Source organism: Pseudomonas sp. efr-133-TYG-103a, assembly GCF_030209235.1.
GTDB lineage: Bacteria > Pseudomonadota > Gammaproteobacteria > Pseudomonadales > Pseudomonadaceae > Aquipseudomonas.
Genome location: NZ_JARVSK010000004.1, coordinates 170,474 through 228,144 on the forward strand (window position 1 = coordinate 170,474; position 57,671 = coordinate 228,144).

Annotated in this window: 39 protein-coding genes and 1 pseudogene (2 of these 40 running past the window's edge); 22 read left to right on the top strand and 18 right to left on the bottom strand. The window is 57.6% G+C overall.

Going from position 1 to position 57,671, the window contains the following annotated elements; all coding sequences use genetic code 11:
* Positions 1-1,701, top strand: the 3' portion of a protein-coding gene (locus tag QRN36_RS03510) for an AAA family ATPase (RefSeq protein ID WP_285422827.1). Its footprint begins 876 nt before the window's first position; only the last 1,701 of its 2,577 coding nucleotides appear in the window; the start codon falls outside the window, past its left edge; the stop codon is at positions 1,699-1,701.
* 1,086 nt (positions 1,702-2,787) lie between these two features.
* The gene (locus QRN36_RS03515; RefSeq protein ID WP_285422828.1) at positions 2,788-3,111 is read left to right on the top strand and encodes a TnsA endonuclease N-terminal domain-containing protein; all 324 of its coding nucleotides are present in this window, start codon (positions 2,788-2,790) and stop codon (positions 3,109-3,111) included.
* 515 nt (positions 3,112-3,626) lie between these two features.
* On the opposite strand, the gene QRN36_RS03520 is transcribed toward QRN36_RS03515, so the two are convergent.
* Together QRN36_RS03520 and QRN36_RS03525 are read right to left on the bottom strand one after the other, a co-directional pair.
* Positions 3,627-6,707, bottom strand: coding sequence for an AAA family ATPase (locus QRN36_RS03520; protein WP_285422829.1), 3,081 nt, complete (start codon positions 6,705-6,707; stop codon positions 3,627-3,629).
* Positions 6,704-8,524: a hypothetical protein gene (locus QRN36_RS03525; protein WP_285422830.1), complete on the bottom strand. Its 1,821-nt coding sequence runs from the start codon at positions 8,522-8,524 to the stop codon at positions 6,704-6,706. The genes QRN36_RS03520 and QRN36_RS03525 overlap by 4 nt, the downstream gene beginning before the upstream one ends.
* Before the next feature lie 365 nt (positions 8,525-8,889).
* Here QRN36_RS03525 and QRN36_RS03530 point away from each other — a divergent pair, with 365 nt between their 5' ends.
* Positions 8,890-12,030, top strand: coding sequence for a CHAT domain-containing protein (locus QRN36_RS03530; protein ID WP_285422831.1), 3,141 nt, complete (start codon positions 8,890-8,892; stop codon positions 12,028-12,030).
* A 267-nt stretch (positions 12,031-12,297) separates the two neighbouring features.
* Here QRN36_RS03530 and QRN36_RS03535 read toward each other — a convergent pair whose 3' ends face one another.
* Positions 12,298-16,269, bottom strand: coding sequence for a hypothetical protein (locus QRN36_RS03535; protein ID WP_285422832.1), 3,972 nt, complete (start codon positions 16,267-16,269; stop codon positions 12,298-12,300).
* 289 nt (positions 16,270-16,558) lie between these two features.
* Here QRN36_RS03535 and QRN36_RS03540 point away from each other — a divergent pair, with 289 nt between their 5' ends.
* The gene (locus QRN36_RS03540) at positions 16,559-17,752 is read left to right on the top strand and encodes a tetratricopeptide repeat protein (RefSeq protein ID WP_285422833.1); all 1,194 of its coding nucleotides are present in this window, start codon (positions 16,559-16,561) and stop codon (positions 17,750-17,752) included.
* 559 nt (positions 17,753-18,311) lie between these two features.
* Here the strand turns inward: QRN36_RS03540 and QRN36_RS03545 are convergent.
* From QRN36_RS03545 to QRN36_RS03560, 4 genes are all read right to left on the bottom strand, one after another.
* Positions 18,312-19,511, bottom strand: coding sequence for an XRE family transcriptional regulator (locus tag QRN36_RS03545; RefSeq protein ID WP_285422834.1), 1,200 nt, complete (start codon positions 19,509-19,511; stop codon positions 18,312-18,314).
* Positions 19,508-20,143, bottom strand: coding sequence for a hypothetical protein (locus QRN36_RS03550; RefSeq protein ID WP_285422835.1), 636 nt, complete (start codon positions 20,141-20,143; stop codon positions 19,508-19,510). Before QRN36_RS03550 ends, QRN36_RS03545 begins: the two co-directional genes overlap by 4 nt.
* A 422-nt stretch (positions 20,144-20,565) precedes the next feature.
* Entirely contained in the window at positions 20,566-21,489 is a 924-nt protein-coding gene (locus tag QRN36_RS03555) for a LysR substrate-binding domain-containing protein (protein WP_285422836.1), read from the bottom strand.
* A gap of 185 nt (positions 21,490-21,674) precedes the next feature.
* A complete protein-coding gene (locus QRN36_RS03560; RefSeq protein ID WP_285422837.1) occupies positions 21,675-22,598 on the bottom strand; it encodes a DMT family transporter in 924 nt (307 codons plus the stop codon).
* Between the two features lie 152 nt (positions 22,599-22,750).
* Between QRN36_RS03560 and gcvA the strand changes: the two genes are divergently transcribed.
* The 8 genes and pseudogenes from gcvA (at position 22,751) to QRN36_RS03600 (ending at position 33,324) form a co-directional block, all read left to right on the top strand.
* Positions 22,751-23,659 (top strand): transcriptional regulator GcvA, encoded by a 909-nt coding sequence (gcvA, locus tag QRN36_RS03565; RefSeq protein ID WP_285422838.1) that lies wholly within the window; start codon positions 22,751-22,753, stop codon positions 23,657-23,659.
* Between the two features lie 392 nt (positions 23,660-24,051).
* Positions 24,052-24,495, top strand: coding sequence for a cupin domain-containing protein (locus QRN36_RS03570; protein WP_285422839.1), 444 nt, complete (start codon positions 24,052-24,054; stop codon positions 24,493-24,495).
* Positions 24,495-26,003, top strand: a complete 1,509-nt coding sequence (locus tag QRN36_RS03575) for a methionine--tRNA ligase (protein ID WP_285422840.1) — start codon at positions 24,495-24,497, stop codon at positions 26,001-26,003. Before QRN36_RS03570 ends, QRN36_RS03575 begins: the two co-directional genes overlap by 1 nt.
* Before the next feature lie 17 nt (positions 26,004-26,020).
* Complete coding sequence (locus QRN36_RS03580; protein WP_285422841.1) at positions 26,021-27,145, top strand: FAD-binding oxidoreductase; 1,125 nt, start codon at positions 26,021-26,023, stop codon at positions 27,143-27,145.
* Positions 27,142-28,089, top strand: coding sequence for an ABC transporter substrate-binding protein (locus QRN36_RS03585; RefSeq protein WP_285422842.1), 948 nt, complete (start codon positions 27,142-27,144; stop codon positions 28,087-28,089). Before QRN36_RS03580 ends, QRN36_RS03585 begins: the two co-directional genes overlap by 4 nt.
* A gap of 52 nt (positions 28,090-28,141) precedes the next feature.
* The gene (locus tag QRN36_RS03590) at positions 28,142-29,500 is read left to right on the top strand and encodes a SidA/IucD/PvdA family monooxygenase (protein WP_285422843.1); all 1,359 of its coding nucleotides are present in this window, start codon (positions 28,142-28,144) and stop codon (positions 29,498-29,500) included.
* Positions 29,497-31,516: pseudogene (sbnA, locus tag QRN36_RS27490) on the top strand (2,3-diaminopropionate biosynthesis protein SbnA). The gene QRN36_RS03590 and the pseudogene sbnA overlap by 4 nt, the downstream one beginning before the upstream one ends.
* A complete protein-coding gene (locus tag QRN36_RS03600; RefSeq protein ID WP_285422844.1) occupies positions 31,507-33,324 on the top strand; it encodes an FAD/NAD(P)-binding protein in 1,818 nt (605 codons plus the stop codon). The pseudogene sbnA and the gene QRN36_RS03600 overlap by 10 nt, the downstream one beginning before the upstream one ends.
* Positions 33,325-33,377: 53 nt before the next feature.
* Here the strand turns inward: QRN36_RS03600 and QRN36_RS03605 are convergent, their stop codons facing one another.
* The 5 genes from QRN36_RS03605 to QRN36_RS03625 all read right to left on the bottom strand — a co-directional run bounded on the left by QRN36_RS03605 (position 33,378) and on the right by QRN36_RS03625 (position 39,868).
* Positions 33,378-34,037: a hypothetical protein gene (locus QRN36_RS03605; protein ID WP_285422845.1), complete on the bottom strand. Its 660-nt coding sequence runs from the start codon at positions 34,035-34,037 to the stop codon at positions 33,378-33,380.
* Between the two features lie 313 nt (positions 34,038-34,350).
* A complete protein-coding gene (locus QRN36_RS03610) occupies positions 34,351-35,634 on the bottom strand; it encodes a hypothetical protein (protein ID WP_285422846.1) in 1,284 nt (427 codons plus the stop codon).
* Between the two features lie 16 nt (positions 35,635-35,650).
* A complete protein-coding gene (locus tag QRN36_RS03615; RefSeq protein WP_285422847.1) occupies positions 35,651-36,955 on the bottom strand; it encodes a hypothetical protein in 1,305 nt (434 codons plus the stop codon).
* A gap of 483 nt (positions 36,956-37,438) precedes the next feature.
* Positions 37,439-39,058 carry a glucan biosynthesis protein D gene (locus QRN36_RS03620; protein WP_285422848.1) on the bottom strand — a complete coding sequence of 540 codons (1,620 nt, stop codon included), beginning with the start codon at positions 39,056-39,058 and terminating at the stop codon, positions 37,439-37,441.
* 180 nt (positions 39,059-39,238) lie between these two features.
* The gene (locus tag QRN36_RS03625; RefSeq protein ID WP_285422849.1) at positions 39,239-39,868 is read right to left on the bottom strand and encodes a LysE family translocator; all 630 of its coding nucleotides are present in this window, start codon (positions 39,866-39,868) and stop codon (positions 39,239-39,241) included.
* Between the two features lie 133 nt (positions 39,869-40,001).
* Between QRN36_RS03625 and QRN36_RS03630 the strand changes: the two genes are divergently transcribed.
* Positions 40,002-40,493, top strand: a complete 492-nt coding sequence (locus QRN36_RS03630) for an Lrp/AsnC family transcriptional regulator (protein ID WP_093466456.1) — start codon at positions 40,002-40,004, stop codon at positions 40,491-40,493.
* A gap of 59 nt (positions 40,494-40,552) precedes the next feature.
* On the opposite strand, the gene lpdA is transcribed toward QRN36_RS03630, so the two are convergent.
* Positions 40,553-41,953 carry a dihydrolipoyl dehydrogenase gene (lpdA, locus tag QRN36_RS03635; RefSeq protein WP_285422850.1) on the bottom strand — a complete coding sequence of 467 codons (1,401 nt, stop codon included), beginning with the start codon at positions 41,951-41,953 and terminating at the stop codon, positions 40,553-40,555.
* A gap of 219 nt (positions 41,954-42,172) precedes the next feature.
* Complete coding sequence (locus QRN36_RS03640; protein ID WP_285422851.1) at positions 42,173-42,781, bottom strand: CDP-alcohol phosphatidyltransferase family protein; 609 nt, start codon at positions 42,779-42,781, stop codon at positions 42,173-42,175.
* A 281-nt stretch (positions 42,782-43,062) separates the two neighbouring features.
* On the opposite strand from QRN36_RS03640, the gene hflK reads away from it, so the two are divergent.
* The 5 genes from hflK (at position 43,063) to cfaB (ending at position 50,535) form a co-directional block, all read left to right on the top strand.
* Entirely contained in the window at positions 43,063-45,027 is a 1,965-nt protein-coding gene (gene hflK, locus QRN36_RS03645) for a protease modulator HflK (protein WP_285422852.1), read from the top strand.
* 11 nt (positions 45,028-45,038) lie between these two features.
* On the top strand, positions 45,039-46,064 hold the full coding sequence (hflC, locus tag QRN36_RS03650; protein WP_285422853.1) for a protease modulator HflC: 1,026 nt from the start codon (positions 45,039-45,041) through the stop codon (positions 46,062-46,064).
* Entirely contained in the window at positions 46,061-47,128 is a 1,068-nt protein-coding gene (locus QRN36_RS03655; protein WP_285422854.1) for an SPFH domain-containing protein, read from the top strand. Before hflC ends, QRN36_RS03655 begins: the two co-directional genes overlap by 4 nt.
* Positions 47,125-49,068 carry a cation-translocating P-type ATPase gene (locus QRN36_RS03660; RefSeq protein WP_373568692.1) on the top strand — a complete coding sequence of 648 codons (1,944 nt, stop codon included), beginning with the start codon at positions 47,125-47,127 and terminating at the stop codon, positions 49,066-49,068. The genes QRN36_RS03655 and QRN36_RS03660 overlap by 4 nt, the downstream gene beginning before the upstream one ends.
* Before the next feature lie 282 nt (positions 49,069-49,350).
* Positions 49,351-50,535: a C17 cyclopropane fatty acid synthase CfaB gene (cfaB, locus tag QRN36_RS03665; protein WP_285422855.1), complete on the top strand. Its 1,185-nt coding sequence runs from the start codon at positions 49,351-49,353 to the stop codon at positions 50,533-50,535.
* A gap of 119 nt (positions 50,536-50,654) precedes the next feature.
* Here cfaB and cls read toward each other — a convergent pair whose 3' ends face one another.
* Positions 50,655-52,094: a cardiolipin synthase gene (gene cls, locus QRN36_RS03670; RefSeq protein WP_285422856.1), complete on the bottom strand. Its 1,440-nt coding sequence runs from the start codon at positions 52,092-52,094 to the stop codon at positions 50,655-50,657.
* 172 nt (positions 52,095-52,266) lie between these two features.
* On the opposite strand from cls, the gene QRN36_RS03675 reads away from it, so the two are divergent.
* Complete coding sequence (locus tag QRN36_RS03675; RefSeq protein ID WP_093466429.1) at positions 52,267-52,788, top strand: DUF3617 domain-containing protein; 522 nt, start codon at positions 52,267-52,269, stop codon at positions 52,786-52,788.
* Between the two features lie 240 nt (positions 52,789-53,028).
* The gene (locus QRN36_RS03680) at positions 53,029-54,270 is read left to right on the top strand and encodes an N-acetylmuramoyl-L-alanine amidase (RefSeq protein ID WP_285422857.1); all 1,242 of its coding nucleotides are present in this window, start codon (positions 53,029-53,031) and stop codon (positions 54,268-54,270) included.
* A gap of 37 nt (positions 54,271-54,307) precedes the next feature.
* On the opposite strand, the gene QRN36_RS03685 is transcribed toward QRN36_RS03680, so the two are convergent.
* Positions 54,308-54,709, bottom strand: a complete 402-nt coding sequence (locus QRN36_RS03685; RefSeq protein WP_285422945.1) for a glutamine synthetase — start codon at positions 54,707-54,709, stop codon at positions 54,308-54,310.
* 87 nt (positions 54,710-54,796) lie between these two features.
* On the opposite strand from QRN36_RS03685, the gene zigA reads away from it, so the two are divergent.
* Positions 54,797-55,999, top strand: coding sequence for a zinc metallochaperone GTPase ZigA (zigA, locus tag QRN36_RS03690; RefSeq protein WP_285422858.1), 1,203 nt, complete (start codon positions 54,797-54,799; stop codon positions 55,997-55,999).
* 37 nt (positions 56,000-56,036) lie between these two features.
* On the opposite strand, the gene QRN36_RS03695 is transcribed toward zigA, so the two are convergent.
* Positions 56,037-56,408 carry an NADH:ubiquinone oxidoreductase gene (locus QRN36_RS03695; RefSeq protein ID WP_285422859.1) on the bottom strand — a complete coding sequence of 124 codons (372 nt, stop codon included), beginning with the start codon at positions 56,406-56,408 and terminating at the stop codon, positions 56,037-56,039.
* A gap of 53 nt (positions 56,409-56,461) precedes the next feature.
* On the opposite strand from QRN36_RS03695, the gene QRN36_RS03700 reads away from it, so the two are divergent.
* Positions 56,462-57,424, top strand: a complete 963-nt coding sequence (locus tag QRN36_RS03700; protein WP_285422860.1) for a GTP-binding protein — start codon at positions 56,462-56,464, stop codon at positions 57,422-57,424.
* Positions 57,425-57,444: 20 nt separating this feature from the next.
* On the opposite strand, the gene QRN36_RS03705 is transcribed toward QRN36_RS03700, so the two are convergent.
* Positions 57,445-57,671, bottom strand: partial view of a DUF3301 domain-containing protein gene (locus QRN36_RS03705; RefSeq protein ID WP_093466412.1) — the 3' portion only. It continues 166 nt past the right edge of the window; the window shows 227 of its 393 coding nt (coding positions 167-393); the start codon falls outside the window, past its right edge — the gene reads right to left on this strand; the stop codon is at positions 57,445-57,447.

Consider the following 57,671-nt stretch of genomic DNA (forward strand, 5'->3'; position numbering starts at 1 on the left):
CTGTTCCAGCTTCCTTTGCTCCGGTTGGATATCGGTGCGCTGCTTGGCAAGTATGTGGGCGAGAGCGAGCACAACATGCGGCGAGCTCTCACCATGGCGGAGTCAGTCAGTCCTTGCATCCTCTGGATCGACGAGCTGGAGAAGGCGTTCGTCGGAATGAACAGCGGAAGTGGTTCTGAAGTCTCCTCCCGGCTGTTCGGTTATTTCCTGACGTGGATGCAGGAAAAGAACGGCGCCGTGTTCGTCATCGCCACAGCGAACAACATCACGGCTCTGCCTCCCGAGCTGCTGCGCAAAGGGCGTTTCGACGAAGTGTTCTACGTTGGCTTTCCAAACGTAGCTGAGCGCAGCGCTATCCTGACGATTCATCTTAAAAACGAGGCCTCCAGCCTGTCTTCCGATCAGCACAACTCATTGGTAGCCCAGTGTCGTGATTACGCGGGGGCTGATATTCAAAATGCGATCAACGAAGCGAGAGAGTCGGCGTTTCTTAACCGGCGCGGACTCCGTTTCGAAGACTTGGATGAAGCAATCAAACGTACGGTGCCGCTGAGGGAAACACTGCGTGATCAGGTAGGTCGTTATGAAGAGCTGTTCGATAAGCTCAGGCTGAAGTCGGCGTCTGCGTACCAGGGTCTCAGCATGGCGCAAATGATCCGGATGGCCGACGATCCCAATCAGATCAAGCGAGAGCAGGTCGCCAACCATCCGGAATGCCCAGATGATCTGTTGGAGAAACTCTCCAAAGACTCCCATGTCGCGGTGCAGCGCGCGGTCTATCAGAACCCCCGCTGTCCCGAGCGCGTCCTCACACTACGGCTTAACGTGCCGGAGGGCGCTGATAAATACGATGGTGATTTGTTGCTGCAGGCATGCCTCAATCCTAATGCTCCTATCGATCTGCTGACGCATCTTCTGACTGAGAAAAAGCTGGACAAAACAGTACGTGTAGCTCTGGCCAAAGGCCCTAATGGCGTTGGCCTGGCATCTTCGCTAATGGCAGATGCAGAGGCAGTCGTAAGAACTGCGCTGGCTGGGATATCCGGGCTTTCCGAGGAGACGCAACAACGTTTGAGCACGGATAAGGTGCCAAATGTTCTTCGAGCGCTGGCGCAAAATCCTGACGTAACTCCCAACGTACTTGGGACCATACTTCAAAGCCTAGACTCCAAGGAGCGTGTGGCGCTGGCCTCTCTGGATAGATTGAGTGAAATGGCCTGGTATCGGCTGGTCGAGGATGGGGACAAAAGTGTTCGCTTGGCTTTGGCGAGCAACAAGTGCCTGCCAGATTATTTGCAGGTGAGGCTGGCCGGAGATGATTCGCCTGATGTAGTCGCGAGCCTTTCTACCAACCCGGCACTGATTGAAGCTGCCCGAGAAAAACTCAGCGAATCTGAGCATCCTAACGTACATGCGCTCATGCAATTCGCTTACGGGCTTGATGAGGATGCCTTGGCGGAGAAGCTGAAAACGAAAAGTGTGAAGTTCCGTGTGCAGTTAGCCAGCATGGCAACGTTGCCTATGTATTTTCAAATCTTGCTTGCAAAAGATGAGAGCTTGAATGTTCGCTTGGCCATGGCTAGGAACCCGCAGCTTAGCGGCGCAGCCTTGGCAATTCTGAAAAAGAGTACAAACCTGTCGATTCAACAAGCCCTCAATCCTAGTATTCGAATATTGTCATCAGTCTGGACCAACCGTTAGTTGTCACGGACGACAGCTGCCTGTAAAACTTTACCTCCTGCTGAGAATGGGGTGCCGATAAGAGGCTTCCCCACCTCCAGCAGCTCCACGAGTAGCGCGGAAATATATTCGCTTTCAAAACGGCTGATCCGGAGGCGGATACCCATCCAGCTCAAGACCGGCTGCGGTTGAGCCTGCGACGCCCGCCGCTGATTCTGTTGCGCTGACTGGTGCGCCTGCGACGGGGCGAGGTTCACCATCGTGACACGGAGCGGCAGGATCGCGATCCGGTTCGCCTAAAATTCATCATTAAGCGAACCCTTGGCAGCAGCGTGCTAATGCATATGTTCGGCGCACGGTGTCCATCAAGGGTCCAAGCTTGCGGTGATCGTCAGCCTCAACCGGCTGCAAGCCCGCGTCGATGCTGGCTGCGACAGCTTTAATTCCCTAGAGCTTGTTCGGATGGGGTCAGTCTTGGCATTTGCGACAGCTTTGCGCTTTCTTACGACATGGCTACAGGTCGCGAAAAACGGGACATCTCAGCGACAGCTTTAATTCTCTAAATTCAACGATATTATTTGATAAAAGAGCTGGTGACAAAAATAAAAAAGTCGGTGACAAGCGAAATTAAGTAGGTGACAACCCTCCCAGGGCGTAAAATCGAGGTTCACGCAGGCTACACAGCAGCTGGAGCGTGGATCTGAAGCGATTTTGCGCCCTGAGGCTCCCCGCAATTCCCAATCAGCCTGTCCCAATCCCATCAGCAGCCTTCAACCCTCGACGAGGGACACGGGTCACCAGGGACTACCTCCAGAAGCTGATCAAAAAAGGCGTCGGCAGCGGTGAACGAGAGCCGTACCGTCCTTGGCTAAAAATCCGCTCAGTCCCCTCCAAGGGCACGTCCAGAACTGTTCCTGGCGTTCGAGTCGCCCGTGGCCACCACTGTTTGTCTAATAGTGAGTACATGTTCTTGGTACTCATGGAGTTCAATCAGGACATCATCGATATCCGTGAGCAGTTTCCGTTGACTGACTACGACGAGACGTATTCCATCGTGCTGCAGAAAAATATTAGGCCAGCCTATATATTGGAACGGATGTTCCTTTTGTGTTTACTGCGGATTTTATGCTTAGTTTTGGTCTGCCGGGTAAAGAACCAAGCCTTGTTGCGATTTCTCTGAAATACAGAGAAGAGATAAATGCTGCTTCAGTCGATAAAAGAAAACGAATATTCGAAAAGCAGGAAATAGAAAAAGAATACTGGGCACGGCGCGGCGTAAAATCAAAGCTCTATTTTTACGAAGATCTTCCGCATACGAAAATTGAAAACCTAATTATTCTCAGGGATTATGCAAACCTTCCCCTGTCAGTAGCTTCAGATAATAATCTCCAAAAAAATCATCAGGTTTTTCGAGGTGTTAGCAGATCCTGAGGGTATTATTTAACATTTTGCTCTACAGTTCTCAGTGTTGCCACTCAGTAACGCCAAGACGACGCTTCAGGTGATCTTTATAATCCTGGCCCTACGTAGATCCCCGTGGCGGTTGGTAGGTACAATCGAACGACAGATCTGATATGCCCTGCGCAGAACAGTCAGCAACAATCTTTTAACGCAATTTTTGACTGCCCACTTCAGGTTGGCAGACATTCAACGTTAACGTTGCCAATGACGGCAATTGAGGCGTCGCAACACTTAATGCCAACGGCCCGAATGATACGCAGCGAAATCCAGCACATGTTCGTTTCAAGGTTTTTCCAATCACGTGTATTAGTCCGCGCAATGTTCCGGTAAGCCACATTGCACATTGCACATTGCACATTGCGATGGTGTGTTGGGCCATCCCGGTTACGATGTCCGAGGAGGTGATACTTGGAAACTCCTCCTCATCGGTTATGCGTTGTTGTCAGTCACCCGCGCAGAACAGTGCCAACTGCGCGGTACCTGCCTTATAAGGTTCGCGACAAACGCAATTCCTTGAATTCATCGCCCAAAAATCGAAACTTATGGCGGAAAAGTCCAGCAAGCTTGGTGTCTGCCGTAGCAAAGAAGATTTGCCTCGACCCAGTGATAGCAAGCTGGCGAAGATGGTCAAGGAAGGACAGCATGTTTATGTCGTCGATGTGTGCAACAGGATCGTCAAACAGCAATAAAGGGGGGCCTGAGCGAAGACGGCCATTCATCGCCAGGAACAGTGACAGGGCGAATGCGGCACGCTGACCTGTGCTCATATGGTCGAGCTGAACCTCTACGCCCGTACTTCTACGGATGATGACAAGTTTTCCATGAGAGACTTGAATCTCAAACTCGTTAGGCATGTGGATGTTGGCAAAGGTACGAGCAATCTCTGCCGCGTTCTCGGCTAGGATCTGACTTGCAAGCTCGCCCCCCGAGCTTTGTTTGGCTAAGGTATCCAGCACCCGATCTGCCTCGGTTGCACGAGTGATCTTTGTGTTGCTGCCCTCGATCTTTTTGTCGAGATCTTCGATATTCTTGATCTCGTCGTTGAGCGCCTTATTGTTGGCACCTTCCTGCGCCAAGGCCGTGGCGACCTGGGCGAGCAATTGCTGTGTAGCTGCGAGACTCAGCGCGAGTTCTTCCGCTGTCGTCTCAGTGCTGATAGTCAGAATTGACAAGAGATTCTGGCGTGCCCCCAAGGCGGCTTCCGCATCTGATATCAGTTCTTTGACGGCTTTTGCGAGTCTATCGGTGTCTCCTAGCGCCTCGATCGAAAGGCGTTCGGCCATCGCATCGCACTCCAGCCTCACGACTTCTGTCTCCTTGATGGCGTTCTTTTCAGCTCTTTGGAATGTTTCCAACATCTCTTTGTGATTCGACTGGATTCGTTGCAAATCCTCGAGCGAACAAAGTTCGGCCATTCCCGCGATCAGCAACTTGCTAGCAAGATCGTCGGAAGAGAGCCCGTCGGACCGAAGATGCTTTGCCTGCGCGCGGAACGCTTCCAGCTCCTGACGATCAAGCTCGAACGCAGTTCGCTCTTGGTCAATCAGTTTAAGCGTCTGGGCGACCGTGACCGTTAAATCACTGCTTCCAACAAACGAACGCAAGGGATGCAGGAGTGCCAACATGGCCTCAGCCTCCGCCATCGATTCCTTGGCAGACGAAATCTCCGTTTGGAGCAAGCTGGCTTGTTCAGACGTACCGCCCTCAACATCGTCCATCATTCGCGCAAGCAGCTGACCTTCTTCGAATTCGGTTCTGCATAAAGGGCAATGGTCGGGATCGGCCGACCGCTGCAGTATGTCTTGGGCGGTGCCCAGTAGGCGCTGCCTTAGCACGGTCATCGTGCTCTGAGTCTTTTCCAGAGCCTGGAGTGAAGCTTGCGCAGTTTCGAGCCACCGCTGATTTCTGTCGATCTCCATTTCGACTGAGTCAATAGCGTCTGCGACAGACCGTTCCAAAAACTGTTGAATGGCGCTCCTATCTCCGAGGTCAGCGACTGTACTCAACCTTGCCCTGCGCGTGCGAACTCGGTCCTGACACTCAGTTGCCTGTTTGACAATTTGCGGGAAGTTGGCGCGCGCATAAGGAAGAAGCGCTTCTGCAGCAGCGCTTAGTGCCGCCGCTCTTTGCGCCTCGCGACGTGCGTTGACCTGTGCCAACCGGCCGGCTTTGGCTCTCTGATCTAGAGCTACCGCTTTGCTCGCTTCCTCGTTCAGGCCGGTTAGTAGCCGAAGCGCGGAATCGGGCTCGGCGTGAAGCATGTTGATCGACGCATGTCGAACCAGTGCGATGTAAGAGATGGCCTCCTGGATTTGCACTCGTAACGCTGCGAGTTGACCTTTTTCGTCTGGGACCTGACTCCATCCCTGACTTTTCAGCGCCGCGAGAAGTTCAAGGAACAGGCTGTCCGACAACTTTGGTGCAGCTTTGATAGCATCAAGACGCGCCAGGGCTGCCTCTTTCATTTGTTGATTGCTTGCGCTCTCTCGGCGTAGGTCCTTCAGGTCATCCTGTAGCTGCTTGAGAACGCGGCGTAGCCTGTCTGCCAGATTCTCTGCTGTCGCACCCAGCATCAAACGCGTGACGTCCGTTCCAATTTGTTCTGAACTTGCCGATACGCTGAGATCTACCGCAGCATCGGTGTCTAGGAAGTTAAATTTCCCGAAACTGTCCTGTATGGTGACCGTCTTCAGTTCAGTTTTGGCATACCAGTTCGAGTGGCGGGCACGAAGTCGCGTGGCATCAGTGGTCGAAGACAGCTTGTGCTCGACTCCGACAAGATCCACGGCAATCGATGTGCTGCCGAGCAGCGCAGAGGATCGGCGATTTCTTCCGCAGTAGGCGTATTCAATGGCTTCAAGTAGTGAGGTCTTGCCAACCCCGTTGCTGCCGACAATCAAATTCACTCGACCTAGCGGGTGTTCCTTTTCCTCTGGGTGAGTGCGGAAACCTTGAATGGACAAGTGCTTGATGAAGCAGTTTGCGGCTTCCTGTTCAGCAGAGAGTAGAGCCACAGGAGATACTGGGCGCGATGCTCCATCCTTTGTCCCCGCAACAATTCGCCGAACTGCATCCGGAACGGTGATGTCGCTATCCAGAATGAAGGCAAGGCCGTGCTGTTCGAGAATCTTTGACCATGTCGTCGCAAGGTCGACCGGCAGGGCTTTCGAAGGTTCGGGCGTTGGTGCGTTGGCCAGCAAGCCGGCGATCTCGCCTTCTCGTACAACCTGCTTGCGGGCATACTCCCTGTCCGACTCTATCTTGGCTTTGAGGTGACCGAATTCGCCCCCTTGGGCAGCCTCATCACTGGTTACGAAGTACAGGTAATGATTCCAGCGTAAATCAGTTGCGACGTCACTTGAGAAGTACATCGGCGAGAGGACTTCTTCCTGGTAGCTTTTCAACGACTCAGCAGTAGTTGCGAGCCTATCGTTCAGGTCGAAGTAGCGAATCGCATAATCGCGAGCGCCGAAGCGGTCAACGCCTCGAAAAACACCCTGCCCTACGCTTTCAAGATCGGGATAGCGGTCCTTGAGCATCGCTTCAACGCGTTGCGCATTAATCATGATCTGTCCTCTGAGAAATCTACCGGTGATGCGCTGGCCGGAACGTCGATGAGATTCATGCCTTCGGGGCCGCGTGTGCCAAAGCGGTTATCTCGTCGAAACACCACGCAAAGCCGGTCTTGAGCGCGCACAATGACGTCGCTCAGTTCCTCTGCGCTCTTACCTGCTGCGCAAGCCTCATTGATTGCCTGGTTGGTGATAGCCGTCCTAAGCTTCTGGTGCATGGCTTCGACCGCTAAGTTGTTCGCCTGGTCCGAAAGGAAGACGAGTGTTGCTGGCCCCCGCACGCCAGTGTTCGTTACAACGTTGTGGTGGGGGGAATTGCGTTTCCATGAAAACTTGAAGCCGTCTGCTAAATCCCGCATTGACGGTGGCCAGGGAACGTCGCTGTGCGCAAGTCCGATTGCATCATGAGCGCGCTGCAATCTTTGCAGGCGGTATGACGATCCTGGCCGAGTGATGTCAGCGTCTTGGTGGACTGTCACTCGACGTATCGATTCCTCGTCCTTGTCTAGATGAACCGCGTCAAGCTCTTTGACTGTGTACCAAGACGCTGGGGTTCCGCAGGGCCCCATGAGGATCTCGATAGCGCGCTCAACCGCAAGCGGGCTTTCCAGCGAGGCCTGCCGCAAGTGTTCAGCAATTGCTTGATATCCCTCTAGGGCGCTGGAAAAACCGTCGTCGGCAACCGCACCACTCTGCCAGCTGTTGCTGTCTTCTCTCCAAGACCAGCGCTCTTCCACTGCGACGAAGTTCTTCGGCGCCAACGCTTGCTCGCCGGGGAAACGCAACTTCTGCTTTTGCAACTGAATGATCTGGCCTTCATAGTTCAGGAAGAACGAATGCCAGCGTTGGGCGAGCAAGCAGTAATAAAGACCATTGCGATGCAACGAATCAATTATCCCGTCGTCAGCGCTGAATTTTATGGGCGGTGCGTACCAGGCTGAACCAGCGACATTATTCCAATCCGCATATTTGCCTCCGCTCTTGACCTCTTTGATGTTCTTGGCCCAGTTCAGGCACAGGAGTTCGACGTGACTGTTCGTTCCCACTGAACAAAGCCTGGTACGGTAGGCCGCGTAGTCAGTGTGTGCCGGCTTTGGATTGAGTTGGATATGAATGAGCAGGCAGTTGGTATGTATTTCGTCGATGTGCTCAGCGAAGTCAAAGGCGTCCGAGCAAATAATTGAGACGAGGCTCATCGAGTTGATGCCGCGATTGAAGGCGTATACCGTCTTGCCGAGGCACAATGAGGTTTGCTCTACATCCCGGTAGTCCCTGCATGCCACTGTCTTGAGTTGCGCGAGAAGGCACAGTACAGGCTGTCCGTCCTGGTTTTGGGCCCAGAAAATGTAGAGGAGCGGGTCGAGGTAACGCCGTTGCGCGGCTTGCCGCGCGTCAAGTGGTTCATGGTGAAATACGCATTCGCCAGCCGCGTTGTACTGTTGAGCCAACGACTGGAAATCAGCCGGAGAGATGCTTTCACACCCAAGGACCCAGATGGCACCTTGTGAAGGTCGATAGTCTCCTGCCACGATTTCTTTTACGACTGACCAGGGGACGCAATATTCAGGTGCTACCGCCAGGTCAGAATGGCTTTTTGCCGCGGCGGAAAGAAATCCGCTGCATACGGCGTGTCCAACGGCGGCGTCTGCGTGACCGACCCGGACATCATTGGCTTCGACCATACCCGATGGTTGAAGCAAGATTGCCCTATAGGGTTCGCGTGCTGGATTCAGGGCTTCCAGACTCATAAGCGTCAGAGGATGAGGCTGCTGACGTAGGACCTCTTCGACGTCTACGATGTTTATCGCCACACTGCCTCCTCTCCATGCTGAATGACGTACAACGCTCTCTTAGCGGTCCTGTGAAATACGCGCTTCAAGTCGTGATTATTTTTGCGAATCTAGTGTAACAAGTTGCAGCCTTGCATCGAGTCGATGCAGAAGCCAGAAGTCGAATATACGTGCACAGTCTGCACGGCTGCCGACGCAGCGGGCCAGTGAGATTGGACAACTGCTACCGCATCAGTGGATGCCGGCCTGACTTAAGCAAGGTGAGTTGGGCGGACGCTTACTCAGCTCCAGCGCATCAGCGAAGACATCAGCGAAAAGTTGGATTACACGCCGGGCGTATTCCCCGTACGCTCACGCTGCAAGGATGAAGGTTCTGGAGAATAACTATGAGTCAGGAAAACGGCTATTCCAATTGGGAGTCGAGGATTCAGCAGGGTCTTGCTTTGTGCGATCAGATGCTGGCAAATGGAGAGGTCGGGGCAGCCCTCGCGCATCTCCGTAGTCTGGGGCTTGGAGACGAGGCGGATACTAAGGTTGTAGCCATTCAAATGCTTCATGCTGCTGGTTTGGCGGAACACGCTTATAGAGAGGTCAAGAGCCTGGTACTTCCGGCCGATCCCGAACCAGAGGTACTGCTGCGGTTGGCCCATGTGTGTGCGGACGCTGGAGCTGACGCTGACGCAAAAAGCTTGCTAGACAGAGTCGTCGATGATGCCCTCCTATTGGGCTCTCTCTATATTGCTTCCCGCATCGCCGAACGAATTGGCGATGCGAATCTTCGGGCACAATTCGAGGGACGCATGATCAATGAACACCCCTCCGAGAGCGGTGTCCGGAACTTGGTCTTGCAGCGGGCATTAGCCGACGAACGATTCGCCGAAGCAGCAGCTGTGCTTCATCCCGATTTCATGAGCTCGCGCGAGCATCTCTACCATCTGCAGCTGCTGGCCGATTCTGATTCGCTTGATACTGAAGCAATGGTGATACTGGCTGAACGGTCATCTGGCAAGCTGGTGCCCTTGGCCATTCTTCGATACTTGCTTGCCAGACATGAGGTGGTGGCTGCGATCAATGTCGGAATCTTGCTCGTGGAATCGGAGAATGAGGAAGAAGTCAGGGAACTGTTGGCCGTTCTCGACGCATTTCTGCTGAGAAGAGGCTCAATTGACTTCTCGTTGGTTGAGAGCAAGGTTGCGGACATCATCAAGGTGATCGTTGGGTACTTGGCGGTCCGACCGCAGCACGGCTACGTTCGACAGCGCCTGATAGAGTTGCTGTCGGTAGAACGTAGTGGCGACATTGGGGTCCCGCTCCTCTTGAAGGTTGTCTTCAATCTTATTGATGAAGGAGGACTCATCCTAGGACCAAACACGTATCCGGCGTCAAGTTCGAAGGAGGCGCTACTAGAGAGCAAAATCCCAGAAATCTGCACGCAATGGCTTATGGATCGTCAGCCATGCATCCCTGGCAAAACCAAACTTCCACGCGAGTTGATCTCGATCGATCCAGACGTTTGTATGGCAACCATCTGTACGATGATGAGTTCGGGGGCCATTGCAGTTGAGTCACGTCAGGACGTAGACCTCTTGAAGCACTGGCTTCTTCTTGGATGCGGTATTGCGCCCCATACGTCTGCGCCTGATTTCACTACTGTCTTGTTCCGGGTAGCGATGACGCGACTAGGTAACGCTGGGTACGCGCAGCAGGCGCGAGACCTCTGCGAGGAGCAGCTCTCTCAATGCGGTGATTCACAATCTCGCGCTCAATCCGCATGGTTCAGCATGGCCGATGTCTACAGCCGTCTTCAGGACCGTCGCACCAGCTTGGTTGCCTTTGCGTGTGCTATTGCGGGCCCCAATATTGGGCAGACACCGTTGACCAGCTTCAATGAGATCAACCTTTGGGTACGGCTGCTTAGGGAGTCTGGACTGCTTGACCATGCTTTGGACGCACTTGAGATATCTAACAAGGCCTTGCAGGCCCGCGGAACCTATGACAAGCATCGACACCAGCAGCTTCATGTCAGATTGACTATCGAACTTGAAAGGGTTGTTCGCGATCTTCCAGACCGAGCCGACGAGATCCCTAATCTGCTCCTGCGTGCCGCCGAAGCTGGTCAGGAGGCGCTTGATAGCGGTGAGGACGGCGTCCAAGCGATGGCTCTGCTTGGTCAGCTCATCAAGCTTTCCAAGACCTTCAACGTTAAGCTCCCGGATAGCGCAGCTCAGACGATGAGGGTACTCGCTGGCAATACCTTTTCATCAAAGCCGTTCGTCCAATCGCTAATGGACAGCGAGGATCCTGTTGGCGCCCTTTGGACGCAGTACTCGTCTGTAGAACCTGCAAAGTTCGCCAACGATGCCGCATATGACTCAATGCAGCTGACGGTCGCCGCCAGGATGGTGCTGACCCTTGAACGCAATAGCGTAGAGCCTGATGAGCTCTTGCTGCCTTTTGAGCTTCTGGCCGACAGAGGCGTCGCCGCTCCGGGATGGACTATGCATCCAAGACCCCCCTACGCGTTTGTGTCCCCTTCGAAGATTGTGGAGGTAGCCGAACATCTGCGTGGACGTGGGATAGCCTTGGTGCTGGCCGCGTTCGACAACCTCGGTCAGCTAGTTTCCCTCAGGTATGAGGGCGGCCAGTTCACTCTCGTGGAAGAGCAGGAGTTCAGCTACGACAGCTTCAAGAGATGGTCTAAGTTGTACCCATATGACTACTGCAAGGACGTGGGAACGCAGAATTGGGAAAAGGAGCACGCAATGCAACAGTCTCTAGCCGAGTGCAAATGGCAGACACTCCCGTCGAGCGCAACTCTAGTCGTGATGGAGTCAGAGCTGCGTTCGATGCCGAGCAATCTGTTATGGACCAACAATGGCTTCTTCGGAGCCTCTCAACCTGTTGGTGCCGCACCGTCCATGGCTTGGCTCGCAGAGTCGTTCAGCCGCCGTCCTGCTGCCGCGCCGCGACTGTACGCCTGGATATCCAACGCAGGCGATCAGACGCAGACCCTCAACGTGCTACTCGGTTATCTGCGAGGGGAGTTCGCGGAATACGGAGTGATACTGGATACCAGCAATCAGCCGCCCGCAACGCTTGCAGGCTCGGACTTGGTGTTTATAGCGGCCCATGGACAGGTCTCCCCTGAGGGCAACTACTTCCATACCTTGAATGATGAGGGGTCGCTGAAAATCCCTGCTGATGTGGTTGCAACAGCTGTTCGCGACTCACGTGTGGCGGTGCTGTTTGTCTGCAGCGGTGGCCGCTCGGACAAGGTGCCGGATGCTAACACCACGAGTGGCTTGGCTAAGGAGCTTCTTTCTAAAGGGTGTTCGACGGTCATTGCCTCGCCTTGGCCGGTCGAAGCAATGGTCGCAGCCAGCTGGGCGCCAAAGTTCCTAAAGTACTGGAAGTCAGGCAAGACCGCCATTCAGGCCTGCTATGATGCCAACATGGAAATTAGTGGTGATCCTTCTCGAGCTTTGGCGATGAATCTTTACGGAGATCCGTGTCAGACTTGGTCGTAGCCCAGTGGCACTAACGCTTTTTGGATTGTGCAGGCGAACGTTTGTAAGCGTACGGCGAGCTCACCTACTCCGATCCCAAGCATAAGGGCGATGGAGTTCGGAGGGTGAGTTCGCCGGACGTACTATGGGTCTACCCGTGGCAGTTCTAGATGGCAAATGACAAAAGCCAATGCTGAGAGTCAAAGAGAGCGAAGCATTAAATTTTCCGGAAGGAGCGGAGCACTTGTAGGTTCTCAAATGGTAACAGGTGCCTTTCTCGCTCCCGACTCATTCCGAGATACGCTCGCCTAGCCGCTTACGCGCGTACTCCCGCAGCGCAACCGAGCCTAAATCGTCGAGGACCGAGAACGGCAGCAGCTCTGATGTATCGAGTATCCGGCGCGCAGGGTGGCCGGGTTCGAGGAGGTCTAGAATTTGATCGGCGATTTTACGATCACGTGTTGCCATTGCGCTTGCGCCGACAAGGAGTAGGACTTGGCGACGGTTGACGCTAGCAACGCTAGTGAAAAGTTTCAGGGCGACGTCGGAGGTAGCGTGCGCGCCGACTAAATGGGCTGCGTGAGTGGCCAATATCGGCGGCAAATCAGTCAGAAAGGTTGGGGCTAGATGCTCGGTGACGCTCGGGTCGAGGATTGCCGCATCGGCGAGCGCTACGAGAGCATCGAGGCGGATCCATCGTGACTCTCTGAGACTGACGAGGTTCGAGATCTTCTGCTGGATCCTGGAGCTGCACTTATTCGCTGCGACTATCAGAGCGATTTGGCTGAGAGTTCTGTCGCTAGTTGTGCTGGCAAGATCAAGTAGCATTTCGCCGACGGGATCCACCAAAGATGCATAGTTTGCGAGAGCAATCACCGCCTCTTGGGCAATGGTGTAAGTGTCTCGGACCGAGGTATGGTAATCGGCACTCGACCATTGGTCGTACGCCAATCCTAGAAGTGTCTTCTGGTGATCGGGATGCGGCCTCTCGCGTATGACCGAAACAAGTGCACGCCGTACTCTTGCGCTGGGGTCGGATGACAAAGTCAAGAGGGATGCCGGCAGCGGATCTGACAAGGATGATGCAAGGTGGAGGAGCGCGGCGTGCCGGGCATCCGCCCGATTGTGCCGCAGCGAGCGCTTGACCAGCGCGATGTCGCCGATCTCAATCGCCACTTTAGTCGCCGCGAGAGCATCATCCTTACTCTTCGCGATTGCGAGCCAGAACTCGACGCCCGGCGCAGCATCGCCACCATTCGCAACGATCACTGGCACGACTAGGCCAAGCGTTTCCGAATTTAGTCCTAGGACGTTCTCGGTCAGGATCTTGAGCGCGTTAGGCCCCACACTCCCAGGGCCACTGTGGTCCGACGGGAAAGCACTGATGATTTCGACTAGCTCGACAGGAAGGTGGTCGGTGATCTGTTTCCGCGCTGCCGCTCGATCCTCGACATTGATCTGGTAGCTGGCGCGGTCGATATCGGCGAGCAACATAAGCTGCTTGCTAGGCTTAGCGGAAAGGTTTTTGATCTCGTTGACCAGAAGACCTGGCACACGAGCTAATGCAGTCTCAGAGAGTGCCTTGCGTAGGTCGACTGCCATCACACCATCCGCAATCCTTCTCGCTAGCCTCTGAACGACTTCAGGCAGCCAATTTTGCCCGAGTGCTTCCCAGACCTCGGGTTCGGCATCAAGCCCCTTAGCACACGTGACGATAGCGTCGAATTCGGCAGGCGAGGTATGAGTGTTGTTCAAGCGCAGATCTCGTGCCCAGCGGAAAACCAACTCAGCCATGCGGGGATGCTCGGCAATCGCCTTCCAGGCTCCAACGGAGCGCAGATGCCGAATATAAACCTCGATGAAGACGCCCGAGGTGTAGCCATCTTCCTCGTGGCTCCATTGCATCGCCTCTTCGACAGCAGCGTCGCACTCACCATCCTCAATTGCACGCCACTTTTCCGCGTAGGATAGGCCATAGCCGCGCTCAATCGCGACGAGGTCATCGAGCGCGGAATCAACAATAATTTCGTAGCTGACCAGATCTCGGATCGCACCCGTAGCGACCGCTTTCGCGTTCGTCTCGTAGCCGTTGCCGACCATACGTCGAGCCGCATCCAGATAGGCTGGGGTGAGATTAGGTGCGATACGGTCGAGGCGTGCGGCAAACTGATCCCCATAACTCCCTCGCTCGAACCCCAACTGTTCTCGGATGAAGCGAGCGGCGATCACGGCGGAGCGCGGGTCTGCCGAAACCCCGGCGTACCAATCGTCGTCAAACACGGGTGATTTCCAGTTGTCAATGAAGAGCGATGCGCCGCGCTGAGTTCCTTTGAGCAGCCAATAGGCTACGCGGCTCGGTATCGACGCCTTTGAGCCGACTTCTGAAGCGAGCTCGAGTAGATTGGGGAAATCCGAGACTGGGTCGATTAGGCCCTCGTCTAGCCAGGCATCTATGGCGGACTGGCTGGATTCGTCTATTTGGAAAGGGGCATCGATTTTACGTTGCGCGACGAAGTTGCGTGTCGCCTCAAAGACGCGAGCAGCGGTTTCCATGCCCCAGACGCGATTTTCAACGGGCAGACGTGTCAATGCCAAGATCAAGGTCTGGATCGCGCACTCGCTGCGCAGCCAGTGACTAGTTAGAAAGAGTTCGACCCCCTGTCGCACGCTCGAATGGGTGAAGGAAATTGTACGGAACGGCTGGCGCAGGTGACGTGCCGCGACCATACGATCAATCAACTTGTCTAAGCCCTCGCCCAGATCGCGATCTAGTGGGCGCAAAGATCGTTGCAGAGGACCGAGTTGGCTCCTGTCAAACTGATTCCGGGCAGCTAGCAAAGCCCAAACGATACCTGCAATTCCCGACGTATCGCTGGCCTCTAGGGCTCTTACGACAACACCGCCCACCGCGTCTCGATGAGCATGGTCAAGTAATCGCCGGGAGAATTCGTGATCGCTCTCCTCAAGTTCGGGCCCCTGCGCCATCTGCTGAAAATAAAGATCAATCTCGAAAGGGGTCTCGAGTTCGGACAGCACAGCCTTGCGAAACGCGTAAGCCTTTGGCTGCAAAGCCGGCGGGAGCTGGTCCATGCGACTGTTATATATTTCGCGAAGCTGGCCGCTGCGATATTGCGCGGCATCTAGCTCGACAGACCACTGACTCAGTACTTCTTGAGCTTTGCCCATGATGTCGCTACGCGATGTGATCACAAATTGATGGTTTGACGAAGCCTTAGCTAGCAAGCGAGGTAGCTGCTCGGTCCAGCTATCTGCGCCCTCTCGCAGGCGATACTGGCCCCACGGGTCCTCAATGTAAAAAAGCGTCGGTCCGTGATTGATGAGCTTCCTCGCACTGGTCGGAGTGTCGTCGGAGCCGAGTGTTACCACTTCTAAGCTTCCGTCGCGCTGTCGTGCGAGCTCGCATAATCTGAGTGCGGCCTGCGTTTTGCCCGTGCCCGACGGGCCACGGATCACGATGGCTCCCTTGTCTGTCAGTTGCTCAACCATGTTGTGGAAGTTCGTTGGCGGGACGAAATTCTCTAGGCTAGCAAGGCTCGAGAGGAACCCGTCATGTTCACGCACGATCGCCAGGAGATCCTCGCGGGTCCAAACTCCGGGTACTGCCCCACGGGTGCGGCGCTTTGCTTCAGAGCGCAGCTTGGCGAGAAGGCTATCTTGGTTCGGCCGAGGTACGTGTAGTAGGTCCGACATCAGTTCCCGTAGCACGGAAGCGAGGTATTTTTCCGTAAGGCCGCCCCAGATTGCGACTCGGCCTTCTGGTGACTTCTTGAGCGTGTCCTTGAGAATGTCGGGAAACTCACCCTTGTCAGGCGCCTCTTCAAAACCTTGAACCAAGAGGCCGCGTGCGACACCTTTCACGCTGGCAGTGGTGACGAGCAGATAACGTGTGTCGGGATCGTCAAGATGGTGAAGAGCCTCACGACGGCCGCCAGGCTTGTCGGAACCATGCTTCAGCAGCCTTACGAAATCGTCAATTGACCAAGGCTCACCTGTGTTGCGTTTGACCTGCACTACAAGCTTATAACCGCCGGCGACCATTGCACTTGGCTGCATTCGTCCCGGAACGGAGGGTTCGAGATCGACTTCAAGATCCTCCTCGTTGGCGGGTTCAAGTACCAAGCGGGTAGCGGCTTTGGAGATCAGCAGAAGCTGGAAAGCGGCGAGGATCGATACATCAACTTGATAGTCGAAGCCGAGCTGCGCAGCGGCGGCGCCACGGATTGAATTTGTCGCACTCATTAACCGTTTATCCCCTTTCTGTTACGTCCCGAATATTTATCTCGGTCCAAGCAGTTTCGCTCGGCCATTCAGCTCTGAGGGCCTACGGACGACAATTTTCGCAGCCACCTTGCGCAGGGTATTGACACGAAATCACAGATGCCTATGCTAGGCAAGTCGCGTAGGCCACAAGACACGGGATCTGAGCCGCACCCGCCCCATGATGCACTGGCCAGACAATTAGTGAATAAAGCACCGCCCCCATGCGGCAGGGCTTGTGTTAACTATTGTCTAAAATCAGAGTGCAATCATGACCCAATCATCCTCCCCTCGTATCCCTCGCTGGCTTCGTGAACAACGTGAGCAGCATAAGCAAAATCGCGCCTTCAACTCGGACTATCTGATTCTGCCTGACGGTAATTCGGTCGGGGATCTCCGGCGTGCGGGCACGGACGTAGACTCCTACTGTCTAGAACGCTTCGACATCTCTCTGGATCACCTCATTGAGGAAGCTCGACAGCGCTTCGAATTCGTGACCGATGCCGCAGTCTATTTGCTTGGTGGCATCATGGCAGCCATCAAGCTCGGCGAACCCGGGATCCTTCACAAAGATCGCCTGCAGATGGTAGAGCGCGACCTGCTCGCCTGCGCACAACAGGATTACGCCGACGCCAAAATGCAATTGGGACTGCTCTATTGCTCAGCGGGTAAGTACTTCGGGCATACCGAAGAAGAGGGCCTGACCTGGATGCTAAGAGCCTTCAATAGCAATCACTCCGATGCGCCGTCCGAACTAGGTAACTACTACCTGCGTAAAGAACGCTGGGACAAAGCGGCGTCTTTCCTGCGCAAAGGCGACAAGCGAAAATGTGCGATGTCAGCATTCAGGCTGGCTCAGATGTACCATCAAGGTGCCGGGCCTATCGAGCAAAGCATCCAGAAGGCCTTCAAGCTCTACGGGCAAGCCTCCATGCGCGGATACCCAGAAGCGACAGTCGAGATGATCGAGCTGTTCTTGACCGATCCTCAGGCTTTTCCACTTCCTGCCAAACCAGAGGAGCTGCTCCACGAGGCAATCAAGGACGGTCTTCCTATGGCCATGTTCTGGCTTGCGGACATGTTCGAGAATGGCCAACACGTTCAACAGGATCTCAACGAGGCTGTGAGGCTGTACAAGCAGGCCGCCGACCTAGGACTAGCGGCAGCCGCACTCAAGATGGGCAACATCCACGACGAGAGCCATCACGACGCATTTACCACGTACAAGGATGTTGAAAAAGCAGTCCACTGGTACGAGCGGGCTGCAAAAAATCCAGATAACGATGAGGTACGTAAGCGTGCCTTCCTCGCGCTGGGCGATATCGGAATGAGGACAGAGCGGTACGAGCAGGCCCGTGGCTGTTTTCTGAACGCTGTGCATTTTGGGTCAGTGACAGGCCACCGTCTCGCTGCACAGGCAGCTCATCTTCACAACGCTCAGCAACGTGGCAATGGGGACAAATAACATGACCAGACTTATCGCTTGCCCCCACTGCGTAGACGGCTACACCAGTTGCCCTGTTTGCCAAGGAGGTCGGGCATTGGTTACCTGCCCAGACTGTGGCGGTGACGGCTGCTGGTACGATCCGGATGCCGAAAAACTGCGTGAATGCAACCGATGCGAGGGAGAAGGCGCGGTTGACGCAGACTCCTGTGGCCACTGCGGCGGTCAAGGCTCGGTTCTCTGCATGCCTTGCCATGGAACAGGCTCGCTATCCGAGGACGACTGCCAGATCTGCGGCGGAACAGAGGAAGTTACCTGCCGGCTGTGTCATGGTTCCGGAGAAGGGGGGGATGAAAACGACAGCCTCTGCGGACGATGTGACGGTTCAGGGCTTGAGAGCTGCCCTGCCTGTACGTAAGGACGTTTGAGTATGAAGAAGCCGGTGAGAGCAAACTCACCGGCTTTTTTAATCCACTTTCTTGCAAGCGCTAAAGGAGCTTCAGCATCTTCTCTAAGCGGCATCCATTTTCGGATAACTGAGCGGGCATGGAGGCCCGCTACGAATCAAACCAGACGCAGCTCATCTGCTCCGATTAAAGGGAAGTACGACAGCTTCACCAGACTTGATGGATGGATCGCTTGCAAGCATATTTTTCAGCTTCGCCAGATGGAACACAGACGCTTTGCCCGAAAGATAGTGCTCGGGTAAACCGGCTAGCTTTTCAACATCGTTCGTCGCCAGACCGATGTACCCACTGACGGATTCAAGTGGCATCACTCCAGATGATGAGAGCAGCTCAATTGTGCGTTTTAGTAAACGAGGCTGTTCAGGTACACGGGAGTCGTCACCTGGTTCGGACTTTGCACCCCATCTGGCGGAACGCCGTTTGAACAGTAGAAGCTTTTCATCGGCGTCGATGATCTTCAGAGCCTCAAGACGCATGATCATGGCGGCGACCGAAACGCCCCAGCGCTGCTTAAGGAGCAGTAGGCTATCTAGCGTGACCGGTATCTTCACATCTGCTGCAAAAGTCTCTGCTGGCAGGAGGAAAGCCCCTGCAAATCGGTGAGCTTGCGACTCCATCAACTTGTAGCGATCAGGGTCAGTCGAACGATCAATGCCTTTATGGAGAATCAGATGACCGAGCTCATGAGCGAGGTCGAAACGGCTTCGAAAACTGTTCGCCTTATCGGCTGAAAGCAGGATCAGCGGACGTTGGAGTGCGCAACTCCAAGCCGATAGCCCTTCAATCGGAGCAATTCCCGTTTCTTCCCGAACCAGGATGACCCCGGCTCCTTCAACTGCAAGAGCAAGATCTGGAATGGCTCGCCGGCCTAGGCTCCACATCTCCCGGCATTCATCGGCTGCTTCCTCGATATCGGTATTGGCGATTTGTTGTGGGTCTGTAAATGACCTTACCGGCAGATTGATAGCCGGAAAGTCTACGAACTCATTCATCGCCAAGACGATGTCCTGCGTCCATTCAAGCCGAGCTTCAAGCATCGCACGTGCAGCCACGTGGGCCGAGGCGTTGCTTCGGAACAAAGGAAGTGACCCTTTCTGAGGAAGGGGTCTGGTAAACCACTCAGGGCTTACATTAATCACTTTCGAAAGGCTCGTGAGAGCCTCCGCTTCGGGAGCTTGCTGTCCCGATTTCCACTTACTTATAGTGGCCGGGGAAACTCCGACCATGGCAGCGAGTTGTACCTGCGAAAGGGCGCGGGCAGCCAAAGCCTGGATCAGGCGGCCTGGCTGAAAATCTTTAATGCCCCGGCTCATGTTTCTTCCTGCTCTCCGCGCTCGATGAGGTTCGTTTTGAGTGTCACTGTTGCTTTGTCGATCTGTTTCGGCGCCGCGTCATACCGCTCAAGAAATTGCGCCAACGGCTCTCGGAAAAGCCAACCGTCCATCTTGGGGGTCGGCACCGCAATGTAGATCTGCAGCGGCTTTTCAGGCTGGTGACTGAGTGAGCCGCTGAACCTCGAGACGAAGAAGAATGCTCCACCCTCTACCTTTTGTGATCCAAAGAGAGAGAGTTGAGCCAGCTCACTCATCGCCTGATTGGCCTCGGCAAGCTCCCGTCGAATGGTGCTGCGGCTCGCATGATTCCATTTGGTGGTGTTCATATTCAGCCGGGTGAATTTGAACATACCGACCTTACCCACGATTACTCGGTTACCTTGAACAGGAACGAGTTCAGCATTGGCTGCTTCCAGCAATTCACTGAACCGCTCATTCATCTCGATATGCCGCATATGGCCCAACGCTACCTTGCGTTGCTTCCTGACGTCCTTTGTTATGGCATGCGCTCGCAGTGCACCTGCAACAAAGGCGTCTTCCACGCCCATCACAAGGTCACGGGGGACTTCAGCAATCAACAAAGCAGCAATAGCATCTGGGTTTAGGGTCATTTCATTGCGCTCGGGTTTCGATAAACGAGATTATAGGTCGTAAAAATTTCGTGTAAATAGATCATGATCCGATTTTCATGTTGTGAACCGGCGCTTTTCGCATTTCGAGAAATTTGCCGCCTCGAAGGTCCCGCGATTTCACGTGGTATGCGTTATCTCCTTCATGAACGTGTGACAACTGACGATGAGGTGCTCCGGTTTTGCTCAAGCTCAATCGGATTGTCACCTTCTTTTTTAGGAAGCTTTTCTCAAGAAATTCGATCAGATCCGAAGTTGTCACCTGCTTTTTTTCGCTAAGCCAGTGACGATTGCAGGACTTCGGTCAACAAATACGTCATTATTTGTCACCGACTTATTTAGCGAAGAACAAACGAAAAACCCACCATCAGGTGGGTTTTTTCATTCACCTGTGGATAAACCCATCATGCGACCTGTCCCACCTCGCGTACCGGCCCGTTCGCTGTTTTTCCTGCCTGTAACACCGCCCATTTCATAAACTCGACAATCGCCCATTCCTCGCGCCGCTCTTTTGCGCAGTACACGAAATAGTCAAATTTCAGCTCTGACGTAGCATTGGTGACTTGCACCAGGCGTTTGGATTGCAGGGCTTCTGAGGCGAATACGTTGTTGACCAGGGCGATGCCTTGCCCCGCGCAGGCGGCACTTATCAACAGGGATTCGTCGCCGTAACTTGAACCTTGGATCATTTTGCGATTATTCATCCCGAATGCATTCATCCACACCTTCCAATAGTTGCGTTCGGTGTCTTGCAGCAGAGGAAAAGTCAGGCAGTCCTGCGGGCTCTCGATATTGCGCTGTTTGCTGAGCAGGTCGGGGCTGCAAACCGGGATGAGATAGGATGACCAGAGCCGGGTGGCGTGGTTGTCCGGGCTGGCGGCCATTTCCCGCTGGATCGAGATATCCACATGCCCGTGCTTGAGGTCCGACAAGCCGTTGCAGATCTGTATGGAGATTTCGACGTTCGGGCAGCGTGCCTTGAAATCGCCCAAAGCGGGAATCAACCAGGAACTGGCGATAGTGGAGGTCGTGCTGATGACCAGGCGGGTCTGTCGAGTCTGTTTAAGCGACGCGCCGGACCAGGCTTTCTCGATCACGTCGAAAGTGTCTGCAAGCTCGTCGTACAAACCACGGCCGCTGGCGGTCAGTTGAATGCCCTTGGCGTCGCGCTCGAACAGGCGCTTGCCGATTTGATCTTCCAGACCCTTGATCTGCTGGCTCACGGCAGCAGGCGATACGCACAAATGGTCAGCCGCGCGCTTCATGCTGCCGACTTTGCACACTTCCACGAAGGTGCGAAGGGCTATCAACGGGATCGCTCTGCTCATCCTGCATACTCCGCCGAAGTCTCACAGCCCATTTGCCGAGGGATCAACGCGCTTGTGTGTGTTGCCATATCGGTCTTCCGAAAGCCTGTTCATGTCCTTGGCGAGCCTTTTCGAGGCACAACCATGCCCCGTCTGGTCAACGCCACCAGACAACTGCGTATCAGCAACTGTGGGTAAGTTTTGAATCACGTGGTCGCAGGCGTGTCCTGCGCTTGGGCTGCGGGCTTGGGCTTGCTCTTGCTGAGCACGAACCAGACCGCCAGGCATATCAGCCCGCCCCCGTAGAGGTGCCCGGCAGACAGACTTTCGTGAAGAAACATCACGCCCCAGAGCACGCCGAAGGGCGGAATCAGGAATGTCACGGTCAAGGAGCGAACAGGTCCGATGTCGGCGATCAACCGGAAGTACAAGATGTAGGCGCAGGCCGTGCAGATGAAACCGACTGCAGCGAGCGACATCCAGACGGTTGCGTCACCCCAACTGGCGGGCGGATTGACCGTTGCTGAAATGGCGAAGAAAGGCGCCAGGAATAACGTTGCTCCGATCTGACTGCCGAACGCGACCAGCTTCGCATCCAGTCCGCCCTTGTCGGCAATCCACTGACGTGTCAGGAATCCTGCGGCGCCGTAGCAGCTGGTCGCGACCAGACACGCCAGGGCGCCCATCACGACGGTGCTGGTGAAGGTCATTGGCCCTGTGGTGGTCAACAATGTGATGCCCACCAGACCGGTCAGTACACCTGCCGCTTTTTTCGGCGTCAGCGAGTCATTGAAGAACATCGAGCCGATCAACACACCCATCAACGGCGTCGTGGCATTGAGAATCGCCGAGTACCCGGCGGGCAGTAACATTGCCGCCATGCTGTACATCAAAAAAGGAATGCCAGAGTTGATTACGCCGAGAATAAGCGTCGCTTTGAGTTTTCCGTGAAATTCGTGGCGGGTTTTCAAAATGGCCAGAATGACCAATAAACCGATGGCGCCGAGTAATACGCGGAAGAATGCGGTGGGTAATGCGCCGAGCACAGGGGCGGCAACGCGCATGAACAGAAAACTTGCGCCCCAGATGGCGGCGAGTACAAGTAGTCGAACATAGTCGGATAATTTCATCGCACTTCCCTTTGAATCACATCGTTGACCCTCGCCGTAAAGTTGTCGATTGACGCTTGTCGAGGCGGGGTGTGATGATTTGAGCAGTGTCTGAAGCCGTGCTCAAGCGAGCTTTTCTAACGCACATTAGATTTTCTTAACTGAGGACAGGCATGAAATTCCCGCCCCTTTACGCGCTGTTGTGTTTTGAAGCGACGGGGCGTCATGCCAGCATGAAAGGCGCGGCGGGGGAGCTTTTCGTCACGCCGGCGGCGATCAGCCAGCAAATCGCCAAACTGGAAAAGGCCGTCGGTGTCACGCTGTTCATCCGCAACACCAAGCGCCTGGAACTCACGCCTGAGGGCAAGATTTACCTGCGGGCGATTCGCCCCGCGCTGGGACAGATTTCCGATGCCACCCAGCGACTGATGAACGACAACGGGCCGAATACCATCACCGTCAGTTGCACCAGCGGATTTGCGATGCAGTGGCTGCTGCCGCGTTTGCCGGACTTCCAGGCCATATGCCCAGGCATCGAAGTGCTCATCAGCACGACCAACCGGCTCGTGGACCTGCTGGGCGACGGCGTCGATTTTGCTGTGCGGCACGGCTTGGGCCGCTATCCGGGGCTTGAGGTGGAAATGCTCATCAATGACCGGCTGCAACCCGTATGCAGCCCGAGCCTGCTGCCGGATTCTCGATATCTGTCATCGCCCATCGACCTGAAGAGTTACAACCTGCTGCACGATGAGCACCGTGAAGACTGGGCGTTGTGGCTGCGTGCAGTGGGTATCGAAGATGCTGAAGCCGCGGTGCATCGAGGGTCGGTCTTCGTCGACTCCAATGGCGTGATCGAAGCCGCTCTGGCGGGGATGGGCATCGCGCTGGTGCGTCGTTCGCTGATCCGCGAAGAACTCGCGTCTGGGCGCCTGGTCGTGCCGTTTCGCGCCACTATCGACACGCCGATCGCCTACTACCTGGTTTACGACGAGACCGCCATTCTCCCCAAATCGAGCCGCCAATTTCGCGACTGGCTGGTGTCTCAGGCCATCGCCAGCCAGCGGGAATTCACCACGCGCTGATCTGCATACACACTGGATTTGCACTTGGTCGCGATTATTCAAACGGCCAGGTTGCGTCTGACCGGACGCCATCGCCAGCACACTTACTGCTGGACGATGAAATCCCGAAGACTCGTTCTGTCTTCTGTTTATTCACTGTTTATCAACTGAGTTAAGTCGTACTTTAGTGTCCGGTGGCGCAGCACAATCATCCATAAAATGACTTAAACGATTGATAAATCTCCCGATTAAGCAAAGTTCGGTTAAGTCAGACTTAACCGTCGATTGCGTATTTCTAGTTTGCTCGCCTGTGCGATTTTCTTCAGTTTATCCCTCAACCGGCAGGCGTCGATCGGTATTCGCTGACGCCGATAAACAACGAGCACGGATGCTCCGGGCTGAAGGAGAACCTCATGACTGAATTCCAAATATTTCGCCCCATGGCCTGGGACAAACTGGTTCATGAATATGATCTGGACGGTTCCAGGCTCTTGCCGTGGGATGGCTATCCAACGCCGATTGGCGGCGGTTGGTGTGTGGTCCGGCCACACACCAAATCGCTGTCGCATACCCAGATTGATCAGGAATTTTTCATCGGTATCAAAGGGACGGCCAAGTTGGTGGTGGGGAATCAGACTTACCCGTTCACCATGGGCGATATCGCCGCTATTCCCAAGCACACCGATCACTATGTGCTCAACGACACCGACGAGGACTTTCATTTTTACGTGGTGTGGTGGGATCGGGATTCCGCCAACCGCTTCCTTGACGAAGACGCCCAGCAAGCTGTCGCCCTGAATGAGTTTGCGTTGCAGAAGGCGACGATTCACGACGTGTCCGATCAGAGGGCTTCGTAATGGGTAAGTTGCTTGTCACCATCACGCCGCCGACGCCAAACGGCGACCTGCACATCGGTCATATGGCCGGTCCATTCCTGGCCGCTGACATCTACACCCGCGCACAGCGCCAGCGCGGCCACGACTGCACGCTGGTCTCCTATTCCGACGACTACCAGTCCTACATGCTTCGCCGCGGCATTGAACTGGATCGCCCGCCGCAAGAGCTGGCGCTGGAGAACACCGACAAGATCAACGACACGTTGGAGAAGATGGGTATCCGGGTCGATTTCTGGATGCGGCCGTACCGCAACAACTACTTCAAGAAAGCCGTGGAAGAGATGTACGAATTCGCGGTGAAGGCCGGGGCGATCTACAAGAAAGTCAGCCAGGAACCCTACTGCGAGCATTGCGATAAATGGGGTTACGAAGCGTTCGGGCGCGGCAACTGCGATCACTGCGGTTCCGACTCCGACGCCAGCCAGTGCGAAGAATGCGCGCACACGCCCAATGCCTCGAAGATGTCCCAGTTCCGCTGCAAGCTGTGCAGCGCGCAGATGATCTGGCGCCCTGTAGAGCGAGAGTTTCTGGCGCTGTCGAATTTCCGCAGTCATCTGAAAAACACATTCGAACACGCGCCGCTGCGGCCTTTCATCCGCCGCTTCCTCAATGAAGAGTTCGAAATTGGGCCCGTTGACTGGGGCATCACCCGCCCTCACGACGGCGGTCTGGACCTCAAGCCCGATGGCAGCCGGCGCATCCACACCTGGGTCATGGGGCTGTCGGGCTACCTGGCGGCGTTCCGTGAATACCTGAACGAGTACAAGCACGCGCCTTGGGAGTACGACGAATACTGCCGATCCGGCAAAGGTCGGCTGGTGCACTTCTTGGGATACGACTGCGCGTTCAGTCACATGATGGTGTATCCGTCGCTGCTGCAGACCATGCACGGCTACCGCATGCGCCAGACCTTCTACACCAACCAGTTTCTGACACTGAACGGCAAGAACCTGTCCACCAGCCGAAATTACGCCATCTGGGCGCGGGATCTTGTTGCGCAAGCCTGTACAGACAGTGCGCGTTTTTATCTGGCGCTGATCGCACCGGAGCAGGACACCGACGATTTCGACGTCGAGAAATTCGCTGCCTGGCGTGAACAGACCTTCAACGAGGTGCTGGTCAAGCTCGCGGCGCAGGCCGAACGGGAACGCGTGGACGGCGACAGCCTGAAAGTGAGCTCGGCGGATGCGGCCGCGATCAAGATCCTCGTGGCGCGCTGGTTTGAAGTGACCTCTGTGGATCACTTCAGCATGAAGGGGCTGGCGGTGCTGTTGTCGGACGTGATCAACGCCGCGCGCGACCGTCAGTTGCTGGGCAAGCGGATCCTGCCGTTCATGGCATTGATCGGTGCCATCGGGGCTCCGGTGTTCCCGGACCTGGCCCGGCAGATCCTGCGTTATTGCCGCTTCACTGAGAATGAAGTGTTTCACCAACTGGTTTACGTCAGTGCCGTCGAGTACGAAATCTGATCGGGAGGCGCACGGTGATGAAAACTTCGTTCGATGTGATCGTGATCGGCGCCGGTGTCATGGGAGCTTCGATTGCCGCTGCACTGGTTGAGAACGGGCTCGATGTCGCCCTGATGGAGAAAGGAATTGCCGCAGGCCAAGGCGCAACGCGTGACACCGGCGGCATTGTCCGCGGTCTGGAGCTGGACCCCGCGCTGCGTCCTCTGACCCGTCGCGGCGCGCATCATGGCAGCACCGGCATCGTTCACGCGATGTTCGAGCAGGCGCTCAGCCGCAGTGGCGTTGCCTACATCGCCAGCGCCGAGGTCTGCGGCAAATATCTGGAAGCATTCGGCAACGAAGGCCCGGAAAACATCGAGCTGCACGCGTCAGTGGATGCGCTGGATAACGGACGTTATTCAGCGTACTGCCCCGGCGAATGTTTGCTCATCGAACGCAGCGGCGGGACCGTCGATGCACGCGCCGCCGTGTCGAACCTCTCCCGGTACGTCAGCGAGAAGGCCACTTATCTCGATCATCTGGCGGTCGATCGGTGTGTCGAGCTGGACGGTCATGTGCAGGTCCACGCAGGCAAGCTGTGCCTGGAGGCGACGTGGGTGGTCGATGCCTGCGGCGCCAGCGGACCGCTTACCCGGCCGCGTAATGCGGTGCATGCACGCACGATTCCTTTCACGCGGTTCGGCTGTGACCAGGCGCCGAGCATGCCGATCATTGCGCACAATCTGAACACCTACCTGCTGCCGCTCGGGCGCAATCTGGTTCAGGTTGGAGGTCAGCGCCGTCAGCGCGCCGCTCACGCTGATCAACTCAACCTGGCGCCTTTGGATAACGAGCAAGACGTGATGGATCGCGTCGCCCGGCTTGGTTACGACAAACACCACAGTCTCCCGGTAGTGACGCAGATTGCCTGGGACGCCTACACCGATGACGGCCGGCCGCTGATTGGCCGATCCAGTGCCAGAAGCCACATCTTTCTGGCGACAGGGTTCTGTGGCATTGGCTTCAAGATGGCGCCCAGCGTGGCCGAGCTGCTTGCATTCGAACTCGGGGGACTGATGGCAGGTTTGCCAATGGACGCCCACCATCGGTCGATCATGGAAGCGTTTTGCCCATCCAGGTTCGCTGAGGTGGCGTTGTCATGATGCGAATAGGCATTTGCGCAGCGCTGGACGTCGGCACGACCCTGCATGCACGCAGCTTCCTCCGCGGGGTTTACCTCTCAAGCCACTTGTTCGGCAATGTCCGCCGCGCGCGGCATTTCTATTTCGACGACGGCGCGAGCGCGGAGGGTGGCCGGGCTGCGGCCAGGCATTTCATCGATGCCCAAGTGGACGCCGTCATCGGTCACTTCGCTTCCGACTCTGCTGCCGCTGTCGTCGAAAGTTATGCACAGGCAGGTATTCCGCTGATTCTGCCCGCTTCCACCTGTGCAGCATTGACGCAGGACGGCAGTACAACGTTTCGCGTCTGCGCATCGGACAGGGTGTTGGCGGAGCGTTTATTGAGCTTCGCCCAGCAGCAAGGCTTCATGCGGCTGGCGTTGTTTGCAGACGCCAGCCTGCATGGCCAGCAGCAGATGCACGAAATACAACAGGCGATGAAGTTATCCACAGTGCAGCTCGCAGGGACGCTGGAGCGTGCTGATGCCGTGGTGTTCTGCGGGCGACTCAAGGCCAGCCGACAGTTCCTTGTGGAAAACCGCGCCGCCGGTTGTGGATTACCGATGATCTTCACTGATGACGCGGCCTCGCCCGCACTCGTAAATGGACTTGAGCAGACCGGCACGGTGTATGTCATCAGCTTTCCGGTCGCCAGCGATTTGCCCGAAGCGCAATCAGCTGAGCTGGCCTACCAACGCCTCTATGGAGAGCCCGCGCCGGTTTACGCCATCGAAACCCTTGCGGCCTTTGCCCTTGTGGAGGGTGCCGCCGGCCAGCGTCGCGGGCTGCTCCACGCCCTGCGTTTCAATCAGTTTTCCACACCTGCCGGCCCCGTCAGTTTCAGCAACGGGGAAAACGATCATGCCCGGGTTTCGTTGTGGGTCTATGTCGACCAGCACGTCCATGAACGACGTCTGCTGTGTTGAAACGGGCCACTTCAGGGCTCGCCACGTCTTTGTACTTTCAGGAAGGACCACCATGAATCAGTTTGAAATCGAGGGTTTGCGCCAGGAGCTGGACGTCATCTCGGTCGGCTTCGGCCCCGCCGGTATCGCACTGGCGTGTGCGCTGGAAGACGAGTCGGAGGACAACGGCAAGAAGCCGTTCCAGCGCGTGCGTTTTTTCGAGAAGGGTCGGGATTCCACGTGGCATGGCGCGTTTCTTCTGGCAGGGACCGACATCAACCATCACGTGTTTCGTGATCTGGTCACGCCTCGCAATCCTCGCAGCCGTTTCTCCTTCGCGATGTACTTGAAGGAGAAAGGCCGGCTGTACAAGTTCGGTCTGTTGGGGCGGCCAGCCAGTCGCGTGGAATGGTCGGATTACATTTCCTGGGTGGCGGGGCAGCTCAAGGAATATGTCTCCTACGACGAGGGCGTCCTTGAGGTTCTGCCGGTAGCGGAAAAAGGGACCTTGCGCGCAGTCGATGTCGTTACCTCGCAAGGGACTTATCGCACGCGGCGTCTGGTGCTGTCCCATGGCAGCCTGCCAAGAATTCCTGAAGCGTTCGCGCCCCACCTTGGCGGGCGAGTTTTCCACACTTCTCAATACCTGAAAAACATCCACCTTGGCGGCGGTCCTATCGCGCAGCGCTGGCTGGTGCTGGGTTCTGGCCAAAGCGCCGGCGAGGCCGTCGCGCACTTGCTTGGCGCCGCGCCGACGACGCAAGTGCATTCGGTTCATCGCGGAGTTGGTTTCCGCGTCGGTCAATTGGGACAGTTCCCCAATATGGCCTTCCTCCCGGAGCAGGTGGACTATTTCCATCAACTGCAGCCGGCGAGCCGCAACAAGGTCTTCGAGGCAATTCGTTCGACCAACTACGCAGGCATCGACGCCGATGAGAGTCAGGCGCTGTACTCGTTCATGTACGAAGGTGAGGTGAGTGGGCACCAGCGGCTCAACCTGCATACATGGTCCAGCGTGCAGAGCGTGGAAAAGGTCGGTGACGCATACTCGGTGGTGCTGCGCGACAGCAACACAGGCCTTGAAACCACGCTTTATGTCGACGGAATCGTACTGGGCACGGGTTACGAACAGCTCGCGGTGCCACCTTTGCTGACGTTGCTGCAGCCTTGGCTGTTGCGCGATGAAGACGGCAGCCTGGCGGTGGACCGGCACTATCGCGTGGGCTTGCAGAACAGTGAAGGCCTACAGATCCTGGCCAATGGGACGTCGGAAAAGACTCACGGCATCAGCGATGCCCAGTCGTTTTCCATGGTGGCCCTGCGTGCGCAGCACCTGACCGACGCTTTGCTCGCCACCCAGCCTCGGCAGCTCGCGCCTGTCGTGGCGCATCCGGCGTTATCGATGCCTGCACGCGTGGAGGCACGGCCATGAACTTCATCTCCCACATCGTAGGCGACTCGAACTTCGTCCGGCTCAAGGGGCTGGGATTCGAGAACCTGCATTTGAAGCTCGAATCATGCAATCCGGCGGGCTCGATCAAGATGAAGACCGCGATCGGCCTGATCGATTCCTACGCAGAGCGCCGACTTATCCACAAGGACACCATCCTGATCGAGTCATCGTCGGGCAACCTCGGCGTGGCGCTGGCAATGATCTGCGCAGAGCGCGGCTACAAGTTCTGCTGCGTGGTCGATCCCAACACCAACCTGCACAACATCAAGATGATGGAGGCTTTCGGTGCACAGATCGTGATCGTCACTGAGCGCGATGATAACGACGGGTATCTGGGCACCCGGATCCGCTATATCCGTGATGCGGTCGCCCGTGATCCGCGTTACCTGTGGCTCAATCAGTACAGCAACCCTGCCAATGCGCGCACGCATGAACACACCACGGCGCGTTCGATTCACATCGCCTTTCCGGCGCTGGATTACCTCGTGGTGGGCGCGGGCACGACAGGTACGCTGATGGGCTGTGTGCAGTACTTTCGCAAGCATTCGCCTCGCACCAAAATCATCGCGGTCGACAGCGTGGGGTCCGTGACGTTTGGCCAGGCGCCGGGCAGCCGCTTCATCCCCGGGCTGGGTTCCAGCCAGATGCCGCCGATCTTCCGCGCCAACCATTTGCACAAACAGCAAGTGGTCGATGAGCGGGCCACCGTCGCCATGTGTCGCTGGCTGGCGAAGTCCAATGGCGTGCTGGCAGGCGGCTCGACCGGGACGGTGGTCGCGGGGCTGGCGGCACCCTCGCTGGGCATTCCGAAGGATGCGGTGGTGGTAGCGATCTCTCCGGATGCGGGCGAACGGTACCTGGAAACCATCTACAACGATGAGTGGGTCATGCAGAAGTTCGGGCGCGCCGAACTCGCCGCGTTGGGCAGCCAACCCATCAGCCGCTACCTGAGGAACTACGTCCACACCTTCGAAGGGGAAGCCGTCAATGCCTGACTTCCACGTCATTCCCGGCGCTGTGATCAAAGAGATTCTGGAGCGCCATGCTGACAGCATGGTTGCGCGAATCGAACACGTCTATCTGCAGCATCATGATGGGCAAACCCTCAATCCCGACAGTTACTTTTTGCGTTTTCCACAGCAGCCCGCCAACCGGATCATCGCGTTACCTGCGGCGCTCGACGGAGACGACGCAGTGGCTGGCATCAAATGGATCTCCAGCTTCCCGGGCAATGTGGCGCATCAGCAGCCGCGTGCTTCGGCTGTGGTCATCCTCAATGATCGCCAAACCGGTTATCCCTACGCCTGCCTGGAAGGTGCGCAGATCAGCGCAGTCAGAACCGCAGCGTCAGCCGTGTCAGGCGCGTACTGGCTCAACGGTCAGTCAAGAAAGGCGCGATCTGTAGGATTCGTCGGCGCCGGAGTGATTGCGCGCAACATCGCTCGAATGCTTTGTGTGGAGGGCTGGGAATTCACCGACGCGGTGGTGCATGACTTCGACGCGGCATCGGCAAATGCGCTCACAGGCTTCATTGAGCAGAACGACTTATGCACAGCCCGCATCGGCTCGCTTGAGCAAGCGCTGGCGGCGGACCTTGTCATTTTCGCGACGACAGCAGGTGAGCCTTACGTCCGTGCGCCAATGGCCTTCAGGCCGGGTCAGGTGGTGTTGAACATCTCGCTTCGCGACATCGCGCCAGAGCTCTTGCTCGAAGCCAACAACCTCTGCGATGACGTTGAGCACTGCATGAAGGCCAACACATCGCCTCATCTGGCTGAACAGCTCATCGGCAACCGTTCGTTCATGAACGGCACGTTGGCCGGACTGATCCGCGAGGAAGTCGAACTGGATCCGGCCAGGCCATCCATCTTCTCGCCCTTCGGCCTGGGTGTGCTGGACCTTGCGCTGAGTAAATTCATCGTCGACACGGCGCTCGCTGAATCGCGCGCAGTCGCCATCGATTCGTTCTTTGGAGAGACACTGAGATGGAACTGAGCCCGGCACTGCCCATAGAGAAGTTACCCACAACCGGCGGGCCGAGCGCGCCATCGATCAGAGTGGGTATCGTTGGTTGCGGCTCTCGGGGTCTCACCGTTCTCGAGCGGCTGTGTGCACTGGCTGGTGATATCGGGCGTCAGGTCGAAATCAGCGTGTTCGATCCTCAAACGCCGGGACCGGGGCTGCACTCGGTCGATCAACCCGACTATCTGATGCTCAACACCGTCGCGTCGCAGATCTCCATGTTCCCCGACCCAGCCGCCCTGGCGGGCTTGGCCGGCCGACGCGGACCTAATTTCTATGAGTGGTGCCTGCGTTGCAAGTCCGCGGAGCGCAGCGTCAGGCCAAACGAGTTTCTGCCCCGCCGGTGGCTTGGCGAGTACCTGAGCTGGACGTATGCGGAGGTTATTCGAGACCTGCCCGACAACGTGACAGTCAGGCATCACGCCTGCGTTGTGGATAACGTGGAACACACCGATTTGGGCGGGTTCATACTTTCCACAGAGAGTGGGGAAAAGCATCCAGTCGACTGGCTGCTTATCACCGTTGGGCACTCGCAGCCGGCTCCGAATGTGGAAAACAGCTTTGACTCGGATGTGACAGCTCCTGTTTATCCACAGTTACACGTTCTGGGCAATATTTCATCCACAGACGCGATTGCTGTTCAGGGCCTGGGTTTATCGGCGATGGACGCGGTTGCGGAGCTGACGGTGGGGCGAGGAGGTCGCTTCGTGCACGGGCCTCAGGGGCTTGAGTACTTGCCCAGCGGGCATGAGCCACGGCTGTTTCTGTACTCGCGGACGGGTCTTCCCTATCGCACGCGCCCTGATGTAGCTGCTCATCGAGCGAATCCTCCCGCTTTGATTTTTACCCTGTCGGCGGTAGCCGCGCTCCGGGCTGATCATCCAGAGGGCCTCGATTTCGAGGCGCAGGTGCTACCGCTGATCAAAGCAGAAATGCTCGCCGAATATTTCGGCATGTTCGCGTCGCTCAAAGGCGAGTCGCCCCAGCGAGTCAAGTCAGAAATCGCCCATGCCTTTCTGGTGGGAGACTTGGATAAGCGAGCGCGCGAGTTGGCCGCACGGTTTTCCGCGCCGAGCCTGGACGAGGCTGTGTATAACCCCAACTTTCAGCGCGCGCCGGTGGAAAACTACGGCGCATGGATGCGTGACTTCATGGAGCGCGACATCGCTGAGAGTATCGCTGATCTTGACCACAGCCCTGTAAAGACAGCTGCAGAAGTGTGGAGAAGCTGCCGGGAGCAGATCCGTCGAGTTGTGGATAACGGCGGACTGAAGCCCGAGTCCCATCGCATTTTCTTCTCGGAATACGCCCCACTGGTCAACCGCATGGTCGCTGGGCCGCAAAAAGAACGCCATCAGGAGCTGCTGGCATTGTCCAACGCCGGCTTAATCGAGTGGGTGCACTGCGCTCAAGTTATCCACAATGAAGCGGCTGGCGTGACACTGGTAGAGCTCGGCTCGGGAGACAGAGTGAAGCTGACACAGGTCATCAAGGCTCATGTGAGTAGCAACTCAAGCGCTGATACTCAGCCGGCGGTCATCAGGCAACTGCGGGAGAATGGAATTATCCACAGCCTCGACGATTCCGGAAACGGTATTCACGTAGACAGCCACGGCAGGGCGCTACCCAATCTGTGGATAACCGGACCGGTCGTGGAGGGCGCCACGTATTACAACCACTATGTGCCTTCTGCTGGCAGTTACTCCCGAGCCTTCATCGACGCCGACCGAATCGCCCGGGAGATGCTGGGCGTTCATGTGCAGGCAGGGGTGGTTGCGTAAGTCCTGCTGACCGACGCATTGGGGGGAAGCAACGGTATTCCGTCACTGATGCCTTAAATGGGTTTTGTTGCGATGACTTCCAGAACCTGTTGCTGATCCAACAGCCATTGAGCTGACACGTCACACCGGGCCACGACGAGATGATAGATGACGTTGAAGTCGCTTTGCAGATCACGGCTGAAGATGGGTTCATGATGCGCAATCCGATTTCTGAGCAATCTCACCTGATTCAGGTCATCAAAAACTCTCTTTCGTTGTGCGGCGTTGGACATCGTCGGGTCAAGGTTCGGAAGTACTTTGGCGAGACAATGTCTCCAGATGCGATCATCGTGTCTGCTGGTGAACATCTTTTCCCAGAAGACGAATTTCAGTTCAGCGATAACTTGGCCTGTGGCTGATGACTTGTTTCTGACACGCTGCAAGTCGCCTAACGCGTTGTAGCCCGGTCCATTTTGTTTGGGGAGACTTCGTTCGAAGCCTGCATTCCAGGGCCATTGTGGCCCGTGCGTTGACGCCAGCGCGTCAGCGACGGCATTGCGAATAGCCACCTCACAGATGTGTAATGGGATCAGCAGTGCTCCGCAAACCCTGGCATTCCAGGCGTATAGCGCCAGTGCGTCTTCGGCGCTGCCTCCAACAGACCGGGCGAATTGCTCATAAGTGGCCATCCGTGCGGGTGAAAGCGTGGCTCTGACGGCATGGGCCGTTAGCATTGACTCGGCATCCCTATATCCCTATAGTTTTTTCACTAGCCACGGGACACGCGGGTGCATGCACCTCCCCCCGAGGACAGACGAAGCAAAAAAGAACTCTGCCAGATGGCGGGGTTTTTTTTGGCCGCAGTATAGGAGTCCTGCTTTCTCGACGCCTTTACAAAAGTATTTCCGCTTCCATTCACACTGGGGCACCGAGGAGCAGCGGCAAGAGATAACGATGACTCGTCCTCATTCGAGCTATCTGACACTTGCCTGCGACCCAATAAAAAGCCCGCGCTGACAACGTCAGGCGGGCTTAGGGAGGGCGGGATCAAGGGCCGGGGCTTGCCCGAATGATCTTGGGAAACTCATCGAGCGTCACGGACGCCGCGCATCGATCAGCGTTGCACGACCAGCGTTGCTGGGTTTCGGCCATGCCTTTGTCTGCAGACTGAGTGTCCAGGACGGTGACGGGGCGGTTGTTCATTGCTTGGGCGGTGATCCGTGCTTCTCTCGCCCGGCCCGACGCCCAGGCCACCCATATGCGTTCGCTGCCATGGGTAAAGGCCAGTGTGTTGATGCCATCCTCTTGCAGGCTGCTGGCGGCGTCATACGTAAAGTCGCGAACGTAGGGGCTGATGGCTTTGAGCACCGAGTACGCCGGTTTTGCGCTCAGGTCGCTGTTGAGCAGTCCGAAGTTGTGCTCCTGTTCGTCTCGAGCGTCGCCATCGTTAATCAGGTCGTACCACCACATGCCCTTGACGTTGGGCAGGGTGCGGACCAGAAAGTAGGCTCGCGCCAGATACGCCGATTGACGAATGACGCTGATGCCACAGTTTCCATCATGGCTGGGCCAGCTCATCTCGGTCAGATAAAGCGCGATTGGCTTGCCGGCTTTGGAGCTGATGCTGTGGTCCACATCGCGCAGCCACGCAATCCAGCTTTCCGGGGTGTTGCGGTCTGCGCCTTCACAGTGCACATAAGGGTGAAGTGAAATCCCGTCGGCATCCTTGAACACACCCGCGGCCACCATGCGGTCGACGAATCCTCCCTTGATGCCTGCTGTCGTCACCGCGCCGGCCAGCACCTTGGCCTGTGGATTGTTTTTGCGAATGATGGGCGCGGCATCGCGGACCAGCTTCACGTAGTCCGTGCTCAGGCGAGGGTCGGTCGGACTGTCCAGGTCCCACTCGTTCCAGACTTCATAGAACTTCACCGGGCTGCCTAACTGACGGGAGATGTAATCCACATAATTCAGATAGGGCTCTTTGACTTCAGGCGTGCGCGGTTTGACATTGCCGGTGAACGACGTGCCGTAGCCCAGGATGATCACCGGGCTCATGTCCAGCCCTTTGGCCGTCCCCAGCCACGCGCGCCATTGCGGGATGATGCGGGGTTGATTGCGCTCCGGTTCAGAAGTCGACCAGAAGGCATCGTCGCGCACCGAGGTGATGCCGGCGGCTTTTGCCAGCTCCATGCTGCGCAGTGGCTGCTGCGAGTTGTTCATCGAATGGGTCGCGACGCCGACGATGAACGGTTCGGCGAACGCGGTGCCGGCCAATGACAGCGCCAGCAACACGGACAGGCTGACACGGCGGCAGATTGAAAAGCGCATGCGTGGAATCCCCCGTTCAGCTCAGCCCCGGCAGCGGGTTCCATCGCGGCAGCTCAAGTGGCTTTGGGAGGGCGTTTCTCACTTGCGACTTCACGGCCAGCACATGCCCTACGGCCATTCCGAGGAAGAGGTTGGCCAGGGTGACTTCCAGCGTGTCGGTGGTCCAGCTGACGATGCAAATGCAAAAACTGGTGCCCAGCATGGCGCGGCCATAACGCGTGGTGCTGTCGGCAAGGATGAAGAACAGAGGAATGTGCAGAGCGTATAAAAACAGCCCCGCCAGGCCGAAGATCGCCCACAGATAAACCACGGTACTGTCGGAAATCATGAAGACGTCCGCGTCTATGACCGGGAATGCCGCCACCGAGCTGCCTACCAGCCCGAAGCCTGCGCCGGTGATCGCACGGTCTTCACTGATAAGCGCCTTGATCACATTCGGCCAGGTGTTGATCAGCCGGTCGTAAATGGACGCAAGCGCACTGGTCGCGGAGATCTTGTTAGGGTCGAAGTCGAACATCAATGCAAGGAACGGCAGCGAAATCCCCAGTACGACGGCCACGACAATGGCCGCACGCGTGGTCCAGCGGAACCGGCAGATCATCAGCAGACCCACAGCGCCGATGAAACCCAGTGCCGGCGCTTTGCTGGTGGTCAGTATCACGCCCCCCAACCCGATCCCGCAGACCAGCAGGCCAAGCAGCCTGGAGCGCAAGGTCGCGATCAGGTACAGGCTGAAGATCGAGATGATGATCGCCAGCGCGCTCGAAATTCGCGCAAAGCCTGCGGGGCGGTCCGCATCCTCCGCTGCCCACGCGGTGTTCGCGCTCAGCTCGGTGCCGGCGATGGTATAGCTGTAGCCCTTCCATGGCAGGTTGATGTAGCGATCCAGGGCGATACCCGCCAGCGAAGCCATCAGGCAGAACGCGATGGCCCACATGAACAGGCGCTTGTGGCGAATGATCTGGTCGCCACACGCCAGCCCGAACAGCAGGGGGCTGATGCCATACAGTGCGAACGCGAAGTTGCCCGCGCCTGCGCCGTTGAGTCCCGCCCACGCCGCTGACAGGAGCAGGCCCAGCAGGCATAACCATACCGCCGGGCTTGCCTTGAAGTTGCGCAGTTCCAGTGCAAACAGAATGAGGCAGGCGACCTTCGGGCCGTACAGCATCACCGAGATGCCGGCCTGATCCAGATAGAAACGCAAAGCGCCGGAAAAGGTTTCGACCACCATCAGGCTGATCGCCACCAGGACGATTGCTGTGGATTTGTCGAAAGAGAGCAGGGACGGTTTTTCAACGTAAACGGGGGAAGTCGACATCATGGTACAGCCCCTCGGGAGCGTTTGAGCGGAGAGTGAATCGCAAGACTTTTCGCGTGGAACGCGCACTGCGTTACGGCAAAGCTACCGCCAGCCGATGTCGGCAATGGCCGTCGGTCCGCATGTGAATTTGCCGTGATCAATAGGCCGTCGAGAGAGAGCAGAAGGCCGAAAGGCCTGCTGTCGAACGGCGAGACAAGGGATATATCAGCCGCAGACGTGGGGGCTGTCAATCAAATAGTCAAAGTTTCGGACATGATTTCACCATCAAAAAAATCCATGTTTATAACTGATTGATTTAATTGAGGGATAGAAAATTGACGCTGGCTTATGGGATATCGGGAGGGCGTTAAAAGCGACCTTCTATGACTCATTTCTGGTACACAAATGGCTGCTGTGAGCAAAAAATGATCAATTGATAACGCGATAGAAACGTGAGGTCACCCATTTTTCTGAGTGACTTCACGTCTTTCGCGGCTCCGTCGCTTAGGTGTAGCGACGCTTGTCTGGCGCTGGCGGGAAGTATTGATACAGCCAGGTCTCGCTGAGCGTGCGATCACCGGTCTTGATGAACATCCGCATTTCCACAGGATCGACCGAATCGCTCGTCGGGTACCAGTCAAACGTGACCCTGAAGCCTTTGATATCGGGCAATACCAGCACATTGAAGTCCTGCACTTTGCCATTTGAAACGGTGACCACGGGCTCGATGCCAGACCCTTCGGGCAAGCGATCGATACCGCCGCCGTTGAAGTCCACAGCGAAGCGCCGCGCCCAGACGTCCGGATAGTGCTCGCCCGGCGCCCAGCCTTCGATGAAGCCACCCATGCCGGAGCGCGTTGCGTGCACTTGAGCCAGCGGCGTACTGACCGGTGGCAACGGGCTCCAGTACAGTTTGTAGCCGTAATTCATCGACATCCCGGCTTTGACCGGCACCTTCGGGTTCCAGAACGCGACGATGTTATCCAGGGTTTCGCCGGTGGTGGGCAGTTCCAGCAGATCGATCGAGCCCTCGCCCCATGCGGTGGTCGGCTCGACCCACAGGCTAGGCCTGCGGTGGTACCAGTCGACGGTGTCCTGATAGGTCTTGAAGTCGTGGTCGGTCTGGACCAGGCCGAAGCCCTTGGGATCCTTATCGGCAAACGCGTTGAATTGCAGCTTGGCGGGGTTGTTCAGCGGACGACAGATCCACTCGCCGTTGCCGCGCCACATGGCCAGACGGTCGGAGTCATGGATTTCCGGGTGAAGGGTGTCGCACATTCGGCGTTCGTGTGTGCCGCAGCTGAACATGCTGGTCATGGTCGCGATGCCGAGTTGCTCGATGTCGGCGCGCGCATTGATGTGCGCGTCGATATCCATCACCACGCGGTCGGCCTGGCAGTCGATATCGAAACGATACGCGCCTGTCGCACTTGGCGAGTCGAGGAGGGCATAGACCACGAAGCGAGTGGCGTCCTTGGTCGGCTTCTCGAACCAGAATTTGGTGAAGTCGGGGAATTCTTCAGGGCGATGGGCGTAGGTGTCGATCGCCAGCCCGCGAGCCGAAAGACCGTACTGTTTGTTGCTGTCGATCGCCCGGAAATAGCTGGCGCCCAAGAACGACAGAATGTCGTTGATCGCGATTTCCGGCGCCTTGAACAGTTTGAACCCGGCGAAACCCAGATCGCCTTTAAGCTGCGACTGGTCGATACGACTGGCTTCGTAGTTGAAAAGCTCAGGTCGGAAATGCACTTCTCGCGCTTCCTGGCTGGCGGGGTCGACGCTGTACATGCGCACGGGCGTCTTGAAGCCGGCGCCGACATGGAAAAAGTGCACGTCTAGCTGACCCTTGACGTCATTCCACAGAGAATGACCCGCGTCGTATTTGATCGCATTGAACTGCTGAGGGGTCATGTTCGCCAAGGTAGGTGGCAGGTTCTGCTTGGTGCTCACATAAGGCTTGCCGGCCAGCTGTTTTGCGGTTTGTTGCAGAGTCTTGAAGTCGAAATGTTCAATCTCGCCATCGGCCGCCGCAGCCAGGGCACGCGCCGCATACAGACCCGAGGCTGGCAGCGCACTATAGGCTGCCAGCGCCATGGAAGCTTTCAGGAGATTCCTGCGATTCATAAGGTGAAGCCTCTGAAGAAATGCTGTGCCTTCCTGCACGAAAAAGTGCGCTTTCCCAATCCTTGCCGAACGCAAATTACCAACAAACAGATAACAAACTCGGCATCTTGTTCGCAAAAAAGATAAAAAAACGTTTCAGGCCGCGACTTGGGCAACTTCAGAGTGTTACGAGTTATGTGTTCATGCCTGCTGGATGAGCGCCAGGCGCACAGCGAAGCCAATCAGCAGGCTGCCAAAAAGCCATTGCTGGACGCGTTGTGCAGCATGACTGCGAGCCAGCCAGCGACCCAGCCAACTGCCCGTCATGGCGTAAACGCTGTCGAATGCCAGCCCGAGCGTCACCAGAATCACGCCTAACTTCAAAAACTGACCCATCACCGAGCCATCCTGCAGATCGATGAATTGCGGCAGCAGCACGGAGCAGAACAGCAGCGCTTTCGGATTGAGCAAGTTGGTGAACAGGCCGCGCAGAATTGCGGTTCCCCATGAAATCCCAAGCTCACTCGAACCGCCCGGGGCGGATGAATCCGTTGAACCGGGGCGGAACATTTTCAGGCCCAGCCAGAGCAGATAACCAGCGCCCATGACGCGCACCACTTCGAACGTCCAGGGCGAGACTTTGAACAGCGTCGCAAGACCCGAAGCCGCCAGCGCAACGTGAAGTGCCCGCGCGATGGCGAGGCCAGCGGCAGTCGCCAGCGCCTTGCCTCGACCCTGCCGTGCGCCGGTTTGTAACAGCAGAATCATGTCCGGACCCGGCAGAAGCAAGACCATCGACAGGGCGACAATGAACAGGGCGATGCCTTCCATGTTTCAGCTCCAGAGCGAAAGTGATGGAAGAAATTCTACGGCCGGAGGGTGAAGCAGGTGCTTGCGTCTTCAACTACAAAAGCGGTAACTATTGGCATGTTCTGCCACTTTCAGCCTGTAAAGGGTAATGCTTATGCCAACTTCACTGACCTCACGTCTTGATGCTTACGATCGGCGCATTCTGACCGCACTGCAGCGGGATGGTCGTTTGACGAATGTTCAATTGGCCGATGAAATCGGACTTTCGGCATCGCCATGTCTGCGCCGGGTGCGCAATCTGGAAGAGGCGGGCGTGATCCGCGGCTATCAGGCAACGCTCGATGCCGAGGCGTTGGGACTGGGTCTGACGGTGTTCGTCGGGGTGAAGGTCGATCGCCATCACGAAGACGAAGCGCAGAAATTTCACCAGGCGGTGTCGACACTGCCTGAGGTGATTTCGGCCTATCTGGTGTCAGGAGAGTCGGATTTTTTACTGCACGTTGTCGTACCGGACCTGCGTGGCTATGACCAGTTTCTGAGCGACACATTACTGAAAATGCCAAGCGTCAGGGATATCCGCAGCAGCTTCGCCATCCGCACGCTCAAGGCGCAAGGGCCTTTGCCGCTGGGGCATTTGCCGGTTTGAGCGCCTTACTCCTGAGGCGTGAGCACGCTCACGCCTCAGGTCATTCAGGGCATCGGAAACTACGCCTGCGTCGTGTGACCGCCAGCACCCATCGCTGCCTGACGTAAGGCCTCCGAACGCGTCGGGTGAGGGTGGCAGGTGAGGGCGATGTCCTCGGCCGAAGCGGCAAACTCCATCGCAACGCAGTACTCGGCGATCATCTCGCTGACACTCGGGCCTACCAGATGAACACCGAGTATCTCGTCGGTCTTCTCATCGGCCAGCACCTTAGCGAAGCCGTCGGTCTCGTGATTGACCTTCGCCCGGCTGTTGGCGCTGAAAGGAAATTTTCCCACCTTGTATGCGCGGCCTTCTTCCTTCAATTGCTCCTCTGTCTTGCCCACGCTCGCCAGTTCCGGCCAGGTGTAAATCACGTTGGGGATGAGGTTGTAATTGAGTTCGCCTTTCTTGCCGACGATACGTTCGACGCACACGCCCGCTTCGTCCTCGGCTTTGTGCGCGAGCATCGGCCCGGATGTCACGTCGCCGATCACCCAAATGCCGTCCACGGCCGTGCGATGACCTTTGTTGGCCAGCACCCCTCGTTTGTCGACTTCCAGGCCGACTGTTTCCAGGCCCAGACCTTTCGTGACAGGCCGACGGCCGATGGAGACCAGCACGTAGTCCGCTTCGATGACTTCTGCTTCGCCGCCGGCTGCAGGTTCCACGGTCAGACTGACCCCCGCATCGCTGGCGACGGCGGAAGTGACTTTCGAGCTGAGCTTGAAGTTCATGCCCTGGCGCGACAATGAGCGATGCAGAGTTTTGCCAGTTTCCAGATCCGATCCATGTGCCACGTGGTCGAGGAACTCCACGACGGTGACCTTGGCGCCGAGCCTGCGCCAGACCGAGCCCAGTTCCAGACCGATGACGCCTGCGCCGATCACTACCAGATGCTTCGGTACTTCGCTCAACGACAGCGCACCGGTCGAGTCGAGGATGCGCTTGTTGTCGATGGTCACACCCGGCAGCGGCGTCGGCTCTGAGCCGGTGGCGATGATGATGTCCTTGGCGGTGAGTTCGGTCTCGCTGCCACTGGCGTCGGTGACGATGACTTTGCCGGGGCCAGTGAGGCGCCCCCAGCCTTTTATCCACTCGGCTTTGTACTTGCGAAACAGAAATTCGATGCCCTTGGTCAGGCCGGTCACGCTCTCGGCTTTCTGCGCCATCATCTGCCCCAGATTCAGGGTGGGCGTGACCTCGATTCCCAGCTTTTTGAATTCCTCTCCGGTGGCTGCTTCATACAGCTCCGAAGCGTGAAGCAGCGACTTGGAGGGGATGCATCCGACGTTCAAACAGGTACCGCCCAACGTTTCCCTGCCCTCCACGCACGCAACTTTCAGACCTTTCTGACCTGCATGAATGGCTGCGTTGTAGCCGCCTGGGCCGCCGCCAATGATGACCACATCGTAATTACTCATGAAGCGCACTCCTGGAGGGAAAATCGACAATGGAGGGAAGCGTAGACCGCTCTTCGGAAAAGTCCCGGAAGACCGGAATAGGCAGGATTATGAGCATAATATTTTCCGCTCGGCAAACTGTCGGGTATTCAGTGGCTGAAAATGAACGCTGTGGATAAGTTGTTAGCAGCGCGTGTGCAAGGGTCTTTGAACAGCGCGGCGATGTGCGGAGTACGTCGACTATGAGGTAGGGGCCGGTCGCGTGACTTCACGCAGCGCATGACGGATCCGTCTGCCGATCGTTATCACCAGCAGCACCGCCATAATGGCCAGCACGATATTGATGGCGGCCGTGGGCAGATACCCAAGCGCCAGCGCGGTCCCGAAGACGGCGAATATCAGCAGTCGAACGCTGCCGGGCAGAGGACCCTCATGGCGCCGTGAAGCCTTGATCAGAGGACCGAGCAAGCCAGCGAACTCACTCAGGATCGACAGCCATGCCACGAGTAGGACCAGCAGCAGACTGATCTTGGGCACCACTGAAAACGGCAGTGCCAGAGCCGTTTCAGCCACCACGCGGCTCAGTTCGCGGGCGCAGGTAGCTGCCCTGGAAGATTGGCCGAACTCACTCACCAGTTGCGTTTCGATGGCGGCGAAAATCAGGCGGATGACGATCCAGATCGGGATCAACGCGAAGATCCAGAGGTGAAAGGCGAACGCTGCCACGAGCACGCCCACGGCCACCGAAATCAGTCCCGCGCAGAGCGTGACATGCACGGCGCGGACACCGTCGTCGAACAACATTCTGGTCAGCGGATGCAGCCATTTTTGCAGCGAGGCGGTTGTCATCGCAGGTCTGCTCCCTGTGGATAACTTTTTGGCAGCTTAGTGCAGATTTCTGAGGATTTCTGCATGACTGATGGCACTTTGAGTCTTATAGAAGGAGGGCACCTGTCTGCTTGCTGTCCGACGCTGAAATTTGGGGGCGAACCCGAGTGGTCAGTACGAAAATTTCACGATTTTTGTTATATCGTAACGCCCCTATTCAAGTGTTTCGGCGTGTTTCATCAATGCAGCCACGGGTGGCAGGACAGTAATGACTACAGCGGTTAACGGTTTATGGAGTATCGATGCGGGTTGATCTTGATAACGAGGACGTATCGCCTGTTGGCCTGCCGCGATTTCAGCGCGCTGCTTTCCATGGCAAACGGCTTTCTCGTCTGACGCTGATCCTTGGCGCCATGGGCATCCTGGGCCTTGTAGTGTCGCTGTTCGTTGATCTTTTTTCCCCCGATTCTCTGTGGACTGCCGTCATCACCAACAGCGCCGCGAGCCTGCTGGTGCTTGCATCTGCGCTGCAGTCGGCAGAGGTGGTCAGCCTCTGGCGCGCCCGGGTCATCTCGCCTGAGCAGTCGCCGGAAGCTCCGCAGGACGGATTGCTCGAAGGTCCGGAGCCGGGTTGGTACGACCGGTTGCTGGGACGCATAAGCGAGTCGGGCACTTCGATGATCGGGCAGATCGGCTTGCCGGTTTTCTGGCTGGCCGGTTGGACGTTGCTGGCCCTCATCAGCATCCTGATGGTTTGGAATTTCTCGCTGGTCGGCAGCAATGTCGGCCTGATGGGGAATGTGGTCGGCGGGCTGTCGCTGCTCATCGGCTTCGGGCTGCTGGTGATCGAGCGTCAGCTCAGCAACGAGGCCAAGGCCAGTTGGCCCGAGGCAGAGCAACTGGCGCAGATCACGCGAATGGCCATTGGCACGCTCGTGATCGCAGCGTTTTGCCTGTTTTTCGCCTCGGCTGATCGCGTCTGGCCGACTCGCCTGGCGGTGTTGATCGGCGTGCTGCCCGGGCTGGTTGCGGTCGAACTGTTGCTGCGCGCGCTGCTGTCGATTTTCAGTCCGCGCAACGAACGCATGGAGCCTCGGTTTGTCGCGAACAGCTTCGTGGCAGGGTTGCTGCGCTGGCCGCCGCAACCACTGACCGCGCTGCAGGACGAACTGCACAACCGTTTCGGCATCGACTTGCGGCAGATCTGGGCGTTTACCTACATGCGCCGGGCCTTCTTGCCAGTGTTTGGGGTCATCGTCGCGCTGGGTTGGGCGTTGAGCGGGGTGCACGAGATACCGATGCAGGGCAGAGGCGTCTATGAACGTTTTGGCAAACCCGTGGAAGTCATGGGACCAGGCCTTCACGTCGGGCTGCCCTGGCCCTTCGGGACAGTGCTGCCAGTAGAAAACGGCGTGGTTCATGAATTGGCGACCAGCACCGAAGGCGGCGCAACGACGCAGACGCTTGATCCGGCTGAAGGTCCGCCTCCGACCATTGCTAACCGTTTATGGGACGCCACCCACATCAACGACAAATCTCAGGTGATCGCCAGCGGCTCCGGGGACAAGCAGAGCTTTCAGATCGTCAACATGGACGTGCGCTTCGTCTACCGCATCGGTTTGACCGATCAGGCAGCCCTCGCGGCCACCTACAACAGTGCCGATATTCCAAGCCTGATCCGCAGCACCGCCAGCCGGGTGCTGGTGCATGATTTCGCTTCCCGGACGCTCGACGAGTTGCTGGGTGAGCAGCGGACCGATCTGTCCGCCGATATCGGCGATGCCGTACAGCGCGATCTGAAAAAGCTCGACAGCGGCGTGGAAATTCTTGCGACAGTCGTGGAGTCCATTCACCCGCCCGCCGGTGCCGCCAATGCTTATCACGCCGTCCAGGCCGCCCAGATCAGTGCTCAGGCATTGATTTTCCGCGAGCGCGGCGCGGCTGCCGATCAGGCTAATCTGGCGCAGTTGCATGCCAGCGTCGCTCACGATCAAGCGGCTGCCAGTTCTCGCGAGGTCATGGCCACCGCGCAAAGTGCGGACTTGCGCTTCAGCGCGGAGCAGCAAGGTTATGCCAAGGCCGGCCAGGCGTTTCTGCTCGAGCAGTACCTGAGTCAACTCACTCAAGGCCTGACCCACGCCAAAGTGCTTGTCCTCGACCACCGCCTCGGTGGCAGCAGTGCCCCCACCATCGATTTGCGTACCTTCACTCTCCCGGCCGACCCAGCGGCGTCGCCTAAAGCGATTGACCAGCCACTGGCTGAATAAGGAGTCGTCCCTTGAGTCTGTTTCATTCCCACGATCATCACGACCATGCCGGTCACAGCCACGGCGGTCATCACCATGGTCATCATCACGATGACGCGTCCGGCCCGGTCGGATTCCCCTGGCGCCGTGCTGCGCTGGCGGCGGTGCTCATTGCCTTTGCCGTTGCGGCGGCCAGCCTGGTGCAGGTGCGTTCGGGCGAGGCGACCGTTGTCACGCGCTTTGGCAATCCCGCGCGGGTGTTGCTCGATCCTGGCCTGAGCTGGCGCTGGCCTGCGCCGTTCGAAGCGGCGATCCCGGTCGATCTGCGTCTGCGCACGACCTCAAGCGGTCTTCAAGACGTCGGTACGCGCGACGGGTTGCGCATCATCATTCAGGCCTATGTCGCCTGGCAGGTCCAGGGTGATCCGGACAACGTGAAGCGCTTCATGCGCGCCGTGCAAAATCAACCTGACGAAGCGGCGCGGCAGATCCGCACCTTCGTCGGCTCGGCTCTTGAAACGACGGCCGCCAGCTTCGATCTGTCCAGCCTCATCAACACCGATTCCAGCCAGGTGCGTATCGCCGATTTCGAGAACCAGCTGCGCCAGCAGATCGATAAGCAGTTGCTGACGACCTATGGTGTGCGCGTCCTGCAAGTGGGGGTCGAGCGCCTGACACTGCCTTCTGTGACCCTCAATGCAACCGTCGACCGTATGCGCGCCGAACGTGAAACCATCGCCACCGAACGTACGGCGATCGGCAAGCGCGAGGCGGCGCAGATCCGCTCGGCAGCCGAGCGCGACGCTCGTATCGTCGAGGCCGACGCCACCGTAAAAGCTGCGGACATCGAGGCGCAGTCCCGTGTTGAGGCCGCGCAGATTTACGGCCGCGCTTACGCAGGTTCGCCGCAGCTGTATAACCTGCTGCGCTCGCTGGACACGCTGGGAACAGTGGTCGGGCCGAGCACCAAGCTGATTTTGCGCACCGATGCCGCGCCTTTCAGGGTGCTGGTCGACGGCCCGCCGACCTTGGACGGCAAGGCTGGAACGCAACCATGAGTGAGCAGGACTCGGTGCAGATCGATCGCCCAGTGGTCAACAGCCCTTGGCTGCAAGCCAGCCGGTTGGCCTTTCTGGGGTTGTACGTGGTGACGCTGCTGGCGGCGCTCGGCTGGGCGGTTTCCAACGTCAGGCAAATCGATCCCCAGAATCGCGCCGTGGTGTTTCGTTTTGGCGAACTGGATCGTGTGCAGAATGCCGGATTGTTGCTGGCCTGGCCGCAACCCTTCGAACAAGTGGTGCTGCTGCCTTCAACAGATCGGGTGATCGAGCGTCACGTGGAAACGCTGTTGCGTTCGCCCACTGCGCTGGCCGCCGACAAAGTCACCAGTTTCGCGACGCCGATGAGCGACGCGCTGGCAGGCTCCGGCTACTTACTGACCGGAGATGCCGGTGTCGTGCAGCTGGATGTCACCGCTTATTACAAGGTCACCGACCCTCGCGCGTTTGTGCTTCAGGGCGAGCATGTGCTGCCGGCGCTGGACCGTCTGGTCAATCGCAGTGCGGTCAGCCTCACGGCTGCGCGGGATCTGGACACCATCCTGGTCGCCCGGCCCGAGCTGGTGGGCTCTGACAGTCAGTCCGCCGAACGCCGTGAGCGTCTGCGCGGCGATCTCGTGCACGGCATCAACGCGCGTCTGAGCGACCTGACTCAAACCGGCGCGGGGCTGGGCGTGGAGATCGTGCGGGTGGACGTGCAATCCAGCCTGCCTGCCGCTGCCGTCAATGCGTTCAATGCAGTCCTGACCGCCAGCCAGCAAGCCGATCAGGCGGTCGCGAACGCTCGTACCGACGCCGAAAAGCTCAACCAGACGGCGAACCAGCAGGCTGACCGCACGTTGCAAGTGGCGCATGCACAGGCATCGGAGCGACTGGCCAAAGCCCAGACCGACACCGCGACGGTCACCGGGCTGGCGCAATCGATTCAGAACAAGAGCGATCCAGGCCTGCTGCTGCGCATTTACCGCGAGCGTGTTCCGGGCATTCTCAGGCAGGCAGGTTCGGTGACCACAGTCGATCCCCATGACGATTCACGCCTGATCATTCAGGGAGCTGACAAATGAGTGGCGAAGCCGTTCACACACACGACCATACCCACGACGATGCGCCTGCTCAGGCAAGCATGCTCACGCGCAGCGAACAGCGCAGCGCCGCTCGCCAGTTGACCCTCGCGATGCTGGCACTCGGTTTGCTCGCGCTGGGGCTGGTCTGGCGCTTTTTCGCGCCTGAGCAAGTGGGCGTCAGCCAGCTGTTGCTCGGCGCCGCATCGCTGCTCGTCGCCATTCCCGTCGTCAGCGCCGGCTGGCATAGCCTGCGTCATCCAAGTCTGCATGGCATTACCGATCAACTGATTGCTTTGGCCATGCTAGGCGCCTGGGCGACGGGCGATCTGATGACCGCGGCACTGCTGCCGATCATCATGATTTTCGGCCACGTCCTCGAAGAGCGCAGCGTGATTGGTTCGCAGGAAGCGATTCAAGCGTTGGGAAAACTGACCCGCAGTCATGCGCGTCTGATCGCAGCCGATGGCTCGATTCGTGAGGTCGACAACGGCTCGCTGGTGGCAGGTGATCGGGTGGAGGTGCGAGCCGGTGATCGTGTGCCCGCTGACGGCCTGGTGATCTCCGGTCAGGCGAGCCTCGACACTGCGCCCATCACCGGCGAGTCGGTGCCGCTGGAGGCGCGCGCGGGGATCGAGGTGTTCGGAGGAGCGATCAACCTCGATGGTCTGCTGCGGATCGAAGTGACGCGCATCGGCAATGAGTCGACGCTGGGCAAGGTCATTGCGCTGATGCAGAGCGCCGAGCGCTCGAAGCCACCGATTACCCGACTGCTGGAGCGCTATGCAGGCAGTTACATGGTGTTGGTTTTGCTCATCGCAGCCGTGACCTGGTTCATCACCAATAACGCGCAAGCGATGCTGGCGGTGCTGGTGGCGGCGTGTCCGTGCGCGCTGGTGCTGTCGGCGCCCGCCACGGCGATTGCCGGCATCGCAGTCGCTGCGCGACACGGCATTCTGATACGCAGCTCGGCCTTTCTCGAAGAACTGGCCGACCTCACGTCATTGGTGGTCGACAAGACCGGCACGCTGACCTACGGCACCTTGCGCCTGCAATCGGTTCAGGCCGAGGAGGGCGCCGATGACGATCTGACCGCGCTGGCGGCGAGCCTCGGATCGGCGAGCAGTCATCCCGTCAGCCGGGCGCTTGCCGGATTGGTCGAGAAGGATCGGTTAATGGCGCTTGAAGACATTCGCGAGCGGCAGGGGCTGGGTGTCGTAGCGCGGACCGCGCGTGGCGAGGCGGCGCTGGGGCGGCCCGAGCTGTTCGCACAGTTGGGCATCGTCACCTCGCCAGTGCCCAACCATGATGGTCCGATTGCAGGCCTTGCGGTCAACGGCGTGTTCCAGGCGTGGTTGCTGTTGGCCGACAGCCTCAAGCCCGAAGCTCGTCAGGCCTTGAGCGAGCTGCGTGAGCTGGGCATGGGGCGTCAGTTGCTGCTGACCGGCGACCGCCAGAGCGTCGCCGACAGCCTCGGCCGCGAAGTCGGTATCGGTGATATCCATGCTCAGGCGATGCCTGAAGACAAACTCAACCGCGTCATGGGTGAGATCAAAAGCGGTTTTCGGCCGATGGTGGTCGGTGACGGCATCAACGACTCCCTCGCCTTGAAGGCCGGGGTCGTCGGCGTGGCCATGGGCGCAGGCGGTGCAGACATCGCGCTGGCGTCCGCCGATATCGTGCTGATCGGCAGCGACCTGCGTCGTCTCGGTACGTGCGTCCGCCTGAGCCGTCAGTGTCGGCAGACGCTGCAGGTCAACGTCATCATCGGCCTGGGCTGGACGCTCGCCATCGTCGCCTTGGCAGCATTCGGCGTGCTGGGTGCTGCCGGCGCCATGATTGCGGCCGTGCTGCATAACCTCAGCACGCTGCTCGTTCTGGGCAATGCCGGCCGTTTGTTGCGTTTCCATGAGCCCATCGGAAAATTTCACAATCCCTCGTAAGCCTTGAAACCCGGCGCTTTCGCTGAGAGCGGCGGGTTAGAGGTGCCGGCTAAGTATAAAAATTCGCTTGAGCTTTGAAGGACTCTGTAACAAATTAAGATTCAGTCATGAAGAGGGTGCTCCATCGCAGGCTTCAAATTGGCTCGAATTCCGGGGAGCAGCGCAGTACCCGTTTCAGATTCGTGATCTTCATTTGCAGTAAGCCGATTGCCTGACGGTTCCTACTCTGGAGCCGGTTTTGGACTACCCTTTTCCGTGTTTCTGGATCAGGGGGATTTCTCAATGCTCGCGCAACTTCCACCGGCGTTACAGAAGCTTCATCTACCACTGCGGCTCAAGCTTTGGGATGGCAACGAAGTCGAATTGGGGGCCGACCCCAGCGTCACGATTGTCGTCAAGGATCCCTCGCTGGTGTCCGATTTCACTCACCCAAGCCTGGACCTTCTTGGCAGCGCGTTCGTTGAAGGGCGGCTTGAGCTCGAAGGCTCGATCAGCGAAGTCATGCGGGTCTGCGACGAGTTGACTGCCGCGCTGGTGGACGAGGACGACGACGTCGCGCCGGTCCGGACCGAGCACGATAAAGAAACCGACGCCAAGTCCATCTCCTACCACTACGACCTTTCCAACGATTTCTACCAGCTATGGCTGGACAAGGAGATGGTCTATTCCTGCGCCTACTTCAAGACCGGCAACGAGACGCTTGAGCAGGCGCAACAGGATAAATTTCATCATCTGTGCCGCAAGCTGCGTTTGAAGCCGGGCGAATATCTGCTGGACGTCGGCTGTGGCTGGGGCGGTCTTGCGCGCTTTGCGGCGCGTGAATACGGCGTCAAAGTGTTCGGCATCACCTTGAGCCGCGAGCAACTGGCGCTGGCGCAGGAGCGGGTCAAAGCTGAAGGTCTGGAAGGTCAGGTTGAGTTGCAACTGCTCGACTATCGCGATTTGCCCAAAGATGGCCGGTTCGACAAAGTTGTCAGTGTCGGCATGTTCGAGCACGTGGGCCACGCTAACCTCGACCTGTACGCCAAGTGCCTGTTCGATGCCGTGAAGGAGGGTGGCCTGGTGATGAACCATGGCATCACGGCCAAGCACACGGATGGTCGTCCTGTCGGGCGCGGCGCAGGGGATTTCATTGATCGCTACGTTTTCCCTAACGGTGAACTGCCTCATCTGTCGATGATCACCGGTTTCATCAGTGAAGCCGGACTGGAAGTGGTGGACGTGGAAAGCCTGCGTTTGCATTACGCCAGGACGCTCGATCACTGGAGCATGCGGCTGGAAGAAAAGCTCGAGGTCGCTGCGGCAATGGTGCCTGAGCAGGCGCTGCGGATCTTCCGCCTGTACCTGGCCGGGTGCGCTTATGCGTTTTCAAAGGGCTGGATCAACCTGCACCAGATTCTTGCAGTCAAGCCGCGCGCCGACGGCGGTCATGACTTGCCCTGGACGCGAGACGATCTTTACGCTTGAACCGGTAGGCCGTGAGCTCAAGCGGCAGTCAGCTTCAATCGTCAGGGGCACAGTCGACCGAGCCGGGTCGTCTGTGCTCCGGCAGCGCGGGAAACGCTCTGCCGCTGACCCTCAAACCATCAGAGAATCGGCGATATCAAGCGCGCCACGCGCATCCCCAACTGCTGCAAATGGTGAGTCTCCTTGCTTTCCTCGATCGAGATTTCGTGCGCTTGGGCGAAGTCATCGCTGAGCATCGCTTCTACTTCGCGGGCGAAATCTTCGTCGACCGTCAGCAGCATCAGCTCGAAATTCAGCCGGAACGAACGATTGTCCAGGTTGGCGCTGCCGATCGCCGAAATCGCGTTGTCCACCAGCACCACCTTCTGATGCAGGAACCCCGGTTGATAACGAAACATCCGCACGCCTGCTCGCACGGCTTCGAAGGCGAACAGGCTGGAGGCGGCATACACCGTGTAATGATCGGGACGCGAGGGCAGCAGCAGGCGCACATCGACGCCTCTGAGCACTGCCAGGCGCAATGCCGCTGACACGGCTTCGTCTGGAATGAAATACGGCGTGGTGATCCACACGCGCTCGGTGGCGGCATGAATCGCCTCGACAAAGAACAACGAACAGGTTTCCTGCGCGTCCGCAGGCCCGGTTGCAAGGAACTGGCACAGCACGCCATCATCCGGATAGCTGTCCGGCAGTATCAGGGGCGGCAGCTGGCGGGTTGCCCAGAACCAGTCTTCAGCGAACGACTCTTGCAGACATGCCACCACCGGACCCACGACCGCCACGTGGGTGTCACGCCAAGGCGCCAGCGGTGGCTTGAGGCCCAGATACTCGTCGCCGACGTTATGACCGCCCACGAAGCCCTTCACTCCGTCCACCACGACAATCTTGCGGTGGTTGCGGAAGTTGATCTGGAATCGATTGAGCCACCCGCCGCGCGTGGCGAAGGCCTTGATCTGAACGCCCCCGGCGCGCAGCTTTTCCACATACTTGGCCGGCAGCGCATGACTGCCGATCCGGTCATACAGGACGAAGATTTCAACGCCTTCTGCAGCCTTTTCCAGCAAGACGGTTTGCAGACGGCGTCCGAGGTCATCGTCATGAATGATGAAAAACTGTACGAACACCGCTCGTTTGGCGGCACGGATAGCGTCGAAAATCGCGGCGAAGGTCGCTTCACCGTTGATCAACAGTTTCACTTCATTGTTGGCCAGGCACGGCATGCGACCCAGCTTGGGCATCGCGCGCAAGGAGGCATAGGCGTCCGAGCGTCTGGCGGCCACTGCTTCCTCAATCCAGGGTTTCCAGTTGAAGTCGACAATGGCGTTGCGCATCTCGTTGTTCGCCTGACGACGCGCCTTGATGTACGCATCGAAGGTGCTGCGGCCAAAAACCAGATACGGAATAAGCGTGATGTAGGGGATGAATATCAGCGGCATTGCCCAGGCGATAGAGCCTTGAGCCGTGCGCACCGTCAATAGGGCGTGGATCGCTGCTACGATGCCCAGAAGGTGAGTGAAGCCAATCAAATAGCCAAAGAAATACGGGCTGTGATAATCCATGCGCAACCTTGAGCTTATGGCGTATTGGTGTTTAACAGACCACAGTGCGCGGGGATTGTCGCTATTTTCTTGGTGCTGCAACTGGTTATCCGATTCGTCGTCTAAACCTCATCGTCTGACGGCTCCAATGAGCCGCGTTGAAACTGCCTCAGAGCAAAAAGGAATCCGATTCATGAAAAAGCGCGTATTGGCGTTGATGGTATGTCTGGCTGCGCCGTTCGCTCAAGCGCAGGTGCTGCAGCCGGGACTGTGGGAGCTGACCTCGAGCAACATGCAGGTCGATGGGCAACAGATGCCCGACATGCAGGTCATGCTCGCTCAGCTGCAAATGATGGCGCCGCAGCAACGTGCCGCTATGGAACAAATGCTGGCAAAACAAGGGATTACGCTCGGTGGGCAAGGCGTTCGCGTTTGCTTGACTCCTGAGCAAGTCAAAAATGAGCAGATTCCTCTGACAGATCCCAAGACCGGCTGTACGCAGCAGATCACTGACAAGAATGGCCCGACCTGGAAATTCAAATTCAGTTGCCCACGTGCTCAGGGTACGGGCACTGCGCAGTTCTTGAGTGATCGCGCGTTCAATACGCACGTCGTTGGCTCGTTCAATGCCACGGGCCAACAGCAGAATGGCAGCATGGACACCAAGGCGGTCTGGTTGGGGCAGAATTGCGGCACTGTCAAACCTCGTACGTAATTGACAGCATCGGTCAACGCCCCGCTAGCCGGGGCGTTTAAGTGTCTATCTCGTTTGTGTTCCACGTGGAACATCTTATTGTTTTACCTGATGTTTTACCCGTTACTCATTGTTTAGTGGGCTAAAACACGACCCATTTCTGTAAAAAGCTTCATCTTTGGTCTTGTCTCGGCATGTTATATTATTACGAATAATGACCTGCTTATTCGAGCCTGATGATCACTTTTTCTGGAATGTGTCATGCATCGACGTCAAATGCTGCTCAACATGCTACTGGCCAGCGCAGCATGTGCGCTCCCGTTTTCAGTCAACGCAACGCAGATTCGCAACGCACGACTCTGGCGCTCTGATAGCAAATTGCGGCTGGTCTTCGACCTGAGCGGTCCTGTGCAGTACAAGACCTTCACCCTCAGCGCGCCCGAGCGGATCATCATCGACGTCAGTGGCGCACGGCTTGAAGGTAACTTCAGCCAGCTGGCACTGGAGAACACCCCTATCAAAGCGATTCGCTCGGGCCATTTTGGTCAAGGCGACACGCGCATCGTCCTGGACCTGCAGTCGCCGGTGCAGCTCAATAGCTTTCTGTTGGGGCCAGAAGGCGCGCAGGGCAACCGCCTGGTACTGGATCTTGGAAGTGCCGCGGCTGCTCATTCGCCCGCTCAACTGGCGGCTGCCGCGCCGCTGGTCAAGCAGCCATCAAGTCCCGTCGTCGACAAACAGCACCCCAAGCGCGACATCATGGTGGTGGTCGATGCTGGCCACGGTGGAAAAGACCCTGGTGCCGTGGGCTCAAAAGGCGAGCGTGAGAAAGACGTCGTGCTGTCCATCGCGCAACTGCTGGCCAAGCGATTGAAGCGCGAAAAGGGCTTTGATGTGCGTCTGGTACGCAATGATGACTTCTTCGTGCCGCTGCGCAAACGCGTGGACATCGCCCGCAAATACAACGCCGACATGTTCATTTCAGTGCATGCGGACGCTGCACCTCGGCTCACGGCGTCGGGTGCTTCGGTGTTCGCGTTGTCCGAGAACGGCGCCACCTCGGCGACGGCGCGATTCATGGCGCAGCGTGAGAACGGCGCGGACCTCATCGGGGCGAACAGCCTGTTGAACCTGAAGGACAAGGACCCGATGCTGGCGGGGGTCATCCTCGACATGTCGATGAACGCGACCATTGCTGCCAGCCTGCAACTGGGACACACCGTGCTCGGCAGTCTGGAAGGCGTCACCACGTTGCACCAGAAACGCGTGGAACAGGCCGGATTTGCCGTGCTGAAATCACCGGATGTTCCGTCCATCCTGGTTGAAACCGGATTCATCTCCAACAGCCGGGACAGCCAGCGGCTGGTCACCGCACGGCATCAGCAGGCCGTTGCCGACGGCTTGTTCGAGGGCATGAAGACGTATTTCGAGCGCAATCCTCCGGCGGGGTCCTTCATCGCCTGGCGCCAGGAACAAAAGGCCGCTGAGCAGGCCATCGTCTGATCAGCGTTACGGCTGCGCCTCGAATCGGGCCTGGCGTTCAACGGCAACCCGTCACGCGACTGCAAGTGATCTTGCTCCGGCTGCCGTTGGAGCTTGAGACTCGGCTGACTGTGGTCCAGCCGACCTTCAGGGTGTATCCGACCCAGACTTCGCCATCCGAGGCGAGCCCGGTGAAGAACGTCATCGAGCCATAGCGGCTGTTGGTCTGCGCCCAGCGGCGCTTGGCTTCGCTTTCATAACCGCGCAAAAACATCGTTTTTCCCGACATCGCCACGCTGTAGCTGTTGTCGTAGGCATCGGCACACGCCAGCAGCGTTGCCGTGCGAGTGCACAGCGCCTGATCGAGCCGAGCCAATGGCACTGCGGCTGAAACCTGCGCGCCTGAGAGCACGGTCAACGCCGCCATCATTCCCGCCAAAACACCTGAAACCCTGAGCATCGCGTCGACCCAAAAAAGTATTAGCATGTTTGTATTGTTATACTATAACGTAAAAAGCATCCGAACCTGCTACTTGATGAGATGCCCATGAATCGCCTTCCTGTAACCGTGCTGTCCGGCTTCCTGGGTGCCGGCAAAAGTACGCTGCTGAACTATGTGCTGCGCAACCGTGAAAATCTGCGCGTCGCTGTCATCGTCAATGACATGAGCGAAATCAACATCGACGGCAGCGAGGTGCAGCGCGATGTCAGCTTGAACCGGGCCGAAGAAAAGCTCGTGGAAATGAGCAACGGCTGCATCTGCTGCACCCTGCGTGAAGACTTGCTGGAAGAAGTGAGCCGGTTGGCGCGTGACGGCCGTTTCGACTACCTGCTGATTGAATCGACCGGGATTTCCGAACCGCTGCCCGTGGCCGAGACCTTCACTTTTCGAGACGAGGAGGGACGCAGTCTGGCGGACGTCGCTCGGCTCGACACCATGGTCACCGTTGTCGATGGGCTGAATTTCCTTCAGGACTATCAGGCTGCGGAAGGCCTGGCGACGCGCGGCGAAACATTGGGTGAAGAGGATGAACGTTCCATCACCGATCTATTGATCGAGCAGGTCGAGTTCGCGGATGTGATTCTGGTCAGCAAGATCGACCTGATCAGCACCGCCGATCGGCAGGAGTTGATGGCAATCCTCAAGCGCCTCAACAGCCAGGCGCACATTTTGCCGATGGTCATGGGTGCCGTGCCGCTGGGCAGAATCCTCGACACCGGGCTGTTCGACTTCGAGCGCGCGGCACAAGCGCCAGGCTGGCTGCAGGAACTGCGCGGTGAACACACGCCGGAGACTCAGGAGTACGGCATTGCATCGACGGCGTATCGCGCGCGTCGACCTTTCCATCCACAGCGCTTTTTCGACTTCATCAATCAGCCGTGGACCAACGGCAAGCTGCTGCGCTCCAAGGGGTTCTTCTGGCTGGCGAGCAAGCATCAGGATGCTGGCAGCTGGTCACAGGCGGGAGGGCTGATGCGTCACGGATTTGCCGGGCGCTGGTGGCGATTCGTGCCCAAGGCTCAGTGGCCGCAGGACGACGAAAGCACGCAAGTGATCGTGCGAAGCTGGAGCGCTCAAACCGGAGATTGTCGGCAGGAGCTGGTCTTCATTGGTCAGCACATCGATTTTGATCAGCTGACGGCGTCGCTGGATGACTGCCTGTTGACCGACGCGGAAATGAGCATGGGCGTCGAGGGGTGGAGTGAGTTCGCCGATCCCTTCGGTGACTGGTATGGCGAGGCGGCCTGACGCCGACGGCTGCGATTGGTCGTGTGGCAGGCGATAGTTACTGTTCTTTCCACACGCCCTTGCTCTGTTGCTCGCAAAACGGCTTGAGGAAAGCAGCGTCGCTCGCTACGCCGTAATAGTGAATGTTCTGCCGATAAGGCATATTGGCAACTTGCGCGTTGCTGCACTGGCCGAATGAGCCGGTCGGGCATTGCTCCATGTAGGTGACTTCGACTTTCTGATCCTTGAGCTGCGGTTTGCAGAAGCCATCGTGGAACAGGTCCGCCGGAATGGTCAGGTTCTCCTGACACACCTTGACGTCCAGTCGCTCGCCCTGACTGTGCACGACGCACGACTCGCCGCGCGCCTGAACTGAAACGGCTGCCAATACCACCAATGTCAGCCGCACGGGCAGCCAGTTTGCTCGCATTTTTACCTCCGTCTTCGCTCGGTTTCGGGAGCGACGTTCAACAATGGCCGGACATGCTGCAGAACATTCCCACACATGTCATTGCTGGCCCTTTGGGTGCAGGCAAGACCAGTCTGATCAGACAACTGCTGGCGCAAAAGCCTGCTGGTGAGCGCTGGGCAATCCTCATCAATGAATTCGGCCAGATCGGGCTCGACGCTGCGCTGTTGACCACCGCGCAGGATGGTATCGCACTTGGCGAAGTGGCTGGCGGGTGTCTGTGTTGCGTCAATGGCGCACCCTTCCAGATCGGCTTGGGTCGTCTTTTGCGCAAAGCCCGGCCGGATCGTCTGTTCATCGAGCCTTCCGGGCTGGGCCACCCGGTTCAACTGATGGCGCAGCTGCGTGAGGCGCCGTGGGTCGGCGTGCTGGCAGTTCAGCCCAGCGTAGTGGTGCTGGACGCTCAGGCGCTGGCGAGCGGCAAGCCATTGCCACGATCCCAGCAAGAAGCGCTGAGCGACGCAGGGTTGCTCGTGCTGAATAAGTCGGCGGGACTCGCGCCTGTTCAGCGCAAGACGATCATCGACGCCTTACCGTCTCGACAGCTGCACTGGACAGAGCAGGCGTTGCTGCCCCTTGAACGACTGCCAGGCATCAACTCGCGGGCAAAGGAGGGTGTGGATAACTTCATCGCACCGAAGACCTTGGCGCAGCTGCCTGCGGACTGGTCCAATCCGATGCAGCCGATCTGCTTGAGTCAGCATCAGGCCGAGGGCTGGAGCATCGGCTGGCGCTGGCATCCGGACAGGGTGTTCGACGCGGCAAAGGTAGAAGCCTGGCTGCAAGGCCTGCAATGGCGCCGCGCCAAGCTGGTGATTCACAGTACGTCGGGGTGGTGGTCGGGGAATGCGCTGGAAGGAGAGGAATGGGCCTGGCGGACGACCGAGTGGCGCAAGGATTCACGTCTTGAACTCATCTGCAGCGAACCTCACGATGCTGCGCAACTTACCGCGCAGCTCGCGGCCTGTCTGGCCTAGCGCGGCTTAGCCACAGCGCGTCATTGCTTCCATTTGTTGTGTTCCTGGCGCCACTCACTCAGCTGGATAATCTCGGCCGTCGGCTTCGGGTTCTTGATTTCGAAGGGGTAGGGCGCCAGTTCGATCTGCGCCGTGTGTGCGCCGAACATCGTGATCGAGCCCGGATGACGCTGTTCGCCGGTTACCGTGAACTCAAAGTTATACACCCGCGCCAGACGCTTGCGGCCGTCGTTGTCACGTTTGAACG

Bases quoted from the DNA above. Each gene is read 5' to 3' on its own strand.
- QRN36_RS03610 (WP_285422846.1), bottom strand. From the start codon at position 35,634: ATGCGCTTTTCAATCTGCCGCCGTGTCAGCCTGTCCGTGTTGCTGGCG.
- QRN36_RS03590 (WP_285422843.1), top strand. From the start codon at position 28,142: ATGAATCAGTTTGAAATCGAGGGTTTGCGCCAGGAGCTGGACGTCATC.
- QRN36_RS03575 (WP_285422840.1), top strand. From the start codon at position 24,495: ATGGGTAAGTTGCTTGTCACCATCACGCCGCCGACGCCAAACGGCGAC.
- QRN36_RS03585 (WP_285422842.1), top strand. From the start codon at position 27,142: ATGATGCGAATAGGCATTTGCGCAGCGCTGGACGTCGGCACGACCCTG.
- QRN36_RS03695 (WP_285422859.1), bottom strand. From the start codon at position 56,408: ATGCGAGCAAACTGGCTGCCCGTGCGGCTGACATTGGTGGTATTGGCA.
- QRN36_RS03655 (WP_285422854.1), top strand. From the start codon at position 46,061: ATGAGTGAGCAGGACTCGGTGCAGATCGATCGCCCAGTGGTCAACAGC.
- QRN36_RS03555 (WP_285422836.1), bottom strand. From the start codon at position 21,489: ATGAGCAGAGCGATCCCGTTGATAGCCCTTCGCACCTTCGTGGAAGTG.
- QRN36_RS03540 (WP_285422833.1), top strand. From the start codon at position 16,559: ATGACCCAATCATCCTCCCCTCGTATCCCTCGCTGGCTTCGTGAACAA.
- gcvA (WP_285422838.1), top strand. From the start codon at position 22,751: ATGAAATTCCCGCCCCTTTACGCGCTGTTGTGTTTTGAAGCGACGGGG.
- QRN36_RS03680 (WP_285422857.1), top strand. From the start codon at position 53,029: ATGCATCGACGTCAAATGCTGCTCAACATGCTACTGGCCAGCGCAGCA.
- QRN36_RS03560 (WP_285422837.1), bottom strand. From the start codon at position 22,598: ATGAAATTATCCGACTATGTTCGACTACTTGTACTCGCCGCCATCTGG.
- QRN36_RS03535 (WP_285422832.1), bottom strand. From the start codon at position 16,269: ATGAGTGCGACAAATTCAATCCGTGGCGCCGCCGCTGCGCAGCTCGGC.
- QRN36_RS03660 (WP_373568692.1), top strand. From the start codon at position 47,125: ATGAGTGGCGAAGCCGTTCACACACACGACCATACCCACGACGATGCG.
- QRN36_RS03620 (WP_285422848.1), bottom strand. From the start codon at position 39,058: ATGAATCGCAGGAATCTCCTGAAAGCTTCCATGGCGCTGGCAGCCTAT.
- cfaB (WP_285422855.1), top strand. From the start codon at position 49,351: ATGCTCGCGCAACTTCCACCGGCGTTACAGAAGCTTCATCTACCACTG.
- QRN36_RS03700 (WP_285422860.1), top strand. From the start codon at position 56,462: ATGCTGCAGAACATTCCCACACATGTCATTGCTGGCCCTTTGGGTGCA.
- QRN36_RS03625 (WP_285422849.1), bottom strand. From the start codon at position 39,868: ATGGAAGGCATCGCCCTGTTCATTGTCGCCCTGTCGATGGTCTTGCTT.
- QRN36_RS03615 (WP_285422847.1), bottom strand. From the start codon at position 36,955: ATGATGTCGACTTCCCCCGTTTACGTTGAAAAACCGTCCCTGCTCTCT.
- QRN36_RS03520 (WP_285422829.1), bottom strand. From the start codon at position 6,707: ATGATTAATGCGCAACGCGTTGAAGCGATGCTCAAGGACCGCTATCCC.
- lpdA (WP_285422850.1), bottom strand. From the start codon at position 41,953: ATGAGTAATTACGATGTGGTCATCATTGGCGGCGGCCCAGGCGGCTAC.
- QRN36_RS03685 (WP_285422945.1), bottom strand. From the start codon at position 54,709: ATGCTCAGGGTTTCAGGTGTTTTGGCGGGAATGATGGCGGCGTTGACC.
- QRN36_RS03600 (WP_285422844.1), top strand. From the start codon at position 31,507: ATGGAACTGAGCCCGGCACTGCCCATAGAGAAGTTACCCACAACCGGC.
- QRN36_RS03530 (WP_285422831.1), top strand. From the start codon at position 8,890: ATGAGTCAGGAAAACGGCTATTCCAATTGGGAGTCGAGGATTCAGCAG.
- QRN36_RS03675 (WP_093466429.1), top strand. From the start codon at position 52,267: ATGAAAAAGCGCGTATTGGCGTTGATGGTATGTCTGGCTGCGCCGTTC.
- QRN36_RS03545 (WP_285422834.1), bottom strand. From the start codon at position 19,511: ATGAGCCGGGGCATTAAAGATTTTCAGCCAGGCCGCCTGATCCAGGCT.
- QRN36_RS03550 (WP_285422835.1), bottom strand. From the start codon at position 20,143: ATGACCCTAAACCCAGATGCTATTGCTGCTTTGTTGATTGCTGAAGTC.
- QRN36_RS03605 (WP_285422845.1), bottom strand. From the start codon at position 34,037: ATGCTAACGGCCCATGCCGTCAGAGCCACGCTTTCACCCGCACGGATG.
- hflK (WP_285422852.1), top strand. From the start codon at position 43,063: ATGCGGGTTGATCTTGATAACGAGGACGTATCGCCTGTTGGCCTGCCG.
- zigA (WP_285422858.1), top strand. From the start codon at position 54,797: ATGAATCGCCTTCCTGTAACCGTGCTGTCCGGCTTCCTGGGTGCCGGC.
- cls (WP_285422856.1), bottom strand. From the start codon at position 52,094: ATGGATTATCACAGCCCGTATTTCTTTGGCTATTTGATTGGCTTCACT.
- QRN36_RS03580 (WP_285422841.1), top strand. From the start codon at position 26,021: ATGAAAACTTCGTTCGATGTGATCGTGATCGGCGCCGGTGTCATGGGA.
- QRN36_RS03630 (WP_093466456.1), top strand. From the start codon at position 40,002: ATGCCAACTTCACTGACCTCACGTCTTGATGCTTACGATCGGCGCATT.
- QRN36_RS03570 (WP_285422839.1), top strand. From the start codon at position 24,052: ATGACTGAATTCCAAATATTTCGCCCCATGGCCTGGGACAAACTGGTT.
- QRN36_RS03640 (WP_285422851.1), bottom strand. From the start codon at position 42,781: ATGACAACCGCCTCGCTGCAAAAATGGCTGCATCCGCTGACCAGAATG.